Genomic DNA, 57,671 nt, shown 5'->3' on the forward strand with positions numbered 1-57,671 from the left:
CTGCCTTTTATTGGCCGTTGCCATATTGCTTATATACCAAACGGTAAAGTATTAGGCTTGTCTAAATTTGCACGTATTGTTGATATGTTTTCACGCCGTTTTCAAATTCAAGAACAGTTAACGCATCAAATCGCTAAAGCAGTTGAAGAAGTGACTGGCGCTAAGGGCGTGGGCGTTATTGTTGAGGCAAAACACATGTGTATGATGATGCGCGGTGTAGAAAAGCAAAATTCAAGCATGCGTACATCAGTAATGTTAGGTAACTTTAGAAGCGATCCTAAAACACGTAACGAATTTTTGCAGCTTATAAAAGGTTAACCCTATGGCTAATGCAATTATTAACGTTACTAATTTACGCCTGCGTACGTTTATTGGCTTTAACCCCGATGAGCGTGAAAAAAAGCAAGATGTAGTGATCAACCTAGAGATTCACTACCCTGCTGATGACGCGTGTAAAACGGATGAAGTTGACCAAGCACTTAATTATAAAGTGATCACCAAAGAAGTTATTAGCTTAGTAGAGCAAGGCCACTTTTTACTGCTCGAAAAATTAGTGGCTGAAATTCTTGCGGTTTGTCACGCGCACCCAAGCGTTCATTATGCTAAAGCACGTGTTGATAAACCACATGCACTGCGTTTTGCCGACTCAGTGTCGTTAACGCTTGATTGGGCTAAATAAGGTCTTAAAAACTTATTTAAAAAAGCTTTTCGAATCCTACGGCAAGGGCGATAACCGCTAAATAGCGCGCGCCTTTGCCTAGTGTTACTAACAGTAAAAAGGTACTAAATCGTACTTTAAATATACCTCCAATCACCGTTAATGGGTCCCCCACAACCGGTAACCAAGCAAATAACAAACTATACACTCCATATTTATTAAATTGCTTTTGTGCGCTATCAAGCCCTTTTTTCGATACAGGAAACCATTTTTTATCTTTAAAACGCAGTACTTGCGTGCCTAACCAGTAATTAATACAGCTCCCTAACACATTTCCAAGTGTTGCTACGCACCACATAAGCCATAAATTAACTTTATCATGAGTAATCATCCCCACCATAATCACCTCAGAAGAGCTAGGCAGTAATGTGGCAGATATAAATGCGCTAATAAATAACGTGAGATAAAGCATAATGCCCTTATGGCTAAACGTAAAAACCCAGCCTATAGCTGGGTTTATAATACCAATTTTATTAAAAACATGATCATTCTAGCGTATTAAATAACTCACTAACGACGTTAAAAATTATTTATATAGAACAACTATGTATCATAATTTTAGCCTTGTTATTGAGCTATTTTCTTATCGCTATAATAGATCACTAATTTAATGCAATTGGTATAAAAATAACTGAGGTTTTATTTTATCAAATTTAAACTAAACGGGTAATTAAACTCTTTACCTTCATTAGCTTTAATACTTGCCATTACAACCATTACAAACCCAAAAATTGCCACTATAGGTAGTAATATTAAGCCGACTGCTACAAACATCAGTACAAAACAAACTACATATGCAATTGCCATCGTTATTTGAAAGTTAAGCGCCTTTTTACCGTGCACGTCAACAATAGGCATTTCATCTCTTTTAATTAACCACACAATTAATGGCCCAATTATTGAGCCAAACGGCACAATAAATCCGGCAAGCGCACTCAAATGGCATAACATAGCCCACATACGGTCATCTTTGTTAACTGGTTCAACCTGTTGATTTTCTTCCATAACACTCTCCTTTTTGTTTTATGTATGTTGCCTCTTAACTAAACAAATGTCTACAAATCAACCAACGTATTTATGTTTAAAAATCACAGCGTGAAATTTTGTGATAAAAAAGTGATAAGTTTGTGAGAGTTTCTGGAGACGATTATTCAATACTTAACTCGAATCATCACTTACAGGAAATAATAATGAAAACTTCTACATTAACAATCGCAATTCTTTTAGCGGCAGCTAGCCAATCGACTATGGCCGCAGAATTAGACCTAAAAGTTACTAACCTAACCAAAGGTATTCACTTTACTCCACTGTTAATTACAGCACACAACAGCGAAGACACACTATTTGAAGTCGCAACAGAGGCATCTACAGCACTACAAACAATGGCTGAAGGCGGCAATATTGCAGAGCTAGTTGCACAAGCAACTGCAGCGGGCAGTGATATGGCTGCAAATCCAGCTGAAGGTTTACTTGCACCAGCCGCATCTACAACGGCAACACTGAGCACGACTGACGGTAATGAGTACCTATCTTTAACTGCAATGATGCTACCAACTAATGATGGCTTTGTAGGCTTAAACAGCTGGAAAATCCCAACAGAAGCGGGTACTTACACAATTAATTTAAATGCTTACGATGCAGGCACAGAACAAAACAATGAGCTTGTAGTTGAAGGCTCTGGCGCACCAGGTACTCCAGGTATTCCTGCAGCTCCAGGTGGCGACGCTGGCACTGGCGGTACAGGTGTATTAAGTGGTGATACAAATACAAGCATCCATATTCACCCAGGTAGCTTAGGTGATGACGATTTAGAAGCGGGTAATAGCGATTTAAGTAATACAGTACACAGATGGTTAAACCCAGTAGCGCAATTAACCGTTACAGTTAAGTAGGAGCATGATTATGTCATCTGCTAACAACCTTAAAAAAAGTCTACTAGTGCTTGCACTTGCAACCACACTTGCAGCGTGTAGCGATAATGATAACGACCCAATTGTTGAAGAGCCTGTGATCAGTGAGTTTACTATTACTTTTAGTAACTTAACTGCAGGACAGCCTTTATCACCACTCTCTGTCATTGCTTTTGAAGATGAAGCACCTTGGACATTCGGTACAACCGCTTCTGTTGGTTTAGAAATGCTTGCAGAAAGCGGCGCAAATGAAGAATACCTCAGCTACGAGAATGCACTTGCTGCAGTTTCAGCTGAAGGCGCTATTGGCCCTGGTGAAACCACCACAGTGATTATTACTGTTGAAGAGCAAGAAACGCTTAATTTGTCATTTGCTGCCATGCTTGGGAATACAAATGATGCTTTTACCGGTCTTAGTTCTTTAGATGTATCAACATTAGAAGTTGGCGGCTCGTTATCACGCACTACGACAGCTTATGATGCGGGTACGGAAGCAAATACAGAAACAGCTGAAACTGTGCCAGGTCCTGCCGCTAGCGGTGAAGGGTTTAACGAAATACGTGACGATACAGCCGATATAATAACGATGCATCCAGGCATTGTTTCAAATCAAGATGGATTATCTACATCAGCACTTGGTGTTGAACATAAGTTTGATAACCCAGTATCGAAAATAGTAATTACGCGCACGCAGTAACGTTCCAGCTTGTAATGGGGAAGTAAGGGAGCACGGATGCCCCCCTTTTTACGAGGTAATACATGCGTCACGAAAAAATATTAGTAGTAGAAGATGACAGAGAAATAGGTAAGTTAATTACCACGCAGCTAACGTCGCTTAACTTACATGTTGATCATGTTGTAAGCGCAGAACTTGCCTTAAAAAAAATAGCTAAGCATCCCTACGGACTTATTTTACTCGATATAAACTTACCCCAAATGGATGGTTTGAGCTTATGCCGAAAAATAAAAGAGCATTACCCAACTACCTCCGTAATTTTACTCACCGCGCTTAGTAGCGATATGGACAGAGTTATTGGCCTTGAAATGGGCGCCGATGATTATATTTGTAAACCCTTTTTTGCACGCGAATTACAAGCCAGAGTAAAAACCCAATTACGCCACAGAGCACAACTACTCGCGAGCCAAAACAACGACAACTCTCCCGTTGATAGCGAACAAACACTAAATGTAGGCTCACTCAATATAGAATTTAGTTCGCACCAAGTGTATTTAGGCAAGCAAGCCCTTAACCTTACCGCCACCGAATTTGATTTACTCGTTTACTTTGCACGCCATCCTAATCATGTTTTTAGCCGCCAGCAGTTACTCGATAAAGTATGGGGTTACCAACACAGTGGGTACGAGCATACGGTTAATTCACATATAAACCGCTTACGTGCCAAGCTAGAAGAACACCAACAAGCGCCTATCATCGAAACAGTTTGGGGTGTTGGTTACAAACTAAACCCTAGCCAACTCAATTAAGACACCTATTATGAAATTATCTTTGTATCAAAAATTAGCTATATCGCTAGTCGTGATTTTTTGTTTTATTTGCGCCCTAGTTTACGGCTGGAGCAAGCAATTAGAACTGACTTCAAAACACCACGCCGAACAAAATCTGCACTTAGCGTTAGCGGAACATTTAGTACAAGATAACCCACTAATAAAAGAAGGGGTTTACGACTATAAAGCGCTTGAAAACCTCTTCCATACCTTAATGTTATTAGGTCCTGCGTTTGAATTTTATTTTGTAGACGAAACCGGAAAAATTCTTACTTACTCAGCAAAGCCGGGTAAAGTTAAACGCACGCATATTAGTTTAACGCCTTTAAAAAGGCTGATTAACGACCCAAGCGCTGCACCTATTTATGGTGATAATCCTCGTAATAAAGAGCAACAAAAAATATTTTCAGCCGCGCCAGTATTTAATCAAGATAAGCTACAAGGTTATTTATATGTAATTATTGGTGGTGAGGCTTACGATACCTCACTAAGCACTGTAAAAAATAATGATAAGTTATGGCTAGCTGCTTTATGGCTTGGCTCTGCACTCGCATTTTTATTTATTGCGATGCTAATTTTACTACGTTTTTTTACCAACCCAATTCAGCGCTTAGCACGCGATGTTAGTAATATTGAAGCCGCTAACTACAGCCTTACCGACACCAAGCTAAGTAACTATTCAACGCAAAAAAGTAACGAAGTGCATAGTTTAGGGCGAAGTATTCAAGCCATGCTTACCCGTATTAACGAGCAGTTTAAAGCGCTTGAACAAGGCGATAAACAACGCAAAGAGTTACTAACTCACTTATCGCACGACCTACGTACACCACTTGCTTCACTGCAGGGGTTTTTAGAAGTATTAAATCAGTCGGGTGAACAACTAAGTAAAAAAGAGCAGCAAGAATACTTGCAGGTATCGCTTAATAATTGTGGGCAATTAAAGCTACTCATAGAGCAAATATTTGAGCTTGCTCACTTAGAAAATGGCGAAATAAGTATAAATAAAGAAACCTTTAATTTAGGTGAGCTTATTTACGATTGCATGGCAAAATTTAGTTTAGCCGTTGATAAAAAAGGCATTAGTTTGTCGGTAGAACCTGCAATTTGTGATTTTCCTGTGGTTGCCGATATAGCTAAATTAGAGCGCGTGTTAAGTAACTTAATTGACAATGCAATTAGGCACACCCCTCGCGGTGGCAGCATTGCAGTACATGTAAAACGCAGTGACGATAATCAACTATTTGTGCATGTATCAGACACAGGCGTAGGTATAAAAGAAGATGAGCTGAATGCTATTTTTGACCCGCACTACCAAGCAAGTAATTCTAATAAAGAAGGGCGCCAGCAAGGTGGTTTAGGATTGGCCATTTGCAGAGGTTTATTAAAACTGATGGATAGCGAAATTTACGTACAAAGTGAAATTGGTAAAGGCACTATGTTTAGCTTTAATTTGCCACAAAAAAAGGTGCTTTTTTAAAAAGCACCTTATTGAGTTAAATCTATTTAAATATAAAGATTAATTACTTTTTAATACCCGCTAAATCAAGCATAAATGCATAGTTTAGCGCGGTATCTTCTAAGCGCTTAAAGCGACCCGATGCGCCGCCGTGCCCTGCTTCCATATCTATTTTAAACAATAACTTATTGTCATCAGTTTTATAGTCACGCAGCTTAGCAACCCATTTTGCAGGCTCAAAGTATTGAACTTGTGAATCGTGCAAGCCAGTCGTTACTAACATATTAGGATATGCTTGCTTAGATACTTGGTCGTATGGCGAGTAAGACAGCATGTAATCGTAATACGCTTTTTCGTTCGGATTACCCCACTCGCCGTATTCATTGGTAGTAAGTGGTATGCTTGCATCAAGCATCGTGGTTACTACATCTACAAACGGTACCGCTGCAACCATGCCTTTATAAAGTTCAGGCGCTTGGTTTGCTACTGCGCCCATTAATAAGCCACCAGCACTGCCACCTAACGCAAATATTTCATCTTTTGCGCCATACTTTTGAGAAACCAATGCTTTAGTTACATCAACAAAGTCATTAAATGTATTCTTTTTAGTTAGTAGCTTGCCGTCTTCGTACCAAGGACGACCTAGCATTTGCGAGCCACGTACATGGGCAATTGCAAATACAAAGCCACGGTCAAGTAAACTCAAACGCGTGCTTGAAAAAGTAGGGTCCATGGTTGCGCCATAAGAGCCGTAACCATATTGCAGTAGCGGGTTAGTACCATCTTTTTTAAACGCATCTTTTCGGTAAACTAAGCTTACCGGTACTTTTATGCCATCACGTGCTGTTACAAAAATACGCTCTGAGGCGTAATTATCAGCATCAAAATCACCTAATACAGCTTGCTGTTTAAGTAGTTTTTTATCGCCAGTTGCTAAATCTACATCATACGATGAACCAGGTGTAGTCATGCTTGTGTAGTAAACACGTAATGTGCTGCTATCTATATCGTTATTACCATAAGTACCAATTGTATAAGCGCTATCGTTAAAGCTCAGTGGTAACTCTTTACCTGTTTTTAAATCACGCGCAATCAACTTTGATTGGCCCATTTCACGCTCTTGGTAAACTAAGTAGTCATTAAATAAATCAATGCCTTCGAGTTTAATATCATCGCGCGCAGGGATCACACTTTGCCAATTAGCCTTGTCACCTGCTTTATCAATATCAACTTTCATTAGCTGAAAATTTACAGCATTTAAATTAGTGACAATGTAATAAGTATTCCCTAGCTTCGAAATATCATATTCAAGCCCTGCTTCGCGTTCAATTAAGCGTTTAGGCATTGCCTTAGCATCATCAGCACTTAGTACCGATACGCCTGATGCTGCTGTGCTGCTATGCCAAATATAAATTTCTGACTCATCTTTGCTTTTACTCATACCCATGTAGTAACTGGTATCAGTTTCTTCGTAAATTAGCTCATCATCAGCTTGTGGTGTACCTAATGTATGACGATACACTTGGTAACCTAATAGAGTTTGTAAATCTTTTTTAATGTAGTAAACCGTTTTATTATCGTTTGCCCAAACTATACCGCCGTTGGTGCCCTCAAGTGTATCTTCGAGTAATTTACCGGTTGTTAAATCTTTTATTTTTATACTATAAATACGACGGCTAACAGTATCTTCGCCATAAGCCATTAAATTGCCATTCGGGCTTACATTTAAGCCACTTACTGCATAATAATCATGACCTTTCGCAAGCTCATTTACATCTAAAATAACTTGCTGATCGGTACTTGTAAAATCGCTGCTGCGTAAGTAAGTAGTGTACTCGTTATCGCCACGTGTTTGCGTTGAGTAAAAATAATCACCGTTTTTAACTGGGACTGAATCATCGTCTTTTTGAATACGCCCTTTTAGCTCTTCAAACAATTCACTTTGCAGCGTTTTAGTATGTGCAAGCATTGCATCTGTGTATGTATTTTCAGCTTCTAAATAGTTAATAACCTCTGGTGCTTTACGTTCGTCATCACGTAACCAATAGTAATTATCTACACGTGTGTCACCATGAATAGTCATCTCATGAGGCACTTTTTTAGCAACTGGGGCAATAGCTTGGGCTACTTGAACCGTTTTAACTTGTGTATTATTTTTTTTGGTTTCTTCAGGGGCTTGATTACAGCCACTTAAAATAGCTAGCGATAATGCAGCAAGTGCGAATGGAGTACGTTTCATCAGTCAAAGTCCTTGTTGGTTTTTATTTTTTTATTAAGTAATTAAATATACCTAAAAATAACCTGTGTTGTGATTTACTTTGTGAAGCTATGTAAAGTAAATCAACGTAATTCCTCTTTTCTTAATAAGCCTACATCAGGTACTCTGTAGATATATAAGTCATTTTCAAGCTCAACTGATTAAGGGTAGGAATGAATAACGAAGTAATAAATATTTTAACTATGGCTAAAGTAATACAAACAGCTGTAGCTCCTGTATTTTTAATAACCGGAATTGCAGCTACTTTAGGGGTTCTATCTAATCGTTTGGCACGAATTACCGATAGGGCACGTCAGCTAGAACGCAGACTAAAAGTAAGTACTGACGAGGACTTTAATAAATCACTCGCTACAGAGCTGCGCGCTCTTTTAAAGCGTTCTCGATGTATTCATATTGCTTTTAGTTTAAGTGTATTAAGCGCATTGCTTGTATGCGCTGTGGTTATGTTGTTATTTTTATCGCACATTCAATCAATAAACTTAGGCGTTACCATTGCAAGTTGCTTTGTAGCAGCAATGGCTTTGCTTATATGTGCATTTATGTCGTTACTTGGTGAGGTATTCTTAGCAACTAGAAGCATGCGTCGCGGGATGATATTTGCAGATATTGATATAAACGATTAAGTTTTAGTTAAATCTATCGTATTCACTTGAATAAATACGATGTTAGATACAAGATACCGAATTAAGAATTACAATTTTCAACAGGGGCAAACATGAAATTAAAAAAAGTATTAGCAACAATAGCACTGGCAACGTGTGCATTTAGCGTATCGGCAAATTCTGCATTTAAAGAGCCAAGTGACGCGATTGAATACCGCCAAGCAGCGTTTTCAATGATCTCAGTACAAATTGGTGACATGGGCGCAATGCTAAAAGGTAAAGTACCTTTTGACGCAGAGCAATTTAAAAAACGTGCTAACAACGCAGCTGCACTTTCAAAAATGCCATGGGAAGCGTTTTACGAAGGAACAGATAAAGGCGACACAGCTGCACTTGCTGCTGTTTGGTCTGAAAACGATACTTTTATGAAAAAAGCAACTGCATTCCAACAATACGCAGATGAGCTAGCAGTAGCGGCTCAATCAGGCGATAAGGCCGTAATTGGTAAAGCTTTTGGTGCATGGGCTAAAGGCTGTAAAGATTGCCATAAGCAATTTAAAGATTAATTATTGTTGTTTTAATACTTAATGTAGTAATAACAAATGATAAAAAGCACTGAATGGTTAATCATTCAGTGCTTTTTTGTACCCGGCATTTAAGCCCGTATGTTATTTATTGAGCTAAACCTTCTGCGGGCGACGTTTAAATACAGTCCTAATCCCACCCAAAATGCGTGTAATCACCTTACCAATATCACTTAATATAATGTACAAGCATGGCACTAATATAAGTGTTATTAATGTTGCAAACATCACTGCAAAACCAAGCGCTACCGCCATAGGTATTACAAACTTAGCCTGCAGGCTTGTTTCAAACATAATGGGCAATACACCTGCAAATGTAGTAATTGAAGTAAGTAATATAGGTCTGAATCGAGCACAACCGGCATCTATTACAGCATTTTTAATACTAACACCTGTTTTACGGGCTTGATTCACATAATCGGTCATAACGAGTGAGTCGTTTATAACCACCCCTGCTGCTGCAATAATACCAAAGCCAGACATTAAAGTTATATCCAAACCAAACCAGTAATGCCCCCATATTGCTCCCGTTAAGCTAAATGGAATCACCGACATAACAATAAGTGGTTGCGCATAACTCTTAAGGGGTACGGCTAATAAAACATACACCAAAATCATACCGCCGAAGAAAAACATCTTCTGCTGATTAGCCTGATCTTGTTGCTCTTCAATGGCGCCACCTAGTTCTGACTTAACACTTGGATATTCTTCTTTAAGTTGTGGTAGTAGCTTTTCTTTAATTTGATCTACAACTTCGTTTGGCTCAATCACTTCTTCATCTATGTTTCCATAAACATACACAGTACGATAGCCCCCTTCACGGCGGATATAACTAATGCCTGGTGTTTCAGTAAGTTCAACTACATCACCAAGCAGTACTTCACGGCCCTGCGGGGTAGTAACAACCGCATGCTTAAGTGACGAAAATGCCTCTCGAGTCAGTTTAGGGTAACGCACCATTACACGTACTTCCTCGCCTCGGCGAATAACACGTTGAGCCTCACCACCGTAAAAGCTTGCCCCAACTTGATTTGCAATAGAAGCTAAGTCTAAACCTAAGTCGTAAGCGACCGGTTTTAGGCTCATTTGCACTTCTTTACTTGCAGGATCTATTGTTGAGCTAATATCAAACAAACCTTCTTGCTGTTGCAGCAACTCTATAAAACGACGTCCTGCATTATTTAATGTATCAATATCAGAGCCATATAATAAATAACCAAATTCGCCGTCACTGCTCCCTCCATTTACATCATCATAAATGGTTAATGATTTAACACCGGCAATATCGGGCATCGCCTCGCGCCAACGTCGTGATAATTCAAACGCGTTATAAGGCCTTATACTTTCATCAACAAGGGGAACAAGCACTTGTGCTTCAGTTCGACCTTGGTTAAATACTAAAATATCTCTTATGAGTTTTTGACCATATTTGCGTTCGGTATCTTCATCAATCGCAATAACCATCGCTTCTATTTCACGAATAGTATTTATTGTTTGTATGTCAGATACATTGTCATTCATTTCTAGATTTATTTGCGGGTAGTCATGCGGGATTTTTGGCATAAACCCGGTACGAACTTGATTTGATGAGATTAAAGCAAAGGTTACGATTAATAGGGCAATAAATGAAAATAACACCGACCAACGCCATTCAACACAACGTATAACAAAGCGTTTATATGGGCCATTTACAAAACCAAAAAATCGCGTATTAAACCGATCGCGCCAGCCACCCTCTTTTATTGGTGAAAAATGAGTGTGAGCAATATGGGCAGGCAGTATCAACTTTGATTCAATCAAACTAAATACTAAACACAACATTACCACCACTGCTATACCATAAAAGAAGGCACTTTCTGGGCCTGTAGATAACGTAAACGGAGCAAATACTGCAATGGTAGTTAGTACACCAAAAGTTGCAGGGGTTGCTACGCGTTTTGCGCCATTAATCACATTAACAACACCACCGCCTTTTTTTTCTATTTCGGTGTAGGCACTTTCGCCTATGACAATGGCGTCGTCCACCACAATCCCTAGCACCATAATAAAGGCAAAAAGTGATAAAATATTAATGGTTACACCAAACAATGGCATCATCATCATTGCGCCCAAAAAGCACACTGGCAAACCAATCATCACCCATAATGCCAACTTAAAGCGTAAAAAGATTGATAGCATAATTGCAACCAAAATAGCGCCCTGAATGAGGTTTGTAACCATCATGTCTAAGCGGGCATTTAGGTAATACGTAAAATCCATTAGTGGCTCTAAACGAGCCCCCAGTGGTAGCTCTTTGTTTTTTAATTCTATAAATGCTTTTACTGAATCAGCAACTGGGATAATACTTTGCTCTTCAGTCGCTTTTACCGATATATAAACTGCATTTTCACCATTGAATTTAAAGTAACGCTCACCTTCAGTGAACTGATCTTTAATCACGGCAATATCTTGCAGCAACACTTTAGCGCCATTAGCCCCTATTTTTACCGGTATTTGTCTAAATTCTTCACCTGAGTAAAACTGATTTTCAACTCGTACAGAAATAACACCCGCATCGGTTTTTAACTGCCCCGCCGAAAAGTTAGCTGAGTAACGACGCACTGCATTCATTACATCACTAAGGGTTAGGTTATATTGACGCAGCGTATCGGGTTCTATTTCAATTGCTATTTCATCAAGAGGAACATCGTTTACCACTAACGACACGTTAGATAGCTGTAGTAACTCATCCTCTATTTGGTTTGCTATAGGCTTAAGCTCAGTAAGCGGTAAGTCAGCAACGAGCGTCATACCTATAACATCTTGCCTAAACTCAACTTGACTTATGGTGACCGGTTCCATACCGGCTGGGAACGTTGCTATACCATCAACCCGTAACTTAACTTTATCGAGTATATCGGTCAGCTCTACATCAGTATTAATTTCAAGACTTGCTCTACCGCCATTTCTAAATGCCCTGTACACACCTTTTTTAATTTCGGTCACATCTTTTAGCGACTCTTCAATTTTTATAAGTATGCTTTCTTCTATTTCCTGAGGAGAGGCACCGGGGTAATTAGCCTCAATATTAATGTAGTTAATCTCTACATTAGGAAACATTTGGCGTTGGATATTTAGAAAGCTAATAATTCCCATCACCACAATAAAAATCATCATTAGGTTGGCAGCAACGGAGTTATTAGCGAAGTAAGCAATAATACCGGTTTGTTTTTCAGCGTTAGGCGCTGTATTTGGTAGTTCAGTGTTACTCATAACTCAGCCTACCTTTATAATTTTTCAGTGGAAGCATTTTCAAGTGCCTCTGTATTTTTAGTATTTTGAAGGCCCGCAATTTTTACAGCCATGCCTTTTTGCGGATATTCTGGCAAAGTAATCACCAACTTATCATCTGCTTGCAAACCATCACTGATGTAAAAGTACTCACCCTCTTCACGAATAACTGTGACTTTGCGCGGCTCAAGTTGCTGCTCTTCATTAACGATCCATACGGTTTTGTTATTAACTAACTCTTGCGGTAAGCGGTAAATATTATTAAGCATTGCACCTGCAAAATTTACCTGTACGTAGCTACCAAACTTAATGGCTGGTTGTATATTCTTAAGACCGTATGGGTCTTCTATACGCACTACTAAACTGCTCATACGCGTAGCGTTATCAACAATCCCTAGGTCGCGGTCAATTACACCTTCACGGGTGAAGCTGTTTAGGCCTTTTTGAATAATCGTTGCGGTAATACCTTTAATACGCTCTGGCAAAAAAACGCTATCGAACCCTGCTATAGGAATAATCACTTCAGCGGTCTCAATATTATTGAGTTCAGCAACTTGCGAACCCATAGTGACAAATTGTCCAACACCTATATTTCGACTAATAACCAATGCGTCGTAAGGGGCTGTAACATCACAATTATCCAAATCACGTTGCGCGCGCTTTAATGCAGCTTGCGCCGACTTAACAGATGCTTGTGCACTGAGCACTTGAGGTTTACGTAAAAATAAATCTGTGCGCGCTTTACTTGGAAAGCGCTTGGCTTCGTCTTCGGCTACTTGAGCTTGAGCTTGTTCCTCTATTAAACCCGCTTGTGCGCGAGCAAGCTCGGCCTCTGCAACAAGTACTGCTGCTTCATAGTTGTCTTTTTCGATAGTGAATAAGGTTTCACCGCGAGCAACTATGCCACCGGCTACAAAATTAGGATGCCAACTTAACACCTCGCCCGACACCTGCGCCGAGAGCAGTGTATTTTCAAGAGGCTTTACTTCACCGTAGCTATTAATAATAACTTGATGATCGTTTGCAATCACTGGCTCAACTTGCACTGTTGGACGAGTATCAATTACTTCTTTTTTTTCTGGATCTTTTGCAATGGCATTGATTCCCATAAAGCCAACAACACCAACAATGAGCGCTACAAATGGAAAAACCCATCTAAGTGAATTTGTTTGCATATCCTATTATCCCCAAAATTCTATTAACGCCATAATACCAGAGCCATATGAAACATTAAGGTGACATTTGTAAGCAACTGTTGCAAATACATATAAACCGCTGCTATTTAGGGCTATAGAATATAACTTCACATGCAGCTCACCTCATTCGTTATATTTTGTTACAAACTTTTATTCATTAATATCAGTTTATTAGCGTTAAACACTTAAATTTCATCGCGAAGATGTGCGAAATTAAATTAATTTACGTACAGTCCAATTAAATTAACAAATATTAAAAGTCTCAAAATGAAATTAACGACCATCACCCTTGCGCTTAGCTTAGCGTTTGGCAGCCATGCATTTGCAGCCGATAAAAAAGACGAAAAAGAGTCAAAAACACTTAGCGAAATGATCAAAGGACAAACCGAATTTGCCGGTATATTTAGCCTTTATCAAGACGAAAAAACCGGTAAGCACCTTATGGTGATTAACGAATCCCAACTCAATACGCCGTTTGTGTATTTTGCGCACACTGTCGATGGCGTTACAGATGCAGGCCATTATCGTGGTTCGTACCGCGAAACTAAGTTAATTGAATTTAGAAAATACTTTGACCGTATCGATATTATTAGCAAAACACCTCGCTACAAATTTGACGAAAGTAGTGCAATTTCAAAAGCAAGTGATGCCAATATTAGTGAAGCGGTACTTGCGAGCATTAAAATAGAAAAAGAAGAAGACGGTAAAATAGCATTTAATGTAAATAAGTTATTTTTAAGCGAAGCACTTCATAAAGTATCACCTACACCAAATCCAGCAGATAAAAACGCTAAAAAACGCTTTAAAGTAGGTAAACTAGACGATAAAAAATCACGCATTATTAAACAGCGTCCATACCCTAATAACTTAGACGTGGTTGTTGATTACGTATTTACTAACCCAAGCCCAACGGTGCGTGGCTCAAATGCAGTAAGCGACCCGCGTAGCGTATCGGTAAAAGTTCAGCACTCGTTTGTCGCTCTACCTAACAATAACTACGCACCACGTATGGATGATGCGCGCATTGGTTATTTTACAAATCAATTTGATCAAATGACATCTACCGATTGGGCACCTTATCAAGATGTTATAAAACGCTGGGACTTACAAAAGAAAGACCCAAGTGCAGCGCTTTCAGAGCCAGTAAAACCAATTACTTGGTGGATAGAAAACACCACACCCATTGAATGGCGCGATACTATTCGTGACGCTGTTTTAACGTGGAATACCTCTTTTGAAAAAGCCGGCTTTAAAAATGCCTTAGAGGTAAAAGTACAACCAGACGATGCAGACTGGGATGCGGGCGATATCAATTACAACGTACTGCGTTGGACTTCGTCACCTAAACCTCCATTTGGCGGATACGGACCTGCACTTGCTAACCCATTAACTGGCGAAATACTGGGCTCAGACATTATGCTTGAGTTTGTATTTATGAAAAACCGCTGGATTTACGACACACTTTTCACTCAAGGAACAATGAGCCATGGTGATACAACACATACCGGCGAGCTAAATTGCTCTCTTGGGCATGAAATTCAACAAAATCTAATGCTTGCTAAAGGCCTTGCTAGCGGCGGAAAAATTGAAGATAAAGAAATGCTTCGCCAAGGTCTAACACAATTGGTACTTCACGAAGTAGGCCATACTTTAGGTCTTAACCACAATATGAAATCATCAATTTTGTGGGATGAAAAAGAAGTACACGACAAAAACAAAACCCAAGGCATAGTAACCGGCTCTGTTATGGATTATGCACCGGCTAACATTGCCCCAATTGGTGTGCAGCAAGGTGATATTTTTCAAACAAAACCAGGTCCTTACGATGATTGGGCAATTAACTATGGCTACAGCGTAGCGCTTGCAGATGAAGCTGCTGAGCAAGCTAGACTTGAAAAAATACTTGCTCGTTCAAGTGAACATGCCCTTGCCTTTGGTAACGACGCAGACGATATGCGCGCACCAGGTCGCCATATCGATCCACGTGTAATGATTGGTGATTTGTCATCAAACCCTGCGGCCTATGGCGCAGATCGTATGGCGCTAATTAATAAATTATTTACTGAGCTAAAAGATAAAGCAACAGTTAAAGGTGAGTCTTACCAACAGCTTGTTACCTCTGCTAACAGCTTATTTGGTCAGTACCGAGCTCAAGCGGGTGTTGTTTCTCGCCAGATTGGTGGTGTGTACGTTGAGCGTGCTGTAGTGGGTGATGCAAACGCAGATAAACCATTTACACCTGTATCGCTTGAGCGCCAAACACAAGCGATGGATATACTCGCAAAGTTTGTATTTGCACCAGACGTACTACAAAACATGCAACCTCTTTATAGCTACTTACAGCTGCAACGTCGTGGCTTTAATCACTATGGAAAAAATGAAGACCCTAAAGCACACCAAATGATTTTAGGAATGCAAAAGTCTGTACTTGCACAGCTATTACACCCAGCCGTATTACTGCGTATTTCTGATACTGCGTTGTACGGTAATGAATATAGCCTAACTCAGTTTATGCAAGATTTAACCGCTAATATTTTTGTGAAAAGCAAAGACGCAAACTCTATTAGTCACAACTTACAAATTGAGTATGTTAACCAGTTAATTGCAATTGCTGGTCTTGGCAAAGCAAGCAAATACGATAACTTGGCTAAAACAGCAGCGTTATATCAGCTAACTCAAATAGCCGATACCAGTGTTGCTTGGGGTGCAGATACAGCAACTAAAGCGCATAAAAAATATATTGATCGTTTAATTGCAAAAGCGCTAGAAGCATAAAATACCTCTACTAATTGAGTAAACCAAGGCCACGATTTACGTGGCCTTTTTTATAACTTAATTCACAGTTTAAATATAAATAGTGCCTTTTAAATACCTTACAGCATCTCCGGTCAAAGTGACGGTTGTATCATCCACTTTGCAAATTAAATGCCCGCCTCTGCTTGAAGCCTGATAAGCACTTAACGTAGTTTTACCCAATTGCTGCGCCCAGTAAGGTGCCAAGCCAGTATGAATTGAGCCCGTTACATAATCTTCGTCGCCACCGCTTGCAGGCCAAAAATAACGAGATATAAAATCGTACTCATCACTAGGTGCTGTAGCCACTACATCAAGTGGATAAAGCGTTTTTAAAAGCTCTGAGCTAGTTTTTAATTCAAGTATTTGGTCACCGCTTTCATAAATAACAAAGTAGGCTTGGCGATTTTTAAGCACTTTACTCGGTTGTATAGACAAGCCATCAAGCAGTTGCTGCGGCACATTTTGCACTTCAACCGGTGCTTGTTTTGGAAAGGTCATTGCAAAGCTGCCATCAGCGTTTTTATTAACGATTAGCTCGCCCACCGCATCAGCAATAAAGCGAATTTGCGATATATTATGCTCTTCACATAAAACATAGGCAGCCGCAAGTGTGGCGTGACCACAAAAGTCGATTTCCATCAACGGCGAAAACCAGCGAATAACAAAACTTCCATCGTCTTGCAGGCAGGTAAAAGCCGTTTCAGATACGTTATTCTCAGCACCAATTTTTAGCATTAAATCGTCACTTAACCACGATTCTAGTGGGATCACTGCCGCATAGTTACCTTTAAATAACTCATCCGTAAACGCATCAATTTGATGAATAGCTAATTGCATTTTAATTCCCCAAACTATTTTATATACACGCTGAAGGTAAAATTTCTTTTGGTACTGTTGTTTTATTTTCGCCAACCGCTTGCATGCCAGTTACCGGCTCGTCAAACCCACATAACCATGCAATTGGGCTTGTAGGGCTTCCCGTTACAACAGCCGGTCTGAATGTTAAAACTGTATTTTTCAAAAGCTGTGAAGCTTTATTACCCAAGCTAATATGAATAGCACCATTATCGACTGTGATGCCCGTCACTCGATTACCAATCAAAAATTTACTTGCAGGTACACCCGCTTGCTCATTACTTGCTGGAAAGCGCCTGTTTTCAAGATAATAAACCGTAACGTCTTCGCGAATAACAGCAGCCATTGCAAGTGGGTCAACAAGTTCTGCTCGTTGCATATACTTACTATATTGAGGTAGCGCAACAGCAGCTAAAATACCAATAATAGACACCACTACCATCAACTCTATTAACGTAAATCCTTTCGTTTTCATAGTACTTCTCCTAGCATAAATATTGGTTGGTAAGCCGCTTTAACAAACAGGTAAATAGAAACAACAATGACCAAACCATAAACAATAACGAGCTTATTTATATAGCTTTTAATATGCGCATTAAGTAATTTTAGCTGCTGCTTTAATAACGCTTTAAATTCTTCTTGGGTTTCTAAACCTAGCAGCTCGCATTTAGCTAAATGCTCGGTTTGGGGTGTAGAAGCTTTAATACCCTTTTTATGATTACTTGGAAATAATAGCGTGGTAATTAAAGAGTTATACTCATTAATTAATTGACGAGGAATAAGAAATTTAAATAAACCTGAAAAAGGCTTTAGCTCTGTGAGAGCACTTACATTTTTTAGCTTTAAAATAACGGTAAAAATAATACTCAGCAATAAAACGAGTAAGATGATTGGCACATACCAGTAAGTAAAATAATCATCAAATACATGATTTAAAGAAATAGTATGCTTGCTATATATCTCTACAAAAGAAGGCACAACAAAAGACTGATACAACAAAGAGGATAAAACATAAATAACAAATACAATGGTTAAGTAACTAAGCCAGCCCTTGTGCTCAAACTTAAATTCGTTAACTAATTCCGGTAAACATTGATAATACGCAGCTTGCTTTTGCGACGTTGCTTCATCTTGAGATGCAATTAGCGCAACTAAATTATGCGCTAATTTACTACGCGACCCGCTATTGGCATACATATTTAAATGGGGCTGTGTACTTAGCTCATCTTTTTGCTCTGTACTTAGTGTTTTAGAGCTATTAACACGGCAAATATAGCCAAACTGATTCCAATTCATACTTTATCCTTTTGTTAGATAAAGTAATTTGCCATAAATTAGGCTAAATAGGAACTTAAGTAGCTTGTTTTTAAGCCATTACAGGTCGCATTCTATAGTATTGCATACAACCAAATTGCACAGCATTGGTAAGCAATAGCATAATAAACATAAGTAAGTGCGCCGTGCTTGGAGCAACTGTCGTAAGCTCAACAACTAAGCCGCAAATACCAGCAATAAACTGCAAGCTAAAGTAGCGCGCGCTTAAATTATTCACATTACCCGTACGCAATGTTTTATAAGTTTGCGGCATAACACGTACCGAACTCATCACAAGACCAACATACGTTAAAGCGCTTAATACCGTTGCAGTATCAAGGCTTGAATTTAAAAGCAGTGAAAAAGGCAGTAACGAAAAACCTAGCATAGTAACCAGCTGTACACGTTCTCGTTTAGCTGCGTTGAAACGTGCAAAAAAATATAAAATAAGCCCGCTTAATGCACCGGTTACAATAAATGGTAACGCAATATAATAGCGCTCAAAGAAAATATTGTAGGTTATAAAATAAAGGCTTTGTGCTAATCCAAATGTCATCATTAATAGTGACAAACCAGAGACACTACGATTTTTTCGAATTTTGTTTAGTAATGGTAAAAAACTAAAAACCAAAATAAAAGAAGACAATATAGGCAAATAATGCGCCAAAGCAACCTCGCTCGTTATATAAATGTTAATTAAAAACAGAAATAAAAACATTTAATAAACATCTGTTTTTAAAAGGCTTTTACTATGAGCGCGGCATTGTAGAGCCGCGTAAATTTAACTCAACTAAATAAGACATTCTTATTTTAGGTACTGGCAAGCTAGGTATACAAAAACCGTAGAATTAAGTTCACGGTTTACTTATTTAATAGGAAACCTACTCACAAGCTATCAAATGAAAATGATAGTTGTTATCATGCGCAAGTCATTAACTGCAATATATAAAACTATCTATGAGAAAAACTCTTTTTAAAATTCACAGTTGGATCGCTCTTATAGCTCTCATTCCCTTGATTGTTATTAGTATTACAGGGAGCGTATTAGTTTTTAAAAGTGAAATAGATGGCTTACTTATGCCAAGCAGTCACTATGTTATAAAAGCACTGCCAGAGCGCATGCCAATCGACAAATTAATCGCAAAAACAGAGCTTGCTTACCCTGAGTATGTAGTAGGTAGTTGGGAAATATTTAACGATGATACTGCTGATCGGGTTTACTTAGTTAAACGCGGGACAGAGCAATGGTATAAGTTTCATTTAAACCAGTATACGGGTGACATTTTGTCAGAGCCTGTTGGTACCAGCCATTATTTTACTGATTGGTTTTTAGAACTGCATTACACCTTTTTACTTAACGACTTTAAAAACCTGCCAGGGCAAACAGGCACAGTACTAGGCTTCTTTTTTGCTCTGTTTTTATTGGTATTAGGTATTACAGGACTTATTATTTATCGTAAATTTTGGCAGCGCCTATTTAGTGTGCGCTGGCGTGCAACACTGCAAATTGTACTTAGCGACATTCATAAGATGACGGGGGTGATAGGGTCGCCCATCATTATTATTTTAGCTATTACAGGTGGCTACTTTAACTGGGCGGTGTGGTATCACGAAGTTATTGAACACGCTGAGGAAGAGCACTTTGTACTAACCAAAAACTTGCACAGTAGCGATATTTCGTTTCAACACATACTTGATGACAGTAAAAAGCAAATACCCACTTTTAATGGTACGTTTTTAGTTATGCCACTCGAGCCTGACGAAAATATCACCTTATTCGGCGAAGTCGATACAAATAACCCACTTGCGAGCGAATATGCCAATACGGTTAGCTACGATAAGCAAACAGGCGAACATTTAACTAACTGGGATATTCGCGAAGTTGGCGTTGGCTGGCAAGTAATTGATAGCTTTAGAAAACTTCATTTTGGCTACTTTGCAGGGCTAATAAGTAAAATACTGTGGTGCGTAATTGGTTTGAGCCCAGTGTGGCTAGCAGGTACTGGTTTTTACTTGTGGTTTACCCGCCGTAAACGTAAAAAACAATCACAAAAAAATCGCTCAAGTAAACGCAGTACAGCAAGTGCTTGATTAAAAACCCACCACATTGTAATGTAAAATTTAACAATGGAGTGGGTTTATGATGTTTTATAAAATAGCAGTCTGTATTACTTTTTTATATTTAGTTGGATGTAACACAACCAAGGTTCACCAAGTAGAACAACAAATAGAGCTTGAACAACTATTAAACCATTCTTTGTTTAATAAACTCGACACTCCTTCTGAGTACAGTATTTTCGAGCTGCCAAATGCTGAAAAAGAAAAATTTTTAGCCTATGCCGAAAAACAAAAACAGTCTGAAATCCGTCATGACCGCATTATTTACAACTACCTCGAAAGCAACTTAGCTAACTTTAAATACCACGGCGATACACTTACTTCAGCCCAAGCCTTAAAACTTTCGCAAGGCAACTGCATTAGCTTAGCTGTTTTAACACAAAGCTATGCACAAGCTCTCGGATTAGAAACGAGCTTTCAAGAAGTAACAAGTCAGCCTGTATACGCAAAAGAAAATAATGTTGTTTATGTAGCAAGCCACTTTAGAACAAGAGTATACGCCCCAAAAGTAGATAAAAAGGATGATAATATTGTTGAATTTTTCAGAGCGGGCACCTTAATCGACTACTTTCCTACCCGTCGCAGCTTTTATTCAAGCAGTGCAGATTATAACGATTTAGTTTCTAAGTTTTACAGTAATTTAGCTGCAACAGCGCTAGCAGACAAACAGCTGGATATTGCGTACTCACTTATTCTACAAGCAAACAAATACACTCCCAATGATCCTGAATTATTTAATATAGCGGGCATTTTGCATCGTCGGGCTGGTGATTTACAAAGCGCTAAAAACATCTATCAAACAGCACTTAGTAATAATGAAATAAGCATTAATTTAATCAGAAACTATCAGCTTTTAGCTAAAAAATTAGGCGACAAAGAGCTGGTTAAAAAGCTCACTTCACAATTAGTTAATAAAGAAAAAGACCCATACGAATTACTAGTAATCGCTAAAAACGACTTACAAGCTGGCCACGCTCATCAGGCTAAAGCACACCTTGAGCAAGCTATTACTAAAGCGCCTTACATTGCTGAGTTATACTTGGAACTCGCAAAAGTTCGCTATCAACAAGGTAATATTAAACAAACACAAACCTTACTTGAGAAAGCTATCGAACTAGAACGTGATAACCAAAAAATCGATGTATATCAAGCTAAGTTACTATCCTTGCAGATGGATAAGTAACTTAGACAATTGATATTTATAGCGAATAATAAAAGCTCAGCCACGCTCGCATTTCATCCTCAAAACTGTCGCCTTCTACTCGCGACAATCCCATATTAAATATTAAGTCATTTATACCAGCAGGCCCCATTCCAAAACTAAAATCACCTTGGTGTTTTATCCCGTAACTTTGTGCATATACGGTGCCGTCGAGTTGATGTTGCTTGTAATAAAGCCACGGCATGCCTTCTTTAAAGCTAAAGCCGCCACCGTAACCTTGATAGCGCTTTGCAGCTGCGCTATAAAAAGGCAGCTCAGATGAAAGTACATATTCACTATTTTGCTGCTGATTAATAAGATTTGAGCTAAAGCCACCTAATGCAAGGCTGCTGTCATCACGTTGCTTTTGAGAAAAATTTGCATAAAGAGGAATACCAAACGCTTTACCAAAAATTTTGGCGGCTAAATCGTAACCTTGCCAATTATTATTTTTGGTGCTGCCATCGTACCAACTCGCATAAAGGCTTTGGCCTATTACAAAGTCTTGACGATCATATTGCCAATTTTGGGCAACGCCTAAACGCGTCCAATTTTTATGGCTTTGTTTATAATCAGTGTAATTGTAGGCAAGCTCTGGCGTTAAACTTAGCTGCCCAAATTTAACAGGGTAACTTATTGCAGCAAAACCACCACGGGCATCCATATCTGCATTTAGGCTTTGTTGATACTGCCGCGATGTATTTAAATTATAGTCAAACAGTGCAAGTTTCAGTTTTACATCAAGCGCATTATATTTTGCCTGCACATAACCACCGTGCAGTGCTCCATCGTGTAAATCAGTGCTATATCCTGCTTGCAAGTCGAGCTGTTTTAATAAATCGCTACTTTTAATACTTAAATCTAACAAACTGGTAGAAGCCGAATAATACTGCGTCCCTAGTGCAAAAGTAGCGTGCTGGTCGAGCACGTTGTAATTTGTTTGCTGCGTTGTTTGGTGCGTTGTTTGGTGCGTATATACTTTAGCTTTTGGAAGCGTATGTTCGTTTACAATGAGCAGCGGTGCTTTTTTATTAGCCGAAAATTCAGTAACTACAGTGCTGTTTATAGCTTTTGGCAATGTTTTTACATTTGGCCCATCTGCGGTTATCGAAAAATAGAGTAACGAGCCATCAGCCATTTCAATCGGGTGAGCAACGGCTTCCTGCCCCTGAGTTAACTTGCTGAGTGTTTTACTCTCTATGTTGTAGTTATAAATATCAGTAGCGCTATTTAAGCCTGCAACAAAGTAAAGTGACTCACCATTAAGACTAAAGCTCGGCTGACTTAAATATTGATACCCGTTTGGCATAGGTATTAATTGCTGCTTATTACTACCCACATCTTGTATATACAATTGCCAGTTTTCATTTAATGACGTTGATAAATAAGCTAATTTAGTTTCATCAGGACTGAGTAGTGGGTAATCGTAAGTTGTCTCAAGGCTTTTTGTAAATAATGGTGTGGTGGTTTGCGTATTGAGATCAACCTTTACTAATTCAGAGTAGCCACCTCTTATTTGCTCGCCATACAAGGTTTCACCGTTACTGGTTACGCTAAATCGTCGTATACCAGCAAGTTTGGTAAGTTGTGTAATATTTCCAGTGTCAGTGTTATAGCTAAATATGTCAGACACTTTGTTATAAATACCCGACTCTTCATTGCTGTACGCATTAAAATACAACGTTGTGTTATTTACCCATTGCGGGTTTGCAATACCGGCTCGATTAATTTGATTAAGCACTTGTTTTTGTTCGCGCTCAAACACACTTGGCGCTGTATCGGGGATGTCCTGTGCATCGTTTTTGAGTAGCTCTTTTTGCGCTTTAGTAAACTCCTCTTGCGCCTTTATGTTGTCGTCCGTGCTATAAATTACAAGCTTGGTATTACTCTCTTTATCTCGCTCAACAATCGCAATCTTACTACCATCTTTTGAAAGTGCAGGGTTACTTGCATATAAGTTAAGTTCAAGCCAAAGTTCACTATTAAGTAACGGCTCTCCTTGTTCTATTTGCATTGCTTTATAGGTATATTCAGCTATAAATCGACGATATAGCTTGGCTGCACTTTGCCCAAACACACCGCTAAATGCCTCATCAAAATCACGCGTTTTTACGCCTTGCATTCGCGTCCAAACACTATCGAGTGTTTGCTCTGAATCGTTTTTCTCTAACCAATTTAAAAAGCGACTACCCATTAAATACGCCATTGAGCCGCCCATAAAGCCCTGCTCGCCATTTAATTGCCCATAGGTTGGCAAAGCACCTTGCTGAGCAAATTCTCGCAGTATTGATTCTGAGTAGTTATCAAATAAACGCCCACGGCCCGTCATTTTAGACTCAATCAATGTGGCATAACCTTCGGCTACCCAGCGCGGTGTATCACTGTAAGTTAAGTCGTATAAATCCCATACGCCACGTACTTTTTGCTGCCAGTGATTGCGTGTAGGCTGTGCTAAGTGTACTAAGTGAATATATTCATGCAGTACAAGTAACTGCTGCCAGCCAGCGCTGTTTGATATAACTGTGTCGGATTGTGGTGGGGTTGTAAAAAGTGCCATTACAGGATTATTTGAGGTAGGTAGCGCAAAGCCATTTGCTGCATTTAGGGGATCAAACACCACTACATCAACTGTTTTATCAAGTGCTCGGTTTTGCTGCTCAAGCACTTTGGTGCGTACTATTTCAAGCTCTGCTGCAGTTGAATTAGCAAAATCAGCATGCTCAACACTGTAGTGAATGTTGAAATGTTCGGTATGAATAGTTTGCCAATCGGCTGCAAAGCTCGGTGCTGCTAGTAATAAAGCTGATGCGATAAGTGTTTTTTTCATGAGCGTCCCTAAAAGAATTCCTTAATACCATCTAGGGTATTATTAAATGTCTTTCATGGGCAGTAAGAAAGTGTAATAAAACATGTGAAAATGGGTATTTACACATGTTTTATTAGGGTAATTTACATCCAGCTGCGAGTATCTGACTCAATCTGCTTAATTGTAAAATCAATAATAAAGTCAGCATCTTGCTGCTTTATATAGGGCATAAATGCAAAGCCTGAAGCAAGTTGTATATACAGGCTTTTTAAGCCTGATTTTCTCATTAAGTACGTACTTATACTGCGCGCACTTTGCGCTTTATAAAGCTCAAAAACACGGTAATGAACGCCAATCATACCTTTGCGTACAACCATGTAAAATCGGCCATTATCCTCATGCATGTAATAACCATAACGCTGATACGACAAAGTCACCAAGCCAGAAAACACCACCAAAACACCAAGGCTTATCAGAGTATTAATATCAGCAATAAAACAAAAGCCAAACACGAGTGCACTGGGTAGCAGTGAATAAAAGCCTAAATTTTTATACAAAAGCGCTCGCTCTGCGCGCTTAAAAGCGAGTTTTTTACTATTAAACCACGGGTAAATCCATTGGCATACACTATCAACTTGTTCGCTATTTAATACAGGTAGTACTAACGTTTGTTTATTTTTTTTAGCCGCCACACCGGCTGCTATTCCGCCGCTACTTGCTTGTAAACACTCAACGGTAAATCGCTTTAGTAATCGCCCCATTAGGTTTTGTTTAATAACAATAGATTGCACCTTGTCCATGCTCATTGAAAGCTGATGACGCTCTAACAAGCCAGCAATACGTTTAAACTTTTGACCTTTAAAATAAAGCTCAAAGTTATAAAAGCGAATAAGCGACATAGTCACCGATAGCATTACAGCCACCAAAACTAGCAAAACAATTAAGGTGATCATCGCAAAGGTAGCAGCACTTGCCAGCATACCAAGCTCTTGTTGATAAAAGCCTTCTACTTTCGCAATAATTTGCTTCTCTAAAAAATCAACAATTAGGTTTATAAAAGGGGCCAAAGCAGCCATTGCAAAAATGGCCATATTCGACATCAAACCAAATTTGGCTATTTCTTTATTGCTAATGCTTAGGCTGTTTTCGATAGTGTCTGTTTCGCTTTGTTCAGTATTTGGTGCTTCTTGCTGTTGCTGCGCTTTAAAATCAAATATTTGTTTACGCATTTGCTGTGCATAATCTTTAGTGACACCAGGTAAAACAACTTCTTGCGACACACTGCCTGCGGCATCAAAAATACAATTAACTAAGTTTACGGGGGTAAAATAAAACGGCTCGGCAATATTAACGTTTTGCACGCGGCCAAATTTAAGCGTAAGTCGCTCTTTTTTAAATACACCTTTGTTAAGCAATATTTCGTTGTCGCTACTAATACTAAACTTAAAATTTAAATAATATAAAAATGAGTAAACAAGTAGCAAAATTAGTGCAATACCGCCTGCAACCTGCGCCCAAAACAACTTATTTTCTACTTGAGTAACAAACACGACAAGCATGGGCAGTAAGTTTAAAAGGCCATCTTTTACAAAGCGCACACTAAAGTGCACAACAAAGTATAAAAGTGCCCAGGGCGATACTTTCTGCCAGTAAATAGGGCTGGCTTTATCTTCGATAGTTGTATTACTCATCGACTAAAGCTGCCTGAGTAGTTGCGTCGTCTTGGCGGTAGTTTTGTACAAATTGGCGCATATTTTTACAATCATCATGGGTTAGCCCGCTAATTTGTAAATCGGCACTTACACCGCCAGCGCTAAATAATTTAATGCTTGCAAGGCTAAGTTTTCGCTCTATTGGCCCTTGGTGTATTTCCATATGCTGTACACGCGCTAAAGGTAATACCGTCACTTGTTGCCAAATAACGCCTTTTTTAAAAGCAATGTCATGATCTCGCACTGCAAAACCTCGCAACCTCACACTTATCATGTTGTACGCCATAGATACGGCCACCAAAATTGGCATGCCAATTAGTAAATATGTTTGTGCGTTATTAGCAAAGGCTTCATTAAAATAACAAACAGCAACAAGCGCTCCAATTAGCGGTACATAAAACAGAAGCGAGCTAAGGTGTGTATGTAATAAGGCTTTATCAGCCAATGGCTTAAAGCTAATATCACTATGCTTTGGTAAATCCATTATTTGTTGATTGTTAAACACTATTTGTCCCTATTTCTGCTTTTAATTATGACTAGCTTACCAACTAATGGTAGTTATTAAGGTGTGGCTTTGTTTTGGCTCAAGCGTTACTTCATCTGTCAGTACATTAGCGGCCTCTAGACACAGCATTGTTTTATATTCATCGTCAGCAAAGTTAGATAAGCGTTTTGATTTTTCTATCCATGGGTTCCACAGTACACACGAGTTTGAATTTTCACGGCTCACATTAATAACACCTTCTGGCGTGTTAATGGTTTGCATTGTACTTGCTTGTGTATAAACCATGTCGGTTTCGCGATTAAAGCTTACAACATCATTTTGTACAAATGGCCCTTCACTAAACTCAATATATTGCGCGCCTTGCAAACCATCAACATGGGTATTTATAATATCTGAGGTTGGAAAATAGGTATGCAGCGCTTGAGTAAAGCTAAATGGCACACTTCCTAAGTTAGTGGTCGTTAAGCGAACCTGTAATTTATCGCTTAATATAAACTCAACTTTTAATGCGCACTGATGCGGCCAATACGTTGTATTAACAAGTTTCATGGGGAGCTTTAAACTAACTGCAATTTGCTCATCAGATTCGTGTACTTCATCGGCTTGCCATACGCTTGTGCGCGCAAAACCGTGGGCAGGCCACCCATCATTAGCGTGTGTACCAAACCACGGCCAACAAATAGGAATACCACCTCGAATACTCGCCCCTTCTTGATAGGTTTCCTCTTGTGAAACCCAAATAAGTGGCTTGTTATTTTTAGGGATAAACTCGGTAATTTGCCCACCTTGCAAAAATATTTTTGCGTCGCACTTTTCACTAGCTACTTTAATAAACTCAAGTCCGGATTCGCTTTGCTCAATGCTAACTGATGGCGATAATTTCATACCTTCCCCTATAATACTGATACTAAAGATTTTTAATGTTTACATCTAAACAATAATGCATGCTTAAAGTATACGCTATTGATATTAAATATTGATTGCTGAATTTGTTCATTGCCGATTAATACATATACAGTAAACTCACAAACAATTACTTTGTACTAACAGCTGTAAATGAATAATACTAAAGTCTATACAATAAGACTTGCCAATTATTCACAACATACGTACTGTGCGCAACTTAATGCACACAAGGTGCTAAGAAAATTTACCAATATTTAAACAATATAATTTTACATTAGTTACTGCTCTAACTATTAAAAACCAATAAAAGCGGGCTAAAGTACAATATATTATTTGAATTCAATTTATTTGATGTGTAACATTTCGCGATTACGGCAAACTACCGCCCCATCGACGAGATAAGCAAATGCAAAAATATGACGAGTTATTGGTTTCTTTACGTAAAGTTATCCGCGCGATTGACTTACATTCTAAGCAGCTAAATAAAACTTCGGGTTTAACTGGCCCACAATTGCTTATAATGCAAGAAGTGCAAAAAACCGATGGAATAACGGCGAGCCGTATTGCTCAAAATGTAAATTTAAGCCCAGCAACGGTCACCAATATTCTCGACAGAATAGAAAGCAGAAACTTAGTAACACGCGTACGCAGTCAAATGGATAAACGCAGAGTGAGCTTATACCTCACCGATAAAGGAAAAGAGTTACTTGATAAAGCACCTCAGCCATTGCAAGAACACTTTATTGAAAAGTTTTCTGCACTTGCTGAATGGGAACAGAGCCTTTTACTCTCATCAATGCAGCGTGTAGCCGCAATGATGGATGCAGATAAATTAGATGCATCGCCCCTTCTAGAAGTTGGTGCGCTTACTCAAGCTCCTAAAGAATAAATAATAAAAAAAATACATAGTTTTTGTACTTACCCTAAACGTAAGGCGTTTTTTTACGTCTTGAATTTTTTATTTTTTAATCAAAATCTGAGCGGCAATTATGACTAAACTCTCAAAATTAACACTAGCACTAGTTCTAGGTGGTGTTACAAGTACTTCTTATGCGTCTGATGATCTAGACACGTTACAAAGCCAACTTAAGCAGTTAAAGCAACAAATGCAACTGCTTGAAAATAAGTTAGCTGATGAAAAAACAAAACAGCAAAAAATTAATGAGCAACACAAGCAAGAAGTTGCAAAAATTAGTAAAAAAGCTGATAACAAAGAAGTTGTTGTTGCTGCCGCTGAATCTGAGAAAAAAGACGAAGGCGTTAAAATTGGTGGCGCAGTGCGTTTTAATTACAGCACTAATTCATACGATGAAGACACTCAAGATCGTAGCGGCGACTTAGACTTTGAAGTATTTCGCATTAACTTATCTGGCGAAATAAACGATATTTCTGTTAATGGTGATTTTCGCTTTTACGATTACATGACCATTGTTAAGTATGCATACTTAGGTTACGAATTTACTGATGGCTGGGAAGCACAAGCTGGTATTGCACCTGTCCCTTTTGGTAATGGCCCATACAACTCACACAGCTACTTTTTTAGCACTAACTACTATGTTGGCCTAGAAGACGACTTTGACTTGGGTGTAACAGTAAACCGTAAACTAAAAGATAACTGGAAACTAGACCTAGGCTTTTTCAAAAATGATGAAGTAGGCGGCGTTGATGGCAGCTCTGAAGTTAACGAGCGTTACTCTTTTGATATAGTTGGTAGCCGTGCAACAACCGAAGGCACATACGATGCACCTGGCTCTCGCCTTGGTGAATACAACACATTTGCAGCTCGTACAGTGTACCAAATTGAGCATGGCGAAAACGCTAAAACCGATGTGGGTATATCACTATTAAGCGGTGGCTTACATGATGGTAACGACCGTGCAGGTAACTACGGCGCATGGGCGTTCCACGTAAACAGCCAAATAAATAACTGGAATATTCAATTTCAGCACGGTGAGTACGACTACGATCTAGACGACAACAGCAACCGCTTTGTTGTAGGTGCGTTTGACTACTACGACACCGTATCAAGCGAAGCTACCATGACTAACTTTAACGTAGCTTACGATCTATCGGTTGATTTAGGCCCTATAACAGGCGTACAGTTTTACAACGATTACGGCATCATTTACGACAAATCTGACGACAGTGCAGATACATGGATGAACGTAACAGGTATGAGCGTATCAGCAGGCCCGTTATTTACGTACTTTGACTTTATTCAAGCACGTAACCAGCCATTTATTGGCGGAACAATTATTGGTGATGGCGATACAGAGCGTCGCTTTAACATCAACGTAGGTTACTACTTCTAGATAAGTAAAACCTATTTTATAAATTTAAAAGGGCAAACTTAGTTTGCCCTTTTTTATGTTTTTACACTTCGATTTTATAACTATTTGGCCTACAATCGAAAGTATCAGCCATTACTAAAAAGAACCTAAGTGAATATAAAAGCAGTGCTTATTTGTTATAAAAACTTATGGTTTAAAGCACTTGGCTTAATACTTGTAGCCTTGGGCATTATTGGCATTGTGCTGCCGGTCATGCCTACCACTATATTTTTTATTTTAGCGCTCACCTGCTTTACTCGCTCATCACCCGCGCTTGAACAATGGCTGTTAAACCACCCTCGTTACGGTGTAACTTTGCAGCAATGGCAAGCCCATAAAGTAATGCCTGTAAAAGCCAAATGCTACGCCGCCATTGGCATGTTAATTGGATTTATATTTTTACTGTATTCAGCCGCCCCTATTTGGGTTATTTATCTCGTTGCAGTAATAGAAGTATTGGTAATGATTTACCTTATTTTAAGACCTTCCAGCCCTCCTAAGCATTAAATATTCATTTTTTACCTGCTTACCGCCTTTGTTTTAAAGTTTTTATGTAAAGATAAGTAAGTAAATTTGTAATAGCTAATGCAAATCATTATCATGTTGTAAATTTAATTTATTTACTGTTTTTATGTCGTTTATTAACAAGCGGGCTTTGTATAGCACAAGCCGTGCTCTACATATTTATATTTCTACAGCTTTGTTTTTTTTGCTTATCTTATTTTGCGTTAGCGGCATTGTGCTCAACCATATTGATTGGCTTAAAAACGATAAAAATAATGGCCAAGTAACGGCGGTAATTCCAGCAGAGCTAGTTACCAAAGCGAATGAACAGCTAAATACGCTGCCAACGCTTTACCCTGAAATAGAAGCTTACCTAGCCGAGCAATATGCACTTACAAAAGTAAAAAGCATTGAGTGGGAAAAAGAAGACGCGCTTGTCATGCTCGACTACCCACTTCCTGCTGGGTTTGCCTACGCAGAGCTTGATTTTACAACTGGCGAGCTAAATCTTGATTACCAAACAGGTGGCTTTTTAAGCCTTATTGGCGACTTACATAAAGGCCGCCATAGCGGTGAAGTATGGAGTTGGGTAATTGATATATCTGCCGTGCTAATGATTTTATTTGCCATCACCGGCATGATTATTTTGTTTCAAAATAGAAAAAAACGCTTAGCAGGAATATGGATAACCTTACTAGGAGTGGCAACTCCACTGGTTATTTATTTATGTTGGGTTCCACAAATAAAAGGAGTGTCTTAATGGTTAAATTTAAATTATTTATAAGCGCCGCATTACTGCTCGTAGCTGCGTTTTTTCAAACAACGGCGCATGCAAAAACACCACAGCTAGAGGTTGAATTAACGCTTCCTGACTTAGAAGTACAACCGTATCACCGCCCATACGTTGCAGTTTGGCTTGAAACACCAGAGCGTAAACACGTTACAACGCTTGCGCTATGGGTGCAAAAAGCAGAATGGTTTAAAGACTTACGCCAATGGTGGCGTAAAGCTGGTAAAAGCGATGCCAACTTTGACGGCATTAGCGGCGCAACAAAACGCGCAGGTACTTACACCATAAATTGGCAAGGTAATGATTTAGACGGTAACCCAGTAAAACCAGGTAAATACTTACTAAATATTGAAGTTGTACGCGAAGAAGGCGGCAGAGACTACACCCGCGTTGAGCTCGATTTAACTAAATCAGGCAAACTAACAATTGATGGTAAAAACGAGTTTTCTAAAAGCTTCGTCACTGTAAGCACTAAGTAACTGCTACTTAATCATTTGAATTTAAGGAAATACAATGAAAATTAATTTATTAAAAACGGCATTAATCGGCGCATTGAGCTTATCTGCTTTAGTGTCAACTTCAGCAAGTGCACACGGACGTTGGTTACTACCTTCGCATACATCTTTATCAGGCGATAAAGCGCATTACGTAATGATTGACGCTAGTATCTCTAACGAAATGTTTGCACCAGACAAAGCCTTTAAACCTAAAGAAAAAGGCGCCGAGTACGACGACACATTATTAATGGCACTTGCACCTAATGGTGAGCCAGTAAGCGACACCATTCGTGCTTATTACTTAAAGCGTAAAAGCTCAGCTGCGGTAAGCTTAACAGAGCAAGGCACTTACCACATTGCAATGACCCAAAAGCCAATGTACATGACCTTCTATAAAAACGAAGAAGGTAAGCGCAAGCGCGTATTTGGTAAAAAAACAGAAGCCGAGTTACCTAGCAATGCAAAAGATGTAACCACAACGAAGGTTGTTTCAACAGTAGATACATTTGTAAGCCGAAATGGCACCTCAAAACCTGCACAGTTAGGTTTAGGTTTAGAGCTTAGCGGTCCAACGCATCCAAACGATTTATTTGTAGGTGAACAAGCACGTTTTCAGTTACTACAAGATGGTAAATCTGCTGGTGAAGGCGTTGAAGTAAGTATTTTAAAAGGCGACACACGCTACCGTAACGAGCGTGGCGAAGTAAAAGTAACGACCAATAAAGACGGTATGTTTACAATTACGTGGAAAGAGCCAGGCCTATACCTAATCGAAACCTCTAACAAGGTTACCGTAAATGAAGAAGGCGTAGATGCAGGACGTTATGCATTATTTACAACGCTTGAAGTTGCCCCTGAATAATTTAAATCACTAAATTTAAAAAATTGAAAGGCCAAGCATTTGCTTGGCCTTTTTACGCCTTACTAACTTTTATCTAAAATCTCCTTGAATTCGCAACCATTCGACACAAGATTGCAACTACAACGATCCAAACGCCTATATCACGCGTAGACAGTGACCTTACTTGTTAATAACTTAGAATATCTTAGATAGTTTTTATCTTTGCACTAGGGTAGTCGCTTCTATATGATGCGCTCCTTTTTAAAATCAATAGTCAGCAGCCCTCAAGGGAATCAACATCATGTTAAAGCCATTATCAGCCAAAAAAGTAGCACTTAGCCTGGCCGTTTCTTCTGCACTTAGTGCACCCTATTATTCTGTATTTGCTGCAGAACAAGATGTTCAAGCCGAAAAAAGCATTGAAGTGATTTCAGTAACAGGTACTCGCAGAAGCTTACGCAGTATTGCCGAAAGCTCAGTACCTGTAGATATTATTACCAGCGGTGATATGCAAAGTACGGGTCAGCTAGAAATAAGCCAAATACTAGCAAACCAAGTACCTAGCTTTAACTACCCAAGTGCCACTATGGGTGATGGTACTGACCATGCAAAACCAGCTGTTTTGCGTGGATTAGCACCCGATCACACATTAGTGCTTATAAACGGTAAGCGCCGCCATGCCGGTGCGCTATTAAACTTAGCAGGTGTTGTTGGTCGAGGCTCTACCGCTGTTGATTTGAACATGATCCCAACCTCTGCAATTAAGCGTGTTGAAGTACTACGTGATGGCGCAGCCGCACAGTACGGTTCTGATGCAATTGCTGGGGTAATTAACATTGTACTTAAAGATGCCTCAGAAGGCGGCAGCGTAAGCGTAACGTACGGTAAATACGATACTCAAATGGCTGGTGTATCTCAGCTAGAAAGCACCTACGCAGACGCAAACGGCGACTTAGCCTTTAATACCGGTAGCGACCGCGAAGTAAACGACGGTGCAACACGCACTATTAGCGCAAACTCTGGTTTTGCGTTATCTGATAACGGCTTTGTAAACGTATCAATTGAGTACCGTGATAACGACTCAACTCAGCGCTCAGGTTTTGACCCTCGCGAACAATACAGTCGCCTTGATGATGGCAGCTTAGACCCACGTGAATTTACTATCGATCGTTACAATCACCGTTTTGGTAAAGCCGACCTTGAAGATTACGCATTGTTTTACAACATGGGTTACGATTTAGATAACGGCTTAAACCTTTATTCATTTGGTAGCTACTCAAAGCGTGAAGGTAATTCAGGTGGTTTTTACCGCCGTGCAAAAGACAGCCGTAACGTTTTAGAAGTTTACCAAGATGGCTTTTTGCCGCAAATTGAAACAGACGTACAAGACTACTCATTTGCACTGGGCTTAAAAGGCGAAACTAACGACTGGACATGGGATGTAAGTACCAACTACGGCCGCAACGACTTTGGTTTCGGTGTTGTAAATAGTATTAACACATCACTAGGTGCCGACAGCCCAACCGAATTTGACAACGGCGCACTGGTTTACGATCAGTTTTTAGTAAACGCAACGGCCAACACCACACTCGATTTAGGCTTACCTGATGACGTATTTTTTACCGTAGGTACTGAATACCGCCACGAAAGCTACAAAATTGAAGAAGGCGAAGAAGCGTCTTACATCACCGCACTTGATAGCGATGGTAACCCAATTGCAGCCGGTGGCGCGCAAGTACTTGCTGGTTTTGGACCAGAAAGTGCGACTGACGAAAGCCGTCATAACATCGCTTTATTTGTTGAGTTTGATACCTACTTAACAGAAAAATGGAACGTAGTTTTAGCGGGTCGTTATGAAGATTACAGCGACTTTGGCGACACATTTACTTCTAAGCTTGCTTCGCGTTACAGCATTACTGAAAACCTATCGCTGCGCGGTGCAATTAGCACCGGTTTCCGTGCGCCATCTTTAGCGCAAAGCTCGTACCGCCAAATATCAACCGTACTTGAGAACAACCAACCATTTGAAGTTGGTCTATTCCCAACCGATTCTGCAGCAGCGCAAGCGTTAGGTGCACAGCCGTTAGATGCTGAAGAGTCAGTAAACGTTACTGCGGGCTTTATGTACACTCAAGGCAGCTTTAGCTTAACTGTTGATGCGTACCGTATTGATATTGATGACCGTATTGTATTGTCTGAAAACTTAGAAGGCGATGCAGTTGTTGAAATACTACAAAATGCTGGTGAGCTAAATACCGAAAGCGTACGTTACTTTACCAACGCGATTGACTCACGCACGCAAGGTGTAGATATAGTTGCCACTTATAACCTAGATTTAGACAACTTAGGTGATTTACGCCTAAACGTAGCCGCTAACTTTAACGATACCGAAGTAACACACGTAAACGACAACCCAAGCGAGCTAAACTCACTAGGCGACGACTACGTAGTGTTTGCCCGTCGTGAAGTAGGCCGCTTTGAAGAAGGCACGCCAGATAGCAAATGGAACCTATCTGCAGTGTGGAACTTTAACGAATGGCAAACAACCCTTCGTGCCACACGTTATGGTGAAGTCGCTGATATATCAACCACAGCTGACCGCGATGAATACCTAGACCCTAAATGGATCACCGACCTAGAAGTGGCATACCGTCCAGACGAATATTGGAAATTTGCCGTTGGTGCAAACAACTTGTTCGATCAGTACCCACAAGCAACCGTGGATAACATTGGTTACTCTGACTTTGGCCAAATATTCCCGTACACACCGTATGCGCCTTACGGATTAGACGGACGTTTCTTATACGGTAATATTACTTACAGCTTTTAATTTAAATTTAAATTTAATGAGTTAAATTAAAATCCGATATGGCATGCCATATCGGATTTTTTATATTTAAAAAATAGTAATAAAAATAACCATCATAGCTATAATCAAATAAATTCAGCAATAACACCTTCAACATAAATTGCTAACTTTTTATTATTATTAAATTTTTTTTATATGATAAATTGATTATTAGGTTAAGTTAGTTGCTAGTAAGTCATCAAAAAACAACTTAAAACGCCTATAATTAAACTAAGTACGCATAAATACCGTCTTTCTTTGGAGTGAAGTATGAGCTATAAAAACTGGTCAATATCAAAACAAATTGGTGCCCTAGCATTCACTTTAACGTTATGTATTTTTAGTTTAGTGGGACTATCTACCTATTTAATCTCGGCTAATACACTTTCTGAAAAAAGTGAAACTGCGATTAAGTCTGAAATAACCGCTATTTCAGATCTTTTAGAACTCCAATACGACAGCCTACTTGCAATAGCAAAACGCAATGCGACCGTATTTAAAGGTATGTACCCTGGTGAATTTAAAAAAAGCGATCAAAAAGTAATGGTCGTAGATACTATGGTTCCTATTCTTTTACATGATGGTGAACAGGTTAATAACAATATCGATATTGTTGAAAATTACGCTAAATTAACCGGAGGTAACGCCACGGTATTTATGCGAGATGGGGATGATTTTTTTCGTATTACTACCTCTTTAAAAAAGAGTGATGGGCAACGGGCTATTGGCACATACCTAGGAAAAAAACACCCAGGCTATCAGCCTCTTATGAACGGTCAAAGCTATGAAGGTTACGCTAAATTATTCGGCAACGAGTATATGACTGTTTATCAACCAATTAAAAATAAACAAAACCAAGTAATTGGTATTTTATACATAGGTTTTAATATAAACGATGCACTGGCATCGCTGAGAGAGTCTGTTAATAAAATAGTAATTGAAGAAAGCGGTAACTTATTTGTTTTCAGAAATACAAATGATGTAGTTATAGCGGGTAAAGAGGCCGCAGTTGACTCAAAAGTGAACTCCAAAGCACTTGATGGGCTTAATCTAGAGGCAATTAAAAAGGGTCTGTCATTAAAATACAATAGTGAAAATAACACCCCGATGTTTGCTTACAGTAAAACGGTACCTGGGTGGGATTGGACCTTACTTGGTCGTGTAAAAGAAAGCGAACTCACTGAAGAAAGCATAAAACTAATGGTAGTTAACAGCATAACGTCTGTTGGGGGGATCCTTGCTATCTCAATTTTACTTTTTTGGGTGCTAGTAAAAACACTTAAACCATTAAGACAGTTAACACGTAGCGTTGATGCATTAGGTAAAGGTGATTTGTCACAACATTTTTTAAATACCAACACAAATAGTGAAAATGAAATAGACCAAATTACCGCGAGTGTAAGCAGCATGTCGGTTGAACTCAAAAAACTAATACTCGCCTTACAAAACTCTGTAGTTGAGCTGGAAAAGCAAGCGGGCATCTCCAAAAAAATTGCACTCACTAACGGCAAAGAAGCACATGCAATGATGGGGCAAACAGATCTAATAGCCACCGCCATCGAAGAAATGTCAGTATCCATTAAAGATGTAGCCAATAACGCAAATGAAGGCGCTCAACGAACCCAACAAGTTGATGCAGAAGCTCAATTAGGTCGAACACAATTAACCCAAGTTGTTAATGATTTAATGCAACTAAGCCAACAGTTAAATGATAGCCATAACTCTGTAGAAAAAGTAAACACCGCGAGTAACGAAATAAGTAAAGTAACCGAAGTAATTAATGGGATTGCTGAGCAAACAAACTTACTAGCACTTAATGCAGCAATAGAAGCGGCAAGAGCTGGCGAACAAGGTAGAGGGTTTGCAGTTGTAGCCGATGAAGTTAGAACATTAGCGCAGCGCACTCAAAAATCAATTTTAGAAATTAGCCAAACAATTGAACAGCTACAAATACAAGTTACCGCCGCAACTAAACAAATGGAACAAAGCCGTCAGTTGGGTATTAAATCAGCTGAAGAGGGCGAAAAAACAGGAGACCAACTTAACTTAATCACTCAAAGTATTGGTGATCTAACTCGCTCATCAAATAATATAGCTGAGGCAACAGATCAACAAAGCACCGTTGCAGCAGAAATCACTCAAAACCTACACTCTATAAGCCAACTCGCTAAAGAGGGTGAGTCTCGCACGCAAAGTACTGTAAGTTCGGCAAGTGAACTAATGACATTAGCTGAAAAAATTAAGCAACAAATAAGCTACTTCAGAGCACATTAATACCACAGTTAAAGTTTCTAAATTAAACAAAGGATGCATCGCGCATCCTTTTTTATTAATAGTTAGTTATTTTAACCACTTATTAGTATTTCAACTTTCATAAAAAAACACCACCCTATATAAAACAATAACTTACATTTCGGCCTCATTTTTGCTCTATATTGTTTATATAAATACAAACAATAAATACCAAAGGACTAAGCATGAGCTCATCAGCACAATTAAGTATTGCAAAACCACTTTCACTTATTGGCGGCATTTTATTATTAAGTGGCTGTGTATTTCATATATCGCCAAGCGTTGCCTCAGTAAAACAAACTAAACAGCTATCACTGCCAAGTAATAATTTAGAATACTTAAATGTGTTAAGCGGCGCAGGTAGCCTTGAAATAAAAGGCTCGGAGACTGCCACCAGCATCAGTGTTGATGCCACTATTTACACAGCCGACATTGAAGACGAATACGAGCTAACGCTCGAGCAAGACGGTAAACAGGCAAAGCTTGTTGCCCAAAATAAAAGTCGTAATGGTATTAGCTTTTACAGTGGCCAATCTCCAAGTATTAATTTAGTGGTTACTGTGCCAAGTAATCTAAATTTAGATATTGATGATGGCTCTGGCGACATTTTAATAAGTGCTATGCAAAGCAATATTGATGTAAAAGACGGCTCAGGAGATTTAACGATAAGCGGTGCTAAAAACCTAACTGTTGACGATGGCTCAGGTGAAGTAAACCTTGAAAACATCGCAGGTAATTTAGAATTAACCGATGGATCTGGCAGTATTCACATTAACAACGTAAGCGGCAATGCAACTATTGACGATGGTTCTGGCGAAATGCACGTGAGCAACATAACCGGTTCGCTAAACGTTGAAGATGGATCGGGTGATATAGTAATAAGCCATATTAGCGGTGCTGTTAATGTAGATGATAACTCTGGCGACCTGCTTATTGAGCATATTGGTTCAAGCGTAACAATTGAAGATGGTTCGGGTGATATTCGCGTTAATCATGCAAAGGGGCTGACTATCACTGAGTCGGGCTCGGGCGATGTAAGTATCGATAATATTAGCGGCTCAGTAAAAGTAGCTGACTAACTTTATTTAAGCGTTATTCAACTGCCATTTAATATACTTTATGCCCTATCAATCTGGGCATAAGGCACTTCCCTCAAAGTATAAATTATTTAAAAGCAGCACTGTTTCACATTAACTATTTCCTAAAATAATGAAAATTTACTTATTTGATTTATTTTTTTGCTTTATAGCTAATTTAGGTACATATTAGTATTCGACTTTATTAAAAGGATATTAATACTATGAAATGGAAACTCTTAATTCTAATCACGACTCTATTCACGCTTGTTGCATGTGGCTCTGGTGGTTCAGACTCCAAAACAGTAACTAAACCGCTCAGCACTAACACAAAGCCTGTTGCGGTTATTACCACCGAGCAATCGGGGTTTAAAGTAAATACCACCCTCGTTTTTAGCGCAGCACAAAGTAGCGACCCCGATGGCGATGCACTCACCTATCAATGGCAATTAACCAGCAAAAACGAACAAGTAGAAATACCGATTACGGTTAATAATGAAAGTACCGTTGAGTTTTCAGTATCTGAAGCACAAGAGTACCAATTAGTATTAACCGTGAGTGACGGCAAGCTTTCAAGCACACCGGCACAAAAACAATTCACCGTTACTGCAAATACCCAACTAATTGCTAACGCAGGTAGCACACAAACCGTTAAACAAGGTGATGTTGTGCTTTTAAATGGCGCGCAAAGTAGCACAACCAGCGGCGCCATTAATCAATACAAATGGCAATTTATTACCAAGCCCGTAGCAAGTAATGCAACGCTTGAAAATGCGACTCAAGTTAAAAGCCAGTTTGTTGCAGACGAAATAGGCGAGTTTAAAATTGAGCTTACCGTTACTAATTCACAAGGTGATACGGCAAGCACTGTCGTACTCATAAAAAGTGAATCGCTTAATTCTAACTCATCACCACAAGCGGTTATAAACGTAGAAAATAAAACAATTGCCCCAAATGAAGTTGTTACACTTTATGGTAACCAAAGTACTGATCCCGATAAAAACGATACGCTTAGTTATGCGTGGGCAATTACATCAAAACCCCAGGGCAGCACACCAGCTCTTTCAAACATGCAAAATCATACCGCTGGGTTTTCAGCGTCAACAGCTGGAGATTACTCGCTTTCACTCACTGTTACCGATCAGCAAAGCGAAAGTGATACCGCATCCGTTACTTTAACTGTTACCACAAGTAATAAGGCCCCAGTTGCAACACTTGAATCCGAACGTGATATTACGTTAAACGAATCAACCACTTTGCAGTGCCAACAATGCAGCGACCCAGACGGAGATGCGCTGAGCTATAACTGGCAGTTGCAAGCCAAGCCTGTAAATAGCGCATCACAGCTCACTAACAACACATCAGCAACGCCCTCTATTGTTGCCGATAAAGAAGGCGACTACGTTGTAGTGCTTACAGTGTCTGATGGGCAATTAAGCTCAAACCAAGCAACCTCAGTACTGCATGCCAGTAGTAATAAAAAGCCTATTACTTTGGTAACTTATGAAACCTCCATAACGGTTGATGAACAGGTTTTACTTGATGCCTCAACTAGTTACGATCCAGAGGGCCAGCCACTAAGCTACCAATGGGAAATCATTTCGTCGCAAAGCCAAGCAACGCTTAGCAGTAATACAATATCAAAACCAACGTTTAGCGCATCAGTAGAGGGGCAAGTTGTTATTTCGTTACGCACTAACGATGGCGTGCAGTTCTCTGACACAAAAACCCTAACAATTGATGTAATACAAAATGCACTGCCAGTAATTAGCTTCACGGGGGAGCAATCACGCTACGATGTAGTGGGCAATACGGTTAAATTTGATGTAAGCCAAAGTTACGACCCAGAGGGAACCACTCTCGATTACGCTTGGACACTATCAGCCCCTTCAGGCTCGAGCACCAGCTTAAGCAATACAAACCAAAGTATTACCGAATTTATCGCAGATATGACAGGTAGTTACACGCTAACCGTTGTAGCAACTGATGCTGATGGCTTTTCAAAAAGTGTGCAATTTTCAATTACAGTAACCAGCTCTGCACAACTTACCGGTCGTATTAAAGGGCAACTCACTAATGTGCAAAAAGCCGCTATAAGCAATGCACAGCTAACAATTAATGGACAGCAGTACAGCACCAACACAAATGGCTTTTTTGATGAAGAGGTTAATTTAGCGCAAGGTGAAAAAATAACGATAACAACAGCAGATCAAAGGCTTGCAGCTGGGGAATATAACTCTGTAGCTATTACGCAAAGCAATTTTACTGTGGATATAGGCCAAAATAGCATGCCCGTTTTACAGGCTGTTGAGGTTTCGGTATTTGTGTGTGCTGAGTTTTCAGGCCCCGACACCGTTAATTTACGTTTTAACATGGTAGATACACTTTTAGCGTCAGATAGCTTTCAATTTAGCTTTGATCAAACAAAACCACTTACTTTACAAAAAAGCGGAAGTACTTACCTCGATAGCGAATTAGATATCGACCTACCTGCATCAGCCGAATTTGAAGTAACAGTAATTGAAACAAACGTTGAAAATACAATCAGCTCAAACATTACTATTTACCATTCTGATTCAGGCCAACCAAGCTCAGCAATTATAAGTATTTGTAATATTTAGCCCCCAAATAAGCCCTTCAACATAAAGTGCTATTTTTAGCCCAGTAGTTATAACCATTAGTGTTATAACTACTGATAAATAAGCAACTTTGAGCCATATAATCCATTGTATTTTATAAGCAGCTAAGCCATTCTAAAAGCCTTGATGTTATTAGGATAAACGCGTGTTAGAAATTGCTTTAATTTACTTAGCAGCAGCCATAGTCGCTGTGCCTATTGCTAAACGAGTCGGACTTGGCTCAGTATTAGGTTATTTAATTGCCGGAATACTCATTGGCCCTTATGCGCTGGGTGTTGTGGGCGATCAAACCGATGTAATGCACTTCGCTGAATTTGGCGTAGTAATGATGCTGTTTTTAGTGGGCCTTGAGCTACAACCTTCGCGTTTATGGACATTACGCCACTCTATTTTAGGGCTTGGCGGCTTACAGGTTGTGCTATCGGCAGCGGCTATATTTGCATTTTGTTATTGGTTTTTTTCCATGCATTGGCAAACCGCACTCGCCATTGGTTTAATGCTCGCACTCTCCTCTACGGCTATTGTGCTGCAAAGCCTTGAAGAAAAAGGCTGGCTAAAGCAAGAAGCCGGACAAAACGCTTTTTCGGTATTGCTGTTTCAAGACATCGCAATTATTCCTATTTTAGCCTTATTGCCACTGCTTGCATTTGCCCCGCAAACTAGCACAAAAGAAATCAGCGATTCAATTATTGCAAGCTGGCCTGTATGGCAACAAGTATGCGTATCGGTTGCGGTTATTGCCGCTATTATTGCCGGCGGTAAATATGTATCGGCGCCGTTATTTAGATACATTGCCCAAACACACATGCGTGAAATATTTACTATTTTTGCACTCTTTTTAGTGGTCGCTATTGCACTGGTTATGCAAAGTATTGGTTTATCGCCTGCTTTGGGGACTTTTTTAGCCGGCGTTGTACTTGCCGAGAGCGAATTTAGACACGAATTAGAAGCCGATATAGAACCCTTTAAAGGCTTACTTTTAGGATTGTTTTTTATAACGGTTGGCGCATCAATTAACTTTGAGCTGCTATTTAACGAGTTTAGTACCGTTATAGGCTTAGTGGTTTTACTTATTGTAGTTAAAGCCTGCATTTTATTTGCCCTTGCCGTTACCTTTAAAATTAACAGCAAACAGCAGTTATTATTTGCCTTAGCGCTTGCCCAAGGGGGTGAGTTTGCCTTTGTATTGTTAAGCGTAACCACTACGCTCAGTATTTTAACGCCCGAGCAAACCAGCCTTGTTACCTTAGTTGTGGCGGTATCAATGCTAATAGCGCCGTTATTACTTATGGTTTATGAGCAAATACAAAAACGCAGCAACAGTGCTTTACCTGAGTTTGATAAGCCAGAGCAAATTAGCACCGCTAAGCACGTAATTATTGCGGGCTACGGACGTTTTGGTCAAATTATGGGGCGTTTACTGCACGCGCAAGGCTACGAAATTACTGTACTTGATCACAGCCCTAGCCAAATAGAATTACTACGCCGTTTTGGTAACACCGTATTTTATGGCGATGCCGCACGCCAAGAACTCCTTGAAGCCGCAGGCGCACACACCGCGCAAATGCTGGTAATTGCAATTGATAACCCCGATAAAACTATTGAGATAATTAAGCTCGCGCATAAAAACTACCCGCAGTTAAAAATAGTTGCTCGCGCAATCGACCGCCGCCATGCGTATCAGTTACTTAATTTAAAAGTAGATGCGTTTAACCGCGAAACAGTCGACTCTGCTATTAACCTTGCTGTAGAAGCACTCGAGTTACTAGGTAACACTAAACAAGATGCAGAACGTGCTGGCAAGCTATTTAGAGACCACGACCGTGCTGCAGTACTGCAACTTGCTGCATTATGGGGAGACGATGCCAGCTACGGCGTAGCCGTGCGCCAACGCATGGAAGATTTAAAACAAGTGCTGCAACAAGATAAACAAGCACAAAGCGATTTAAATACCTGCGACAGCGGCGATTGCGAAAACGGCTTAACAGAAGTAACGAGTAAACCTAAAAAGCCTGATGATGCTCACCTTGAGTAGTATTAGTTAATTATACTTGTGCTGTTAACTGGTGATGGTAGTTCCTCAATAAGATTGAAAATAGTTGATTAAAATTTAGTGACATAGGAACATAACCAACTATTTTTAATTTTAAAGCTCTTAATATAATTCTAAGCTCCGTTTTTCGTATCTAAAGTTGCTGGTTTTAAAGCTACGGCTTTTTGAGCAAACACAGGAAAAGTAGCACCTAAATATAACGCGGCTAACCATGTAGTTACATTACCGGAACTAGAAGCAAAAGCTGTAATAACCAATGCGCAGATAGGTAGCAATATTAACTTTAAAAAATAAAAGAGCTTACACAACTCAGTTCTTTTTGTTTTTTCAATATTTTGACGTTGTATTAGGTCAACGATAAATGGAAAAAAACCACCAAATAGTCCAGCTAAGTTAACAAAAGTTGTTTGCGCTATATTAACGCCGAATATAGCAATCTCAGTAGACACGATTGAGAAAAACCCCCATTACTTTTTCAGATATACCCGCCGTTTTATTATATTTTTTGCGAGTACTGTATAGTCGGTGACCAGCTTTATCAGTTCGGTACAATTGAACAACATCATTCGAATGCTTCTCAATTATTGAAATGATTTGGGTTTCAGGTAAACCTGTTTCTTTGGAAATCCCATGTATAGTTCTGTATCTGTAGTTTTTATTCTCAAGAGAATTGAGAATTCTCACGTATAGAGAGCTAGATTGGTTTTTTGCTTTCTTTTGGGCTACTTTCACTATTCGTTCTCCTAGGCTTATAGCAGCTTTATCAGAGGGCTTTTCCTTACTTTCACAAGCGTCCCTAAAGTGTAAACTTCTATTAATATCAAAGAATGTAAATTATTGCCAACTATAATGTCATGCGAAAGGTGGGTAACTTTGGAAGTAAGAGGATGTTTGCCTGATAGGGTTACCTGGGTGGGAATGGCTTAAATTAATCTATTTTTGAATATTGGCTTGTAGCTCATAGCCGCCTGTTATTTTAGCTATGAACTACAACATTTAAAAACCTAGTGATGATGCCCGCCTTGAATAGCCTCGCCCTGCTGGTTATAAAAACCTGTTGCGCTGTGCTCTATAAAACCAAGGTTTATCATTTTAGCTAAAAACGGGTCGCCTTCGTTATCGCCAATGTCGGCGTAATCGGTGGTTTGAAAACGGTCCCACTGTGCAAATTGAGCAGTAATTAATGGCACATTAGTGCTTACATTGTTAAGGCTAAGTAAGGTAGTTGTTTGGCTTTTTTTATTACTAATACTAAATGTTTTAACTAATTTTGAATGCGTAAAAAAGGCGAGGTTAAAGTCGTTGCCATTTTCGCTCAGTGTATAGTTTTTTACTTCATCGCAGCCTTTGCCTTGTGTGCTTACTAGGGTCATTTTTTCGACTAAGTGGTTATCCACCAGCTGACTTTTAGCACTCCAATTTTGTACGCCGCGTACCTCAGATGGTTGGTATTCAATGCCGCGTTGCTGGGCATTAAAGTAACGTATTGGTCGTATTTGGTTATTGGCTAAGTGCTGCCAAAGCTCGGTTATTACTTCACTTTGATGCGCTACTTGCTGGTTGTTTCGCCAAAGGGTAAGTGACTCGCTACTTTGCTGCGCCTTATGGCTGTTGGTAATTTTATAATCGGCTTTTAAATGCTTGGCATCAATATCACATTGCGAGGCAAAGCTACTTGTACTTACAAGCGTGGCAATTATTAATAACGCTTTTTTCATTTAGCTATCTCTTATTTATATTTCAAGTTTATGGCAATAACATAACGATTATAAATGTCAGTTTAATGACAAAAACCCCGCACAGTATGCGGGGTTTTTTATTTAGATATATTTAACTAAATTTATAACTAGGCGGTATTTATTGCGCTAGTTTTTCGTCTGCTGCTTTTACAAAGTCAGCGGCAAAGTCCATTACATGGAACAAAAAGCTTTGCTCGTTTGTGCCTGTTACCAAGTGTGCACCTGGTCCCATTGCATAAACGCCTACGTCTTCACCGGCATGTGTTTCAGAGCCCATTGGTACAAGTGCTTCTTGATGAAAACCAGGTGTTGTTGTATCAACATCTGTTAAATCAACACGCCCTGTAACCGGTGCAAAGGCATAACCTGCATCGGCATCGGTCTCGCTACCTAAGTTTCTAAAGCCACCACCATTGGTGTAACCAACCGTTGTATAAGGCATATCGTCGGCAGCTAAGCTTGGCTCAGTAGCGCCTACTGCAACCACTTTACCTAAAATTGGGTTACCGCGTTTAGGGTAACCTGCAATGGTAAATACATGGCTGTGATCGGCAGTTACAACTATTAATGTTTCTTCTGGGTTAGTGTTTTCCATAGCCACTTTAACGGCTTTGGCAAGTTCAATAGTGTCGTTTAACGCGTTATAAGCGTTACCCGCATGATGCGCGTGGTCAATTCGACCCGACTCAACCGTTAAGAAAAAACCTTGCTCGTTGTTATCAAGTACGTTTATTGCTTTTTCGGTCATTTGTGAAAGCGAAGGTTCGCCTGCAACATCGTTTGCGCGGTCAGCTTCGTATTGCATGTGGGACTCGTTAAATAAGCCAAACACTTTAGTGGCGTCGTCACTTATTGCATCAAAACCGGCTTGATCCATTACGTACGTGCCATTTGGATATTGCGTTTTCCACTCTGCGGTTAAGTCGCGGTTATCTGTACGATCCCCTTCAACAGCACTTACTGCATCGGCTGAATTAAACGCGGCATCTTTTGGTAAAAAGTGACGACGACCGCCGCCCATTACTACGTCAATACCGTCTACATCAACACCACTAAAGCGTGCTTCTAGGTTGGCTTCAAAGTTAACCAGTTGCGATGCAATGTCTTCACACGTTGCGGCACTTTCTGGCATATCGGAGATATCTTCCCAGTTACGCTCTGCCGATTTAGCATACGTTGCAGCTGGTGTTGCGTGAGTAATACGCGCTGTAGAAATAATCCCTGTTGCTTTGCCTGCAATTTCAGCAAGCTCTAACGAGGTAACAAGTTCGTGCCCTTTGCCTGATGCACAATTACCACGTTCAACCGCTTCATCAATACCAATAACGCCCGCATCGGTTTTAACGCCCGATGCCATTGCGGTCATAGTGCCTGCCGAATCTGGCGTTTGCGCATCTACGTTGTATGTTTTTACAAAGCCTGAAAAAGGCATAGTTTCAAAGCTTAACTGGTGATCTTCACCCATTTCGCCCTCTAACTGACCCGCTAAAATACGTGCTGCGGTTATGGTAGAAATACCCATACCATCGCCCACAAATAAAATAACGTTTTTAGCTTTGCCTGATTCAGTAACAATGTTGTTACTGGCTGCTTGTGCTGCACCTAATTTTGTTTGTGCTTCACTAAACCACGTATTGCTAGTGAGCGAGGCTAACTGCTCGGTAGTTAACGACGTTGCAGGTACATTACACACTAAATTAGTTGAGTTAACTTCGTCGCTATCTAGCACGTCGTTATTATTGGTATCTGCGCCTACTTGCGTCTCTACACCACCATTAATACACTGCTCAGAGCCTACTGCAATAGCGTTATCTACTGCGATAATATTGTTTTCATTTTTGTTATCGTCACTCGAGCAACCTGCTAGCGCGACCATTACTGCCAAAGAAAGTACCGTTAATTTGTTCATGTTAGCCGCCATTATTGCTGAGTTAGTTCAAGAGCTTGATTAATTAAATGAAATACAACGTTTTGTTCAATTACGCCCTGTGCTAGCTGAGCACCAGGACCTTTAGCATGTAAAGATATGTCTTCACCTGCGTGTGTTTCTGAGCCCATTGGTACGGTTGCTTCTTGGTGAAAACCTGGGGTTGTTGTATCAACGCCATTTAGCTCAACACGCCCTGCAACAGCAGCACTTGTGTAGCTTGCATCAGCATCAGTCTCGTCGCCTAAGTTTCTAAAGCCTAAACCATTTGCGTAACCGACTGTGGTGTACGGCATATCGTCGGCGGCTAAGCTTGGTGTTGTTTCGCCTACTGCAACTACTTGACCTAAAATTGGATTACCACGCTTAGGGTAGCCTGCAATAGTAAATACATGGCTGTGATCGGCGGTTACTAAAATAAGGGTTTCTTCTGGGTTGGTGTTATCTACCGCTGCTTGCACGGCTTTAGCAAACTCAATGGTGTCGTTCAGCGCGTTGTATGCATTACCCGCGTGGTGCGCGTGGTCAATTCGACCCGACTCAACCGTTAAGAAAAATCCATTATCGTTTTTACCAAGCACTTCAATTGCTTTAGTGGTCATATCGGTAAGTGAAGGCTCGCCCGCTACATCGTTTGCGCGGTCAGCTTCGTACTGCATGTGGGATTCGTTAAATAAACCAAATACTTTAGTGGCGTCGTCTGCTATTGCATCAAAGCCCGTTTGATCCATCACGTACGTAGCATCAGGGTATTGTGTTTGCCACTCAGTCACTAGGTTGCGCTCGTCTGTACGGTCGCCTTCTATAGCGCTTACTGCATCTGTTGAGTTAGCTGTTTCGTCTTTTGGTAAAAAGTGACGACGACCGCCCCCCATTACAAAATCAAGGCCGTCTACGTCGGTCCCTACAAATCGTGCTTCTAGGTTTTTTTCAAAGTTAACCAGTTGCGATGCAATGTCTTCACAGCCACCCGTTACGGCATCTTCTGGCATATCTGATACGTCTTCCCAGTTACGGTCAGCCGATTTAGCATACGTGGCAGCAGGAGTTGCATGCGTAATACGTGCTGTAGAAATAATACCGGTAGATAGCCCTTTAATTTCAGCCAATTCAGTCGCGGTAATTAGCTCGTTACCTGCCACTGTTGAACACACGCCGCGTTCAATGTCTTCATCTACACCAATAACGCCCACATCGGTTTTTACACCCGAAATAATAGCCGTCATCGTGCCTGCTGAATCGGGAGTTTGCGCATCTACGTTATACGTTTTAACTTGTGCAGAGTATGGGAACTCTTCAAAGCTTAAATAACCTTCTTCGCCAGATTGGTTATTACGCTGCCCTTGCAAAATACGCGCGGCGGTAAGAGTAGATATACCCATGCCATCGCCCACAAATAAAATAACGTTTTTAGCTTTAGTGGCTTGTGTAGCCTGCGCTTGTGCTGTTTTTGTTGTTAGTTTAGTTTGCGCAGCGCTATACCAGCTGCTGTCTTTTTGGCTTTGCGGTAGTACATCAGCATGGCTAACTGCGCTAAACGCAAATGTTAGCGCGATTGCCGCAGCGACTTTTTTAATTTTCATCCGTAATTCCCATTGTTTAGTGGTTATTTTTTGAAATGTGTAAACACAAAAAAGATCAACCGCTGCACTATAGAAAACAGATGTGACTGATAAAGGTAATTTTGATGAAAGTAAGATGACTAAACTATTACAAAAATAAGTCACAAAAAAAGCGCAACGCGTTAAACGTTGCGCTTTTAAGGGAAATTATTGAGGGAATTATTTAAATATTAAAAACGTGCTTTAAACGATACCCCAAAGTAGCGCTCTGCATCGCGCGGTATTTGGTAACGGAAGTTATCGCCACTGTAGGTAGTTACGTAGCTTTCGTCGGTTAAGTTTTTAGCAATAAGCGATACTCTAAACGCGTCATCTTTAAACGATAAACCCACACTTGCGTTTAATATACCGTAATCTGGTAATAAAGCAGCTGGATTAAATTCGCCTACGTTGTCTGGTAGGTCTGAGTATTGCCCATCGGTGTAAATGTATGAGCTGTTTATGTGTACGTTAAAACCATGGTCGGTTTCAATAAAGTAATCAGCCGTTAGTGAGTATTTAAGATCTGGCGAAAATGGGACATCTAAACCTGAGCGGTCAGTACACGAGCCAGCGGCTACCTCTGCCGGACAATTAAACTCGTCAATTTCAGCTTTAATATAAGCAACACCACCGGTAAGCGTTAGCGACTCTGTTGCAGCCCACATAAAGTCAACTTCAACACCTTGTGTACTTACGTCGCCCGCATTGGTTAAGCGGGTAATACAGGTGCCGTCTGAACAGTCAAAATTGTTAGCTTGAAAGCCTTCAATCTCGGTTCTGAAAAGAGCCATGTTAAATACAAATTCGCGGCTTGCGTATTTGTAGCCTATTTCATAAGCGTCTGACTCTTCAGGTGCTATTTCGCGGCTGTCGTTATCTGGATTAAAGTTATAATAAATATTAAAACCAGGGCCTTTGTAACCTTGCGAGTAAGTGCCGTATACCATTTGGCCATCGCCTAAATCGTATTGCATACCTAAACGACCCGATACGTTGGTTTCTTCGGCTTTGCCTTCATCATCTGTATTAAGTGTTGCTGGGCGCACGCCTACACCGGTGCGGCCATATACATCGTTACTTACACGGCGATGCGTGTAAGACACTTCATCGTCGGTGTAACGAATACCAAATAAAACGCGTAAATCTTCAGATAAATCGTAGGTACCATCGGCAAAGGCTGCCCAGTTATTAAATTCTGTGCTCATAAAAGCAGTGGCCGATACAATATCGTTTGCGTTACAGCTAACGCCTAGGCTTTGTGTGTAACCTTCTAAGTCAGCAAGTGCTGTATCAAGCTCAGCGCCCGATAAGTTATTTTGCGCGTAAAAAGCCATTGCGCTATCAAGCTGGCCACCATTATTTTGACAACTTGCATCGCGGGTAAAGTTACGTTGTGAATCCATGTTCCAATAAAATAAGCCGGCAACATAATTAAATGGCCCAGCTAGGTTTGATGTAACTCTAAACTCTTGTGAAAACTGATCCCATTGCTGTGCACCAATATCATGTAACTGAAACGGCGCGCCAAATACCGGCTCGCTGCTGTCGCCAGCAATTGAGGTAAAGTCGCCTTCGCGGTATTCTGTGTTATCCCATGAACGCTGCGCAGTAATTGAAGTATACGTATAGTCGCCAATTGTTTTATCAACTTGCACCGAAAATGCGCTATGTTCGTCAATTGTGCGCGACTCGTAATCGTGATCAACGCTGCGTTGGTCTAAATCAATATCGGCTACGCCATCAACAATACCGTTACTATTTGGTACTGATTTTGAATCTGGATTACGGCCACTTGGTAGTGCTTCTAAGTCGGCACAACAGTCATCATCTGCGTTGTAAAACTCAGCTATAAACTTTACGCTTAAGTCGTCCTCTGGCTCGTATTTAAATACAGCACGTGCACCTTCACGGTCGTAACCATTTACTTTTTCGTTGTTGTAAACGTTATCAATGTAACCGTCAAACTTGCCTTTAAATACCGTTAGGCTTGCCGCTAAATCGTCGGTTAAACCGCCGCTTATAACGCCTTTAAAACGGTATTCGTTATCTTGATAAAACGAAGTTTCTACGCTGCCGGTTGTGTCGTACGACGGATCTTTAGTGGTAATATTTACCACACCTGCTGAGGCGTTTTTGCCAAATAACGTACCTTGTGGCCCGCGTAATACTTCAATGCGGTCTACGTCGTATAAATCAGCAAATGCTTGACCCGAGCGGCCAAGTACCACACCATCAACAACAGTTGCCACACTTGGCTCGGCAGCAATACTAAATGAAATAGTACCAATACCGCGCACTGTTAGCGCTGAGTTGCGTGTTGTGGTGCCTTTTCTAAAGCTAACCGAAGGAACAAGTGACTGTAAGCCTTCCATGTTATTAGCAAAAGCTGAATTAATTTGATCGCTATTAAGTACCGATACCGCAACAGGTACTTCGTTTAAGCTTTGCGTTCTTTTTTGTGAAGTAACGACTATTTTTTCAAATGTATCGTTTTTAGCTGTTTCTGTTTTTTGTTGTTCTTGTTCTTGTTCGGTTTGCTCTTGCTGCGCATGTACCTGCGTGCTTAATGCTAAACCGGTTGTCATTGCTAACGTGACTGCCAAGCTTAAGACGGACTTTTTAGCTCTCATGTCATTCTCCATATTGTGCGTGTGTGCTGTGTGGTACCGCGCTAGCAATTGTGTGGGTTGCTAAAAAGCGGTGTCAGTGTGTGATACTTTCCTTAAAGCTCTTACATCTTATATCTTATATAAGAGCTTTAAATTTAAACAAACTATCTTACTAATGCAATCATTATGTGAATAAAATGTAATTTTAAATTAAGTAATGAGGAATCAGCCGCATGTTATACGGCCTTTGGAATCCCAATATGCGCTAAGCTATTTTCGTAACGAACCTGCCAACGACGTACACTCCACCAGCTAAGCACTAAAACAGTAGACCAAACAGCAACTAAACTTGGTACAAAGAACACACTGGTTCCACCAACCAATCCGAGCGGCGAAAACAATATATACAAGCTAACAATCAAGCCTACTAATACAATTGCGCAAGGTAATGCGTATTTCCAAGGATTAAGGTCTACCTCGGCTTTGCGTGTAAATTGCCATGGTGTTTTAAGGGGTTTGTAGTAACCAATACCCAACATTATTGCCAATTCAATTAAGAATAAAATGGCGTAAATATGAATAAAGTTAATGTCTACATCCCATACAAATTTAAGCAAGGTGTAGGCAATAATATGGAATATAATCGCGACTTTAGCGCCCAGCGCAGGCACTTTTCGAGTAAACAAACCAACCAATACAATTGTGATGACCGGAATGTTGTAAAAGCCTGTAAACACACGAATAATGTGCCATAAACCTTCAGGTGCAAACATCAATAATGGCGCAGTTATAAACGACAATATGGCAATAACAATACTGGTAATTTTGGCTACTTTTATAAGTTGGCTGTCTGTTACCTTATTTTTTTTCATTGGCTTATAAACATCTAAGCAAAATAAGGTCGCCGCGCTGTTGAGCAATGAATTAAATGAGCTAAATACAGCACCTAGCAATACGGCCAAAAAGAAGCCAGATAAATACTGTGGAAGCACTTCTTTTACCAAATGTGGGTAAGCTAAATCGATAGTTGGCAGGCTTTCGTGTTTATAAAGATGGTAAGCAATAACGCCAGGGATCATCATCATAAACGGTACTAGCACTTTAAAGTACCCTGAAAACAACACCCCTTTTTGACCTTCAACTAAGTTTTTAGCGCCCAATGTGCGCTGGATCACATACTGATTAGTGCCCCAATAAAACAAATTAGCTAAGATCATCCCTGTAAAAATAGTGCCAAATGGCACGGGATCATCGCTACTACCAATAGCATTGAGCTTTTCTGTGTCGGTGTTTACTAGGGTGCTTAACCCTTCTGAAAAACTACCATCACCCAATGCAATTAAGCCCAGTGTTGGCACTAAAATACCAATGATAAGTAACCCAACACCATTAATGGTATCTGAGACCGCAACCGCCTTTAAACCACCAAATACAGCATAAATAGCCCCAACTGAGCCCACTGTAATAATGGTCACAATTAGGCTTGCTTGGTAGCTCATATTTAATAAGGTGGGTACATCAAAAAGTCTAAGTACGGCAATTGATCCTGAGTACAAAACAGAAGGGATCGTTATAAAACAATACCCTACCATAAATAAGATCACCGTCATGCGTCGTACGGTATCGTCAAAACGATCCCGTAAAAATTCAGGTAAGGTAGAAAACGCGCCCGCTAGATAACGAGGCAAAAAGATCAACGCCATAATAATGGTTGATACTCCTGCGGTTACTTCCCACGCCATTGAGCTTAGGTTGTAACCATAGGCTGAGCCATTAAGGCCAATTAGTTGCTCGGCCGATAAGTTAGTGAGGATCATTGACCCTGCTATAAATGTACCTGTTAACCCACGACCCGCTAAAAAGTAGCCATCTTGGGTGTTAACTTCCCCTTTGGTTTTTTGGTACGAGATATATCCCACCAGCGCCATAAACGCCAAGCACGATAGCAGTGTCATGGTAATGTTCATACCTTCCATCTTGCGCCCCTTTTAGCTTACTTTACTCGGTAAAAAGTAAGCTAATATCTTTATTATTGTGTGTTGTATGTGTGTTGTGTGTGTTTTTTATTAAGCCGAGTTTTATTTAGGCCATGCTGTTAATTGGCTCATGTCTTGCTCTGTGTGTTGAACCTCTGGGCCAAGCATTAGGCTGTCGCCTTCGCGTACAAATACTGCCATTTCTTCAAGTGCGAGTGTGTGCTCGTAGTACTTACTCCCTTCGTAAACTTGTTTATCGGGGAAGCGAATCCAATTACCTTGCGGTAAGTAAAACTTAACTTTACCGTTTGGTACTACACACGGCACAACCAGTAATTTTTCACCGCACATAAATTGCTGATCAAAACTATGCGCCAGTACATCATCAGGAAATGCCAATGCCATGGCACGCTGAACCGGCAAGCCTGTTTGCTGCGCTTGCTCTGCACATGTTTGTAAGTACGGAATTAACTGGTAGCGTAATTTAAGTGCTGCAAATACCGCATCACTTGCTTGCTCGGTGTAAGACCACGGTTCGCGAGGACCAATACCGTGTAAGCGCATATGTGCGCTAAATACTGAAGCTTGTGCCCAGCGCACGTAAAGTTCTGCGTCGCGGGTGTCTTTGTAAAAACCACCAATGTCGGTTGCAAAAAATGGCCCACCCGACATACCCCACGCTAAACTGCCACGAATGCTTGCCGCTAAACCCTGCCAATCGGCTTGCGGGTCGCCGCCCCACTGTGCAGGAAAACATTGGCTGCCCGTCCATGCTGAACGGCTGAACAAAAATGGCCCAGTTTTACAGTATTTTTCGGCGGCCTCAAAAACGCAGCGGTTGTACAACATGCTGTAAACGTTGTGCAGCCTAATACCGCTGTCACCACTGTGAGATATCATATTGTCGTCTTCTAGCTGCTCGCCAAAATCCGCTTTTATCATATCTACGCCAAGCTCAAACAAAGGCTTATGCGATTCGAGCCAATATTCGTAAGCATCAGGGTGCGTAAAATCTAAAATACCCGACTCAGGCAGTGGCGTAAGTACTTCGCCAAACGGGCTTAAATCCCACTCGTATTGATACGCTTTACCTGTGCGTTTGTCTTTTATTAGCCAACCGTTTTCGGCCGCTTTAGCAAATAATGGGTTGTTTACCGAGATCATGGGGTATTCCCACACACAAATTTTAAAATCCATCGCTTTTAGTTCATCAAGCACAGGTTTTGGGTCTGCGTAGCGTGTTGGGTCCCATTCAAATGCAAAGCGGGTGTCGGTGTCTTGCCATGCACGGCCATCAAGGGTAATTACATCGCATGGCATGTTTTTCGCGCGTACTTCGCGGGCTACACTAAGTAATTCGTCAGCATCTTTGTAATACGCTTTTGATAAAATAACACCAAAACTCCACTGCGGTGGTACCGGTGCAAAACCTGTTAGCTCGCAGTAACGGTTGATGCTTTGGGCAGGTGTTTGTTCTTGATATAAAAATACATCTAGCGCCTCATCTTCAACTAAACATACATATGCGCGTTGCGACCATAATGCATAACCTACACCATGGGTAACAGGCGCGGCTGTATGTACAAACAAATTCCAGCCTTCTGGGCTCCAAGCATACGGGGTATTTTTATAAGACTTTTCGGCGTTAACACCTAGCGCATCGTGGTTGTATGAACGAATAAGTTGGCCGCGTTTATCAAGCTTGCCCCATTTTTCGCCAAGACCATACACGGCTTCGTCGTAGTTAAGCTCTAGGCTTAAAATCCAGCCGTTATCGGTTTTAGCCAGTGGCGGTAAACGGTGCTGGCGTACAAAGTGACCATCAGTTGCTGATTGCTGTACTAGCTCATCGTTTTTATAAAGTTTGAAATGAAAAGGGTCGCTGTAAAATTCTAGCCGGTATTCGCCACCACTTACGCTGTAATCATTATTGTTTTTGCTAAGTGTTAGGGGGTATTCTGATGGGGTTGTGGTTAATATTTTAAATTGCTCGTCATGCGTGGTGCCTGCATTTAAACGTAAGCCAAACTGGCTAATCGTTACGCTAATATCACCAAACTGAGTGGGCAAAACCAGCACATTACCTTGTAACTTTGGCTGTGCGGTTAAGCGTGCTGGCTCTATTGCGTTCCAGTCTGGCTCACGTAATTCAAATGCATTCATGGGAGTTCCTTAACCAATTATTAGTCTTGTATAAGACACAAGTTAAATAATTGTAATCCCCATGTCAACGTAAATAAACTCAAGATGAATTATTTACGTCGCGATTTTTAAAATATCCCCAGCGCCGATGTTGCCACCAGCGATAAACCACTTAGGCCAAGCAATGCAATTGCTATAATACGTACCCATTTAGCGTCAACGTAGGGCGTTAATTTACGAGCAAAATGCGTAACTAGCAACACTAAAGGAATAGCCGCTGCAATTAAAAACATAATGTCGAGCCCAGGCAAAGTACCAAATAAAGCGATACCTACACGTACTAGTCCACCAATAGTAAATACCGCTAATAACGTACTGCGAATAGCTTCAATAGACCAACTTTGCTTATAACACTGAAACACAAGCGGCGGCCCTGAGGTTGAAAACAACCCACCAAGTAACCCACTTACTCCACCGGCTATTAAAAATGAACGAGGACGACTTTGTTTATTTGCACGCTCGCGGCCAATCAGCATTAAAGCGCAGCAAAGCAAAATGCTTACACCTAAAGCAAAATTTAAATAGTGTGTTAAATGCGACGACATATACTCAAGTAGCACAAAACCTAACAGCATTAGTGGAATACCGGTATACAACATAAGTTTTAGCTCGGGTACTTTTACCGAACTGCGGTTTTTAACGACCACGGTTGTTGAATTAACTAACCCCAGCAAACTCACCAAAAATGTAGTTGCCGTAAGTGGCAATACATCAAGCAACGTAAAGCTTGCAACCACCAGTAACCCAAAGCCAAACCCGCTAAGAGTTTGCATTACAGTGGCAAGGCTTAGGCACAGCGCCATAAGCAAAATGAGTTCAAAAGAAATACTGAGCACTTTTAATTTCCTAAGGGTGAGCTATTGTAGTGTAACGATTTGTTTTTAGGCATAATGTATATTTTGCGCCTATTCAACATTACAGCAGTAGTTCACGTTTAATTGAGCTAGCGCAAATATGCGTAAAAGGTTTCACCTATGCTATAACTACAGGTGGATTAAATTTAATGGTAAATAATAATGAGTAACTCTATGTTTGATCACAAATTAAGTGGCCCAAGCTTGGCTTTTCAACCACTTTACTTACAAGTGGCTGATTATATTAAACAGCTCATTGTTGAAAGACGTTGGGTACCTGGCGAAGCATTACCAAGCGAATTTCGCCTTGCTGAAGAATTTAACGTAAGCCAAGGTACAGTTCGTAAAGCACTAAACTTATTAACCGACAATAAAATAGTAACTCGTCGCCAAGGCGTTGGTACGTTTGTATCAGAGCATACTGCGCAAGATGCCTTATTTAGGTTTTTTCCGTTACAAGCAGACGGTAAAGGTGCCGATTTGCCAAAGGCTGAACTGCTATCGGTTGAGCTTTGTGCAGCGCCAGTTGAAGTAATAGAAGCGTTACAACTCAATAAAAAAGACAAAGTTACCAAGCTTGTTCGTAGGCGTATTCTTGATAACGAATTTTGCATGAGCGAAACTATATACCTACCACAAAGCTACTTTCCTGATATACATCAAAGTAGTGATATTCCGCATACATTGTACCATTACTATCAAACCAAATTTAACCAAACTGTACACAAAACCCAAGACAGTATTAAAGCCGTACTTGCTACAATGGATGATGCCAAAATGCTTGCTATAAAAGCTGGCGATCCACTGCTGTTGGTATCACGCATTACCGAATCAATCGAAGGTAAACGTATTGAATATCGCCAAAGCAAATGCCGTAGCGATCATTACCACTATCAAATTGAACTTGATTAACTAAAAGCGTGTTTAGTGCTAAAAACCCACTTTAGCGCATAATAATTAAATATTTTTTAAAGGCAGCAAACGCTGCCTTTTTGCTGCCTGTAGGTTTTTTAACTGAACCATTTACTGCTTTGCTGTTAACACAGTATTGACACTGTTTGATTCGTATAATAACTTATGTCTTATACAAGACCTAAGTCATTATGTATTTTTAACAGGAATTCCCAATGAGTTCATTAAATAATATCCCTCCAGTA

General features: G+C 40.2%; 46 protein-coding genes (2 of these 46 cut by a window edge). 24 read left to right on the top strand and 22 right to left on the bottom strand.

From position 1 onward, the window contains the following. Positions 1-318: the 3' portion of a GTP cyclohydrolase I FolE gene (gene folE / locus H5115_RS08300; protein ID WP_002962341.1), read on the top strand. It extends 237 nt beyond the left edge of the window; only the last 318 of its 555 coding nucleotides appear in the window; its start codon lies beyond the left edge, outside the window; its stop codon occupies positions 316-318. Between the two features lie 4 nt (positions 319-322). Beyond that, on the top strand, positions 323-679 hold the full coding sequence (gene folX, locus H5115_RS08305; RefSeq protein ID WP_002962340.1) for a dihydroneopterin triphosphate 2'-epimerase: 357 nt from the start codon (positions 323-325) through the stop codon (positions 677-679). 16 nt (positions 680-695) lie between these two features. On the opposite strand, the gene H5115_RS08310 is transcribed toward folX, so the two are convergent. After that, a complete protein-coding gene (locus H5115_RS08310) occupies positions 696-1,130 on the bottom strand; it encodes a YqaA family protein (RefSeq protein ID WP_182754708.1) in 435 nt (144 codons plus the stop codon). Between the two features lie 227 nt (positions 1,131-1,357). Beyond that, positions 1,358-1,723 carry a DUF4870 domain-containing protein gene (locus tag H5115_RS08315; RefSeq protein WP_182754710.1) on the bottom strand — a complete coding sequence of 122 codons (366 nt, stop codon included), beginning with the start codon at positions 1,721-1,723 and terminating at the stop codon, positions 1,358-1,360. 185 nt (positions 1,724-1,908) lie between these two features. On the opposite strand from H5115_RS08315, the gene H5115_RS08320 reads away from it, so the two are divergent. From H5115_RS08320 to H5115_RS08335, 4 genes are all read left to right on the top strand, one after another. Further along, positions 1,909-2,610 (top strand): spondin domain-containing protein, encoded by a 702-nt coding sequence (locus H5115_RS08320; protein WP_149594636.1) that lies wholly within the window; start codon positions 1,909-1,911, stop codon positions 2,608-2,610. 10 nt (positions 2,611-2,620) lie between these two features. Then, positions 2,621-3,325, top strand: a complete 705-nt coding sequence (locus H5115_RS08325; RefSeq protein WP_182754712.1) for a spondin domain-containing protein — start codon at positions 2,621-2,623, stop codon at positions 3,323-3,325. 62 nt (positions 3,326-3,387) lie between these two features. Next, entirely contained in the window at positions 3,388-4,113 is a 726-nt protein-coding gene (locus H5115_RS08330) for a response regulator transcription factor (RefSeq protein ID WP_007580488.1), read from the top strand. A 10-nt stretch (positions 4,114-4,123) separates the two neighbouring features. After that, complete coding sequence (locus H5115_RS08335; protein WP_182754714.1) at positions 4,124-5,611, top strand: cell wall metabolism sensor histidine kinase WalK; 1,488 nt, start codon at positions 4,124-4,126, stop codon at positions 5,609-5,611. A gap of 43 nt (positions 5,612-5,654) precedes the next feature. On the opposite strand, the gene H5115_RS08340 is transcribed toward H5115_RS08335, so the two are convergent. Continuing rightward, positions 5,655-7,829, bottom strand: coding sequence for a S9 family peptidase (locus H5115_RS08340; protein ID WP_182754716.1), 2,175 nt, complete (start codon positions 7,827-7,829; stop codon positions 5,655-5,657). A 191-nt stretch (positions 7,830-8,020) separates the two neighbouring features. Here H5115_RS08340 and H5115_RS08345 point away from each other — a divergent pair, with 191 nt between their 5' ends. Both H5115_RS08345 and H5115_RS08350 read left to right on the top strand, forming a co-directional pair. Next, the gene (locus tag H5115_RS08345) at positions 8,021-8,491 is read left to right on the top strand and encodes a DUF2721 domain-containing protein (protein ID WP_002960170.1); all 471 of its coding nucleotides are present in this window, start codon (positions 8,021-8,023) and stop codon (positions 8,489-8,491) included. A gap of 92 nt (positions 8,492-8,583) precedes the next feature. After that, complete coding sequence (locus H5115_RS08350; protein WP_024595584.1) at positions 8,584-9,036, top strand: cytochrome c; 453 nt, start codon at positions 8,584-8,586, stop codon at positions 9,034-9,036. A 114-nt stretch (positions 9,037-9,150) separates the two neighbouring features. Here the strand turns inward: H5115_RS08350 and H5115_RS08355 are convergent, their stop codons facing one another. Together H5115_RS08355 and H5115_RS08360 are read right to left on the bottom strand one after the other, a co-directional pair. Further along, entirely contained in the window at positions 9,151-12,306 is a 3,156-nt protein-coding gene (locus tag H5115_RS08355) for an efflux RND transporter permease subunit (RefSeq protein ID WP_182754718.1), read from the bottom strand. A gap of 14 nt (positions 12,307-12,320) precedes the next feature. Next, complete coding sequence (locus H5115_RS08360) at positions 12,321-13,499, bottom strand: efflux RND transporter periplasmic adaptor subunit (RefSeq protein ID WP_024595582.1); 1,179 nt, start codon at positions 13,497-13,499, stop codon at positions 12,321-12,323. 288 nt (positions 13,500-13,787) lie between these two features. Here H5115_RS08360 and H5115_RS08365 point away from each other — a divergent pair, with 288 nt between their 5' ends. Then, on the top strand, positions 13,788-16,295 hold the full coding sequence (locus H5115_RS08365) for a zinc-dependent metalloprotease (RefSeq protein WP_182754720.1): 2,508 nt from the start codon (positions 13,788-13,790) through the stop codon (positions 16,293-16,295). A gap of 69 nt (positions 16,296-16,364) precedes the next feature. Here H5115_RS08365 and H5115_RS08370 read toward each other — a convergent pair whose 3' ends face one another. The 4 genes from H5115_RS08370 to H5115_RS08385 form a co-directional block, all read right to left on the bottom strand. Further along, the gene (locus H5115_RS08370; protein WP_182754722.1) at positions 16,365-17,153 is read right to left on the bottom strand and encodes a PhzF family phenazine biosynthesis protein; all 789 of its coding nucleotides are present in this window, start codon (positions 17,151-17,153) and stop codon (positions 16,365-16,367) included. A 19-nt stretch (positions 17,154-17,172) separates the two neighbouring features. Continuing rightward, the gene (locus tag H5115_RS08375; protein ID WP_182754724.1) at positions 17,173-17,646 is read right to left on the bottom strand and encodes a pilin; all 474 of its coding nucleotides are present in this window, start codon (positions 17,644-17,646) and stop codon (positions 17,173-17,175) included. Next, positions 17,643-18,467 carry a hypothetical protein gene (locus tag H5115_RS08380; protein ID WP_182754726.1) on the bottom strand — a complete coding sequence of 275 codons (825 nt, stop codon included), beginning with the start codon at positions 18,465-18,467 and terminating at the stop codon, positions 17,643-17,645. The genes H5115_RS08375 and H5115_RS08380 overlap by 4 nt, the downstream gene beginning before the upstream one ends. 70 nt (positions 18,468-18,537) lie before the next feature. Further along, positions 18,538-19,152: a PQ-loop repeat-containing protein gene (locus H5115_RS08385; RefSeq protein WP_182672142.1), complete on the bottom strand. Its 615-nt coding sequence runs from the start codon at positions 19,150-19,152 to the stop codon at positions 18,538-18,540. A 290-nt stretch (positions 19,153-19,442) separates the two neighbouring features. Here H5115_RS08385 and H5115_RS08390 point away from each other — a divergent pair, with 290 nt between their 5' ends. After that, positions 19,443-20,576: a PepSY domain-containing protein gene (locus tag H5115_RS08390; protein WP_182674505.1), complete on the top strand. Its 1,134-nt coding sequence runs from the start codon at positions 19,443-19,445 to the stop codon at positions 20,574-20,576. 49 nt (positions 20,577-20,625) lie between these two features. Then, positions 20,626-21,786 carry a lipopolysaccharide assembly protein LapB gene (locus H5115_RS08395; RefSeq protein ID WP_182754728.1) on the top strand — a complete coding sequence of 387 codons (1,161 nt, stop codon included), beginning with the start codon at positions 20,626-20,628 and terminating at the stop codon, positions 21,784-21,786. 16 nt (positions 21,787-21,802) lie between these two features. On the opposite strand, the gene H5115_RS08400 is transcribed toward H5115_RS08395, so the two are convergent. The 4 genes from H5115_RS08400 to H5115_RS08415 all read right to left on the bottom strand — a co-directional run bounded on the left by H5115_RS08400 (position 21,803) and on the right by H5115_RS08415 (position 27,712). Further along, entirely contained in the window at positions 21,803-24,631 is a 2,829-nt protein-coding gene (locus H5115_RS08400; protein WP_182754730.1) for a hypothetical protein, read from the bottom strand. Positions 24,632-24,753: 122 nt separating this feature from the next. Continuing rightward, positions 24,754-26,301 carry a PH domain-containing protein gene (locus tag H5115_RS08405; protein WP_182754732.1) on the bottom strand — a complete coding sequence of 516 codons (1,548 nt, stop codon included), beginning with the start codon at positions 26,299-26,301 and terminating at the stop codon, positions 24,754-24,756. Then, on the bottom strand, positions 26,294-26,827 hold the full coding sequence (locus tag H5115_RS08410) for a PH domain-containing protein (RefSeq protein WP_182754734.1): 534 nt from the start codon (positions 26,825-26,827) through the stop codon (positions 26,294-26,296). Before H5115_RS08410 ends, H5115_RS08405 begins: the two co-directional genes overlap by 8 nt. A 36-nt stretch (positions 26,828-26,863) precedes the next feature. Beyond that, positions 26,864-27,712 (bottom strand): D-hexose-6-phosphate mutarotase, encoded by an 849-nt coding sequence (locus tag H5115_RS08415; RefSeq protein ID WP_182754735.1) that lies wholly within the window; start codon positions 27,710-27,712, stop codon positions 26,864-26,866. 427 nt (positions 27,713-28,139) lie between these two features. Here H5115_RS08415 and H5115_RS08420 point away from each other — a divergent pair, with 427 nt between their 5' ends. The 11 genes from H5115_RS08420 to H5115_RS08470 all read left to right on the top strand — a co-directional run bounded on the left by H5115_RS08420 (position 28,140) and on the right by H5115_RS08470 (position 43,585). Beyond that, the gene (locus H5115_RS08420) at positions 28,140-28,622 is read left to right on the top strand and encodes a MarR family winged helix-turn-helix transcriptional regulator (RefSeq protein ID WP_002960189.1); all 483 of its coding nucleotides are present in this window, start codon (positions 28,140-28,142) and stop codon (positions 28,620-28,622) included. Positions 28,623-28,722: 100 nt separating this feature from the next. Further along, on the top strand, positions 28,723-30,045 hold the full coding sequence (locus tag H5115_RS08425) for a carbohydrate porin (RefSeq protein ID WP_182754737.1): 1,323 nt from the start codon (positions 28,723-28,725) through the stop codon (positions 30,043-30,045). Between the two features lie 129 nt (positions 30,046-30,174). Further along, a complete protein-coding gene (locus H5115_RS08430; protein WP_182754739.1) occupies positions 30,175-30,570 on the top strand; it encodes a YbaN family protein in 396 nt (131 codons plus the stop codon). Positions 30,571-30,694: 124 nt separating this feature from the next. Then, complete coding sequence (locus tag H5115_RS08435; protein WP_007580451.1) at positions 30,695-31,327, top strand: PepSY-associated TM helix domain-containing protein; 633 nt, start codon at positions 30,695-30,697, stop codon at positions 31,325-31,327. Further along, a complete protein-coding gene (locus H5115_RS08440; protein WP_024596098.1) occupies positions 31,327-31,836 on the top strand; it encodes a DUF2271 domain-containing protein in 510 nt (169 codons plus the stop codon). The genes H5115_RS08435 and H5115_RS08440 overlap by 1 nt, the downstream gene beginning before the upstream one ends. A gap of 34 nt (positions 31,837-31,870) precedes the next feature. Beyond that, a complete protein-coding gene (locus tag H5115_RS08445; RefSeq protein WP_182754740.1) occupies positions 31,871-32,716 on the top strand; it encodes a DUF4198 domain-containing protein in 846 nt (281 codons plus the stop codon). 280 nt (positions 32,717-32,996) lie between these two features. Next, positions 32,997-35,525, top strand: a complete 2,529-nt coding sequence (locus H5115_RS08450) for a TonB-dependent receptor (protein ID WP_220487206.1) — start codon at positions 32,997-32,999, stop codon at positions 35,523-35,525. 288 nt (positions 35,526-35,813) lie between these two features. Then, positions 35,814-37,817, top strand: a complete 2,004-nt coding sequence (locus tag H5115_RS08455; protein ID WP_182754742.1) for a methyl-accepting chemotaxis protein — start codon at positions 35,814-35,816, stop codon at positions 37,815-37,817. A 203-nt stretch (positions 37,818-38,020) separates the two neighbouring features. After that, positions 38,021-38,914, top strand: a complete 894-nt coding sequence (locus H5115_RS08460) for a hypothetical protein (RefSeq protein WP_182754744.1) — start codon at positions 38,021-38,023, stop codon at positions 38,912-38,914. Between the two features lie 221 nt (positions 38,915-39,135). Beyond that, positions 39,136-41,532, top strand: coding sequence for a PKD domain-containing protein (locus H5115_RS08465; RefSeq protein ID WP_182754746.1), 2,397 nt, complete (start codon positions 39,136-39,138; stop codon positions 41,530-41,532). A 163-nt stretch (positions 41,533-41,695) separates the two neighbouring features. Next, positions 41,696-43,585: a monovalent cation:proton antiporter-2 (CPA2) family protein gene (locus H5115_RS08470; protein WP_182754748.1), complete on the top strand. Its 1,890-nt coding sequence runs from the start codon at positions 41,696-41,698 to the stop codon at positions 43,583-43,585. A gap of 131 nt (positions 43,586-43,716) precedes the next feature. On the opposite strand, the gene H5115_RS08475 is transcribed toward H5115_RS08470, so the two are convergent. From H5115_RS08475 to H5115_RS08515, 9 genes are all read right to left on the bottom strand, one after another. Continuing rightward, the gene (locus tag H5115_RS08475) at positions 43,717-44,052 is read right to left on the bottom strand and encodes a hypothetical protein (protein WP_182754750.1); all 336 of its coding nucleotides are present in this window, start codon (positions 44,050-44,052) and stop codon (positions 43,717-43,719) included. Further along, positions 44,042-44,335, bottom strand: coding sequence for a hypothetical protein (locus H5115_RS08480; RefSeq protein WP_182754752.1), 294 nt, complete (start codon positions 44,333-44,335; stop codon positions 44,042-44,044). The genes H5115_RS08475 and H5115_RS08480 overlap by 11 nt, the downstream gene beginning before the upstream one ends. Before the next feature lie 272 nt (positions 44,336-44,607). Continuing rightward, on the bottom strand, positions 44,608-45,321 hold the full coding sequence (locus H5115_RS08485) for a hypothetical protein (RefSeq protein WP_182754754.1): 714 nt from the start codon (positions 45,319-45,321) through the stop codon (positions 44,608-44,610). A gap of 139 nt (positions 45,322-45,460) precedes the next feature. After that, a complete protein-coding gene (locus tag H5115_RS08490; protein ID WP_182754756.1) occupies positions 45,461-47,251 on the bottom strand; it encodes an alkaline phosphatase in 1,791 nt (596 codons plus the stop codon). Positions 47,252-47,262: 11 nt separating this feature from the next. Beyond that, positions 47,263-48,852: an alkaline phosphatase gene (locus H5115_RS08495; RefSeq protein ID WP_039486975.1), complete on the bottom strand. Its 1,590-nt coding sequence runs from the start codon at positions 48,850-48,852 to the stop codon at positions 47,263-47,265. A gap of 209 nt (positions 48,853-49,061) precedes the next feature. Continuing rightward, a complete protein-coding gene (locus tag H5115_RS08500) occupies positions 49,062-51,503 on the bottom strand; it encodes a TonB-dependent receptor (RefSeq protein WP_182754758.1) in 2,442 nt (813 codons plus the stop codon). A gap of 215 nt (positions 51,504-51,718) precedes the next feature. After that, the gene (locus H5115_RS08505; RefSeq protein ID WP_182754760.1) at positions 51,719-53,458 is read right to left on the bottom strand and encodes a solute:sodium symporter family transporter; all 1,740 of its coding nucleotides are present in this window, start codon (positions 53,456-53,458) and stop codon (positions 51,719-51,721) included. 102 nt (positions 53,459-53,560) lie between these two features. Further along, the gene (locus tag H5115_RS08510) at positions 53,561-55,621 is read right to left on the bottom strand and encodes an alpha-xylosidase (RefSeq protein ID WP_182754762.1); all 2,061 of its coding nucleotides are present in this window, start codon (positions 55,619-55,621) and stop codon (positions 53,561-53,563) included. Between the two features lie 107 nt (positions 55,622-55,728). Then, on the bottom strand, positions 55,729-56,496 hold the full coding sequence (locus H5115_RS08515; RefSeq protein ID WP_310736285.1) for a TSUP family transporter: 768 nt from the start codon (positions 56,494-56,496) through the stop codon (positions 55,729-55,731). Positions 56,497-56,676: 180 nt separating this feature from the next. Between H5115_RS08515 and H5115_RS08520 the strand changes: the two genes are divergently transcribed. Together H5115_RS08520 and H5115_RS08525 are read left to right on the top strand one after the other, a co-directional pair. After that, positions 56,677-57,426 carry a GntR family transcriptional regulator gene (locus tag H5115_RS08520; protein WP_138489840.1) on the top strand — a complete coding sequence of 250 codons (750 nt, stop codon included), beginning with the start codon at positions 56,677-56,679 and terminating at the stop codon, positions 57,424-57,426. A 215-nt stretch (positions 57,427-57,641) separates the two neighbouring features. Beyond that, positions 57,642-57,671 carry the start of an aldo/keto reductase gene (locus tag H5115_RS08525; RefSeq protein WP_182674530.1) on the top strand. 933 nt of this gene lie beyond the right edge of the window, so 30 of the gene's 963 nt are visible here — the first part of the coding sequence; its start codon is at positions 57,642-57,644; its stop codon lies beyond the right edge, outside the window.

Origin of the sequence: Pseudoalteromonas sp. SR44-2 (assembly GCF_014163745.1) — a bacterium.
Lineage (GTDB): Bacteria > Pseudomonadota > Gammaproteobacteria > Enterobacterales > Alteromonadaceae > Pseudoalteromonas > Pseudoalteromonas distincta.

What these genes read in the sequence shown, in the direction of transcription:
- H5115_RS08455 (WP_182754742.1), top strand. Translation starts at nt 35,814, where the DNA reads ATGAGCTATAAAAACTGGTCAATATCAAAACAAATTGGTGCCCTAGCA.
- H5115_RS08510 (WP_182754762.1), bottom strand. Translation starts at nt 55,621, where the DNA reads ATGAATGCATTTGAATTACGTGAGCCAGACTGGAACGCAATAGAGCCA.
- folX (WP_002962340.1), top strand. Translation starts at nt 323, where the DNA reads ATGGCTAATGCAATTATTAACGTTACTAATTTACGCCTGCGTACGTTT.
- H5115_RS08380 (WP_182754726.1), bottom strand. Translation starts at nt 18,467, where the DNA reads ATGAATTGGAATCAGTTTGGCTATATTTGCCGTGTTAATAGCTCTAAA.
- H5115_RS08445 (WP_182754740.1), top strand. Translation starts at nt 31,871, where the DNA reads ATGAAAATTAATTTATTAAAAACGGCATTAATCGGCGCATTGAGCTTA.
- H5115_RS08500 (WP_182754758.1), bottom strand. Translation starts at nt 51,503, where the DNA reads ATGAGAGCTAAAAAGTCCGTCTTAAGCTTGGCAGTCACGTTAGCAATG.
- H5115_RS08330 (WP_007580488.1), top strand. Translation starts at nt 3,388, where the DNA reads ATGCGTCACGAAAAAATATTAGTAGTAGAAGATGACAGAGAAATAGGT.
- H5115_RS08435 (WP_007580451.1), top strand. Translation starts at nt 30,695, where the DNA reads ATGTCGTTTATTAACAAGCGGGCTTTGTATAGCACAAGCCGTGCTCTA.
- H5115_RS08485 (WP_182754754.1), bottom strand. Translation starts at nt 45,321, where the DNA reads ATGAAAAAAGCGTTATTAATAATTGCCACGCTTGTAAGTACAAGTAGC.
- H5115_RS08440 (WP_024596098.1), top strand. Translation starts at nt 31,327, where the DNA reads ATGGTTAAATTTAAATTATTTATAAGCGCCGCATTACTGCTCGTAGCT.
- H5115_RS08495 (WP_039486975.1), bottom strand. Translation starts at nt 48,852, where the DNA reads ATGAAAATTAAAAAAGTCGCTGCGGCAATCGCGCTAACATTTGCGTTT.
- H5115_RS08420 (WP_002960189.1), top strand. Translation starts at nt 28,140, where the DNA reads ATGCAAAAATATGACGAGTTATTGGTTTCTTTACGTAAAGTTATCCGC.
- H5115_RS08395 (WP_182754728.1), top strand. Translation starts at nt 20,626, where the DNA reads ATGATGTTTTATAAAATAGCAGTCTGTATTACTTTTTTATATTTAGTT.
- H5115_RS08315 (WP_182754710.1), bottom strand. Translation starts at nt 1,723, where the DNA reads ATGGAAGAAAATCAACAGGTTGAACCAGTTAACAAAGATGACCGTATG.
- H5115_RS08345 (WP_002960170.1), top strand. Translation starts at nt 8,021, where the DNA reads ATGAATAACGAAGTAATAAATATTTTAACTATGGCTAAAGTAATACAA.
- H5115_RS08320 (WP_149594636.1), top strand. Translation starts at nt 1,909, where the DNA reads ATGAAAACTTCTACATTAACAATCGCAATTCTTTTAGCGGCAGCTAGC.
- H5115_RS08335 (WP_182754714.1), top strand. Translation starts at nt 4,124, where the DNA reads ATGAAATTATCTTTGTATCAAAAATTAGCTATATCGCTAGTCGTGATT.
- H5115_RS08425 (WP_182754737.1), top strand. Translation starts at nt 28,723, where the DNA reads ATGACTAAACTCTCAAAATTAACACTAGCACTAGTTCTAGGTGGTGTT.
- H5115_RS08325 (WP_182754712.1), top strand. Translation starts at nt 2,621, where the DNA reads ATGTCATCTGCTAACAACCTTAAAAAAAGTCTACTAGTGCTTGCACTT.
- H5115_RS08505 (WP_182754760.1), bottom strand. Translation starts at nt 53,458, where the DNA reads ATGGAAGGTATGAACATTACCATGACACTGCTATCGTGCTTGGCGTTT.
- H5115_RS08465 (WP_182754746.1), top strand. Translation starts at nt 39,136, where the DNA reads ATGAAATGGAAACTCTTAATTCTAATCACGACTCTATTCACGCTTGTT.
- H5115_RS08365 (WP_182754720.1), top strand. Translation starts at nt 13,788, where the DNA reads ATGAAATTAACGACCATCACCCTTGCGCTTAGCTTAGCGTTTGGCAGC.
- H5115_RS08520 (WP_138489840.1), top strand. Translation starts at nt 56,677, where the DNA reads ATGAGTAACTCTATGTTTGATCACAAATTAAGTGGCCCAAGCTTGGCT.
- H5115_RS08310 (WP_182754708.1), bottom strand. Translation starts at nt 1,130, where the DNA reads ATGCTTTATCTCACGTTATTTATTAGCGCATTTATATCTGCCACATTA.
- H5115_RS08490 (WP_182754756.1), bottom strand. Translation starts at nt 47,251, where the DNA reads ATGAACAAATTAACGGTACTTTCTTTGGCAGTAATGGTCGCGCTAGCA.
- H5115_RS08340 (WP_182754716.1), bottom strand. Translation starts at nt 7,829, where the DNA reads ATGAAACGTACTCCATTCGCACTTGCTGCATTATCGCTAGCTATTTTA.
- H5115_RS08415 (WP_182754735.1), bottom strand. Translation starts at nt 27,712, where the DNA reads ATGAAATTATCGCCATCAGTTAGCATTGAGCAAAGCGAATCCGGACTT.
- H5115_RS08355 (WP_182754718.1), bottom strand. Translation starts at nt 12,306, where the DNA reads ATGAGTAACACTGAACTACCAAATACAGCGCCTAACGCTGAAAAACAA.
- H5115_RS08360 (WP_024595582.1), bottom strand. Translation starts at nt 13,499, where the DNA reads ATGCAAACAAATTCACTTAGATGGGTTTTTCCATTTGTAGCGCTCATT.
- H5115_RS08405 (WP_182754732.1), bottom strand. Translation starts at nt 26,301, where the DNA reads ATGAGTAATACAACTATCGAAGATAAAGCCAGCCCTATTTACTGGCAG.
- H5115_RS08400 (WP_182754730.1), bottom strand. Translation starts at nt 24,631, where the DNA reads ATGAAAAAAACACTTATCGCATCAGCTTTATTACTAGCAGCACCGAGC.
- H5115_RS08450 (WP_220487206.1), top strand. Translation starts at nt 32,997, where the DNA reads ATGTTAAAGCCATTATCAGCCAAAAAAGTAGCACTTAGCCTGGCCGTT.
- H5115_RS08390 (WP_182674505.1), top strand. Translation starts at nt 19,443, where the DNA reads ATGAGAAAAACTCTTTTTAAAATTCACAGTTGGATCGCTCTTATAGCT.
- H5115_RS08350 (WP_024595584.1), top strand. Translation starts at nt 8,584, where the DNA reads ATGAAATTAAAAAAAGTATTAGCAACAATAGCACTGGCAACGTGTGCA.
- H5115_RS08375 (WP_182754724.1), bottom strand. Translation starts at nt 17,646, where the DNA reads ATGAAAACGAAAGGATTTACGTTAATAGAGTTGATGGTAGTGGTGTCT.
- H5115_RS08370 (WP_182754722.1), bottom strand. Translation starts at nt 17,153, where the DNA reads ATGCAATTAGCTATTCATCAAATTGATGCGTTTACGGATGAGTTATTT.
- H5115_RS08460 (WP_182754744.1), top strand. Translation starts at nt 38,021, where the DNA reads ATGAGCTCATCAGCACAATTAAGTATTGCAAAACCACTTTCACTTATT.